Origin of the sequence: Chamaesiphon sp. VAR_48_metabat_135_sub, assembly GCF_031418915.1 — a bacterium.
Classification (GTDB): Bacteria; Cyanobacteriota; Cyanobacteriia; order Cyanobacteriales; family Chamaesiphonaceae; genus Chamaesiphon.
Map to the genome: position 1 here is coordinate 1 of NZ_JANOJV010000021.1, position 57,671 is coordinate 57,671.

62 protein-coding genes (1 of these 62 running past the window's edge) are annotated in these 57,671 nt (G+C 43.2%); 30 read left to right on the forward strand and 32 right to left on the reverse strand.

Going from position 1 to position 57,671, the window contains the following annotated elements; translation table 11 throughout:
- Positions 1-125 precede the first annotated feature (125 nt).
- Positions 126-827 (reverse strand): TetR/AcrR family transcriptional regulator, encoded by a 702-nt coding sequence (locus RMO55_RS01245; protein WP_310422272.1) that lies wholly within the window; start codon positions 825-827, stop codon positions 126-128.
- A 50-nt stretch (positions 828-877) separates the two neighbouring features.
- Between RMO55_RS01245 and RMO55_RS01250 the strand changes: the two genes are divergently transcribed.
- Positions 878-1,270: a (2Fe-2S) ferredoxin domain-containing protein gene (locus RMO55_RS01250; RefSeq protein ID WP_310422275.1), complete on the forward strand. Its 393-nt coding sequence runs from the start codon at positions 878-880 to the stop codon at positions 1,268-1,270.
- Between the two features lie 528 nt (positions 1,271-1,798).
- Positions 1,799-2,149 (forward strand): darcynin family protein, encoded by a 351-nt coding sequence (locus RMO55_RS01255; RefSeq protein WP_310422279.1) that lies wholly within the window; start codon positions 1,799-1,801, stop codon positions 2,147-2,149.
- A 22-nt stretch (positions 2,150-2,171) separates the two neighbouring features.
- Here RMO55_RS01255 and RMO55_RS01260 read toward each other — a convergent pair whose 3' ends face one another.
- The 4 genes from RMO55_RS01260 to RMO55_RS01275 form a co-directional block, all read right to left on the reverse strand.
- Positions 2,172-3,647 (reverse strand): alpha-amylase, encoded by a 1,476-nt coding sequence (locus tag RMO55_RS01260; protein ID WP_310422282.1) that lies wholly within the window; start codon positions 3,645-3,647, stop codon positions 2,172-2,174.
- 38 nt (positions 3,648-3,685) lie between these two features.
- Positions 3,686-4,048 (reverse strand): DUF1818 family protein, encoded by a 363-nt coding sequence (locus tag RMO55_RS01265; protein WP_310422285.1) that lies wholly within the window; start codon positions 4,046-4,048, stop codon positions 3,686-3,688.
- 105 nt (positions 4,049-4,153) lie between these two features.
- On the reverse strand, positions 4,154-4,390 hold the full coding sequence (locus RMO55_RS01270) for a DNA-directed RNA polymerase subunit omega (RefSeq protein ID WP_310422288.1): 237 nt from the start codon (positions 4,388-4,390) through the stop codon (positions 4,154-4,156).
- A 70-nt stretch (positions 4,391-4,460) separates the two neighbouring features.
- On the reverse strand, positions 4,461-4,859 hold the full coding sequence (locus RMO55_RS01275; protein ID WP_310422291.1) for a gamma-glutamylcyclotransferase: 399 nt from the start codon (positions 4,857-4,859) through the stop codon (positions 4,461-4,463).
- 64 nt (positions 4,860-4,923) lie between these two features.
- Here RMO55_RS01275 and RMO55_RS01280 point away from each other — a divergent pair, with 64 nt between their 5' ends.
- Positions 4,924-6,726 carry a hypothetical protein gene (locus RMO55_RS01280; RefSeq protein WP_310422294.1) on the forward strand — a complete coding sequence of 601 codons (1,803 nt, stop codon included), beginning with the start codon at positions 4,924-4,926 and terminating at the stop codon, positions 6,724-6,726.
- A 65-nt stretch (positions 6,727-6,791) separates the two neighbouring features.
- Here RMO55_RS01280 and RMO55_RS01285 read toward each other — a convergent pair whose 3' ends face one another.
- A complete protein-coding gene (locus RMO55_RS01285) occupies positions 6,792-8,204 on the reverse strand; it encodes a tetratricopeptide repeat protein (RefSeq protein WP_310422297.1) in 1,413 nt (470 codons plus the stop codon).
- Between the two features lie 119 nt (positions 8,205-8,323).
- Positions 8,324-8,911 (reverse strand): 5-formyltetrahydrofolate cyclo-ligase, encoded by a 588-nt coding sequence (locus RMO55_RS01290; protein ID WP_310422301.1) that lies wholly within the window; start codon positions 8,909-8,911, stop codon positions 8,324-8,326.
- A 97-nt stretch (positions 8,912-9,008) separates the two neighbouring features.
- Here RMO55_RS01290 and RMO55_RS01295 point away from each other — a divergent pair, with 97 nt between their 5' ends.
- The 5 genes from RMO55_RS01295 to grxD all read left to right on the forward strand — a co-directional run bounded on the left by RMO55_RS01295 (position 9,009) and on the right by grxD (position 11,950).
- Entirely contained in the window at positions 9,009-9,776 is a 768-nt protein-coding gene (locus tag RMO55_RS01295) for a hypothetical protein (RefSeq protein ID WP_310422304.1), read from the forward strand.
- Positions 9,777-9,896: 120 nt separating this feature from the next.
- Positions 9,897-10,652, forward strand: coding sequence for a hypothetical protein (locus RMO55_RS01300; protein ID WP_310422307.1), 756 nt, complete (start codon positions 9,897-9,899; stop codon positions 10,650-10,652).
- Between the two features lie 180 nt (positions 10,653-10,832).
- Entirely contained in the window at positions 10,833-11,279 is a 447-nt protein-coding gene (locus tag RMO55_RS01305) for an NAD(P)H-quinone oxidoreductase subunit N (RefSeq protein WP_310422310.1), read from the forward strand.
- A 44-nt stretch (positions 11,280-11,323) separates the two neighbouring features.
- Positions 11,324-11,581 (forward strand): BolA family transcriptional regulator, encoded by a 258-nt coding sequence (locus tag RMO55_RS01310; RefSeq protein WP_310422313.1) that lies wholly within the window; start codon positions 11,324-11,326, stop codon positions 11,579-11,581.
- A 45-nt stretch (positions 11,582-11,626) separates the two neighbouring features.
- Positions 11,627-11,950, forward strand: a complete 324-nt coding sequence (grxD, locus tag RMO55_RS01315) for a Grx4 family monothiol glutaredoxin (protein WP_310422316.1) — start codon at positions 11,627-11,629, stop codon at positions 11,948-11,950.
- Between the two features lie 124 nt (positions 11,951-12,074).
- On the opposite strand, the gene RMO55_RS01320 is transcribed toward grxD, so the two are convergent.
- Positions 12,075-12,323, reverse strand: a complete 249-nt coding sequence (locus tag RMO55_RS01320; RefSeq protein WP_310422319.1) for a DUF6761 family protein — start codon at positions 12,321-12,323, stop codon at positions 12,075-12,077.
- 148 nt (positions 12,324-12,471) lie between these two features.
- Between RMO55_RS01320 and RMO55_RS01325 the strand changes: the two genes are divergently transcribed.
- Together RMO55_RS01325 and RMO55_RS01330 are read left to right on the forward strand one after the other, a co-directional pair.
- Entirely contained in the window at positions 12,472-13,131 is a 660-nt protein-coding gene (locus tag RMO55_RS01325; RefSeq protein ID WP_310422322.1) for a response regulator transcription factor, read from the forward strand.
- Positions 13,132-13,216: 85 nt separating this feature from the next.
- The gene (locus RMO55_RS01330; protein ID WP_310422325.1) at positions 13,217-13,489 is read left to right on the forward strand and encodes a hypothetical protein; all 273 of its coding nucleotides are present in this window, start codon (positions 13,217-13,219) and stop codon (positions 13,487-13,489) included.
- A 362-nt stretch (positions 13,490-13,851) separates the two neighbouring features.
- Here RMO55_RS01330 and mgtE read toward each other — a convergent pair whose 3' ends face one another.
- The gene (gene mgtE, locus RMO55_RS01335) at positions 13,852-15,198 is read right to left on the reverse strand and encodes a magnesium transporter (RefSeq protein WP_310422328.1); all 1,347 of its coding nucleotides are present in this window, start codon (positions 15,196-15,198) and stop codon (positions 13,852-13,854) included.
- Positions 15,199-15,535: 337 nt separating this feature from the next.
- Between mgtE and RMO55_RS01340 the strand changes: the two genes are divergently transcribed.
- A complete protein-coding gene (locus RMO55_RS01340) occupies positions 15,536-17,059 on the forward strand; it encodes an ATP-dependent DNA helicase (protein WP_310422330.1) in 1,524 nt (507 codons plus the stop codon).
- Here RMO55_RS01340 and RMO55_RS01345 read toward each other — a convergent pair.
- From RMO55_RS01345 to RMO55_RS01355, 3 genes are all read right to left on the reverse strand, one after another.
- Positions 17,027-17,392 carry a helix-turn-helix domain-containing protein gene (locus RMO55_RS01345; RefSeq protein WP_310422334.1) on the reverse strand — a complete coding sequence of 122 codons (366 nt, stop codon included), beginning with the start codon at positions 17,390-17,392 and terminating at the stop codon, positions 17,027-17,029. The two genes, RMO55_RS01340 and RMO55_RS01345, sit on opposite strands and share 33 nt — an antisense overlap.
- Positions 17,393-17,513: 121 nt before the next feature.
- Complete coding sequence (locus RMO55_RS01350) at positions 17,514-18,194, reverse strand: DMT family transporter (RefSeq protein WP_310422336.1); 681 nt, start codon at positions 18,192-18,194, stop codon at positions 17,514-17,516.
- 84 nt (positions 18,195-18,278) lie between these two features.
- Positions 18,279-18,431 (reverse strand): hypothetical protein, encoded by a 153-nt coding sequence (locus RMO55_RS01355; protein ID WP_310422339.1) that lies wholly within the window; start codon positions 18,429-18,431, stop codon positions 18,279-18,281.
- A gap of 26 nt (positions 18,432-18,457) precedes the next feature.
- Here RMO55_RS01355 and RMO55_RS01360 point away from each other — a divergent pair, with 26 nt between their 5' ends.
- Both RMO55_RS01360 and RMO55_RS01365 read left to right on the forward strand, forming a co-directional pair.
- Complete coding sequence (locus tag RMO55_RS01360) at positions 18,458-19,270, forward strand: hypothetical protein (protein ID WP_310422342.1); 813 nt, start codon at positions 18,458-18,460, stop codon at positions 19,268-19,270.
- Between the two features lie 74 nt (positions 19,271-19,344).
- The gene (locus RMO55_RS01365; protein WP_310422344.1) at positions 19,345-19,839 is read left to right on the forward strand and encodes a DUF427 domain-containing protein; all 495 of its coding nucleotides are present in this window, start codon (positions 19,345-19,347) and stop codon (positions 19,837-19,839) included.
- 127 nt (positions 19,840-19,966) lie between these two features.
- Here RMO55_RS01365 and RMO55_RS01370 read toward each other — a convergent pair whose 3' ends face one another.
- Positions 19,967-20,920, reverse strand: a complete 954-nt coding sequence (locus tag RMO55_RS01370) for a M48 family metallopeptidase (RefSeq protein WP_310422347.1) — start codon at positions 20,918-20,920, stop codon at positions 19,967-19,969.
- Positions 20,921-21,194: 274 nt separating this feature from the next.
- Between RMO55_RS01370 and RMO55_RS01375 the strand changes: the two genes are divergently transcribed.
- A complete protein-coding gene (locus RMO55_RS01375) occupies positions 21,195-21,665 on the forward strand; it encodes a tetratricopeptide repeat protein (RefSeq protein ID WP_310422350.1) in 471 nt (156 codons plus the stop codon).
- Between the two features lie 71 nt (positions 21,666-21,736).
- On the opposite strand, the gene RMO55_RS01380 is transcribed toward RMO55_RS01375, so the two are convergent.
- Positions 21,737-22,579 (reverse strand): tetratricopeptide repeat protein, encoded by an 843-nt coding sequence (locus RMO55_RS01380; RefSeq protein ID WP_310422353.1) that lies wholly within the window; start codon positions 22,577-22,579, stop codon positions 21,737-21,739.
- Positions 22,580-22,883: 304 nt separating this feature from the next.
- Here RMO55_RS01380 and RMO55_RS01385 point away from each other — a divergent pair, with 304 nt between their 5' ends.
- Positions 22,884-24,782 carry a chloride channel protein gene (locus tag RMO55_RS01385; RefSeq protein WP_310422357.1) on the forward strand — a complete coding sequence of 633 codons (1,899 nt, stop codon included), beginning with the start codon at positions 22,884-22,886 and terminating at the stop codon, positions 24,780-24,782.
- 14 nt (positions 24,783-24,796) lie between these two features.
- Here RMO55_RS01385 and RMO55_RS01390 read toward each other — a convergent pair whose 3' ends face one another.
- The 3 genes from RMO55_RS01390 to RMO55_RS01400 form a co-directional block, all read right to left on the reverse strand.
- On the reverse strand, positions 24,797-25,240 hold the full coding sequence (locus RMO55_RS01390; RefSeq protein WP_310422360.1) for a hypothetical protein: 444 nt from the start codon (positions 25,238-25,240) through the stop codon (positions 24,797-24,799).
- Between the two features lie 44 nt (positions 25,241-25,284).
- Positions 25,285-25,866, reverse strand: coding sequence for a pseudouridine synthase (locus tag RMO55_RS01395; protein WP_310422362.1), 582 nt, complete (start codon positions 25,864-25,866; stop codon positions 25,285-25,287).
- A 195-nt stretch (positions 25,867-26,061) separates the two neighbouring features.
- A complete protein-coding gene (locus RMO55_RS01400) occupies positions 26,062-27,126 on the reverse strand; it encodes a hypothetical protein (RefSeq protein ID WP_310422365.1) in 1,065 nt (354 codons plus the stop codon).
- 109 nt (positions 27,127-27,235) lie between these two features.
- Between RMO55_RS01400 and RMO55_RS01405 the strand changes: the two genes are divergently transcribed.
- Positions 27,236-27,505: a MoaD/ThiS family protein gene (locus RMO55_RS01405; RefSeq protein ID WP_310422368.1), complete on the forward strand. Its 270-nt coding sequence runs from the start codon at positions 27,236-27,238 to the stop codon at positions 27,503-27,505.
- A gap of 109 nt (positions 27,506-27,614) precedes the next feature.
- Here RMO55_RS01405 and RMO55_RS01410 read toward each other — a convergent pair whose 3' ends face one another.
- Positions 27,615-28,028 carry a hypothetical protein gene (locus RMO55_RS01410; protein ID WP_310422371.1) on the reverse strand — a complete coding sequence of 138 codons (414 nt, stop codon included), beginning with the start codon at positions 28,026-28,028 and terminating at the stop codon, positions 27,615-27,617.
- 15 nt (positions 28,029-28,043) lie between these two features.
- Between RMO55_RS01410 and RMO55_RS01415 the strand changes: the two genes are divergently transcribed.
- From RMO55_RS01415 to RMO55_RS01425, 3 genes are all read left to right on the forward strand, one after another.
- Positions 28,044-28,670 carry a hypothetical protein gene (locus RMO55_RS01415; protein ID WP_310422373.1) on the forward strand — a complete coding sequence of 209 codons (627 nt, stop codon included), beginning with the start codon at positions 28,044-28,046 and terminating at the stop codon, positions 28,668-28,670.
- A gap of 105 nt (positions 28,671-28,775) precedes the next feature.
- A complete protein-coding gene (locus tag RMO55_RS01420) occupies positions 28,776-29,543 on the forward strand; it encodes a pentapeptide repeat-containing protein (protein ID WP_310422376.1) in 768 nt (255 codons plus the stop codon).
- A gap of 50 nt (positions 29,544-29,593) precedes the next feature.
- A complete protein-coding gene (locus tag RMO55_RS01425) occupies positions 29,594-30,946 on the forward strand; it encodes a DUF58 domain-containing protein (protein WP_310422379.1) in 1,353 nt (450 codons plus the stop codon).
- 341 nt (positions 30,947-31,287) lie between these two features.
- On the opposite strand, the gene RMO55_RS01430 is transcribed toward RMO55_RS01425, so the two are convergent.
- Positions 31,288-32,097, reverse strand: coding sequence for a HEAT repeat domain-containing protein (locus RMO55_RS01430; RefSeq protein WP_310422381.1), 810 nt, complete (start codon positions 32,095-32,097; stop codon positions 31,288-31,290).
- Between the two features lie 510 nt (positions 32,098-32,607).
- Between RMO55_RS01430 and RMO55_RS01435 the strand changes: the two genes are divergently transcribed.
- Positions 32,608-32,769, forward strand: coding sequence for a hypothetical protein (locus RMO55_RS01435; RefSeq protein ID WP_310422384.1), 162 nt, complete (start codon positions 32,608-32,610; stop codon positions 32,767-32,769).
- A 79-nt stretch (positions 32,770-32,848) separates the two neighbouring features.
- On the opposite strand, the gene RMO55_RS01440 is transcribed toward RMO55_RS01435, so the two are convergent.
- Complete coding sequence (locus RMO55_RS01440; protein ID WP_310422386.1) at positions 32,849-33,070, reverse strand: LapA family protein; 222 nt, start codon at positions 33,068-33,070, stop codon at positions 32,849-32,851.
- Between the two features lie 306 nt (positions 33,071-33,376).
- Positions 33,377-34,804, reverse strand: coding sequence for a phosphoglucomutase/phosphomannomutase family protein (locus RMO55_RS01445; protein WP_310422389.1), 1,428 nt, complete (start codon positions 34,802-34,804; stop codon positions 33,377-33,379).
- A gap of 237 nt (positions 34,805-35,041) precedes the next feature.
- On the opposite strand from RMO55_RS01445, the gene RMO55_RS01450 reads away from it, so the two are divergent.
- Both RMO55_RS01450 and RMO55_RS01455 read left to right on the forward strand, forming a co-directional pair.
- The gene (locus tag RMO55_RS01450) at positions 35,042-35,602 is read left to right on the forward strand and encodes an Npun_F5560 family protein (protein WP_310422392.1); all 561 of its coding nucleotides are present in this window, start codon (positions 35,042-35,044) and stop codon (positions 35,600-35,602) included.
- A 264-nt stretch (positions 35,603-35,866) separates the two neighbouring features.
- Positions 35,867-36,868 (forward strand): GDP-mannose 4,6-dehydratase, encoded by a 1,002-nt coding sequence (locus RMO55_RS01455; RefSeq protein ID WP_310422395.1) that lies wholly within the window; start codon positions 35,867-35,869, stop codon positions 36,866-36,868.
- A 209-nt stretch (positions 36,869-37,077) separates the two neighbouring features.
- Here RMO55_RS01455 and RMO55_RS01460 read toward each other — a convergent pair whose 3' ends face one another.
- The 3 genes from RMO55_RS01460 to RMO55_RS01470 all read right to left on the reverse strand — a co-directional run bounded on the left by RMO55_RS01460 (position 37,078) and on the right by RMO55_RS01470 (position 41,977).
- A complete protein-coding gene (locus tag RMO55_RS01460) occupies positions 37,078-39,783 on the reverse strand; it encodes a glycosyltransferase (protein ID WP_310422398.1) in 2,706 nt (901 codons plus the stop codon).
- 122 nt (positions 39,784-39,905) lie between these two features.
- The gene (locus RMO55_RS01465; protein ID WP_310422401.1) at positions 39,906-41,069 is read right to left on the reverse strand and encodes a class I SAM-dependent methyltransferase; all 1,164 of its coding nucleotides are present in this window, start codon (positions 41,067-41,069) and stop codon (positions 39,906-39,908) included.
- 2 nt (positions 41,070-41,071) lie between these two features.
- On the reverse strand, positions 41,072-41,977 hold the full coding sequence (locus RMO55_RS01470; protein ID WP_310422404.1) for an NAD(P)-dependent oxidoreductase: 906 nt from the start codon (positions 41,975-41,977) through the stop codon (positions 41,072-41,074).
- A gap of 167 nt (positions 41,978-42,144) precedes the next feature.
- Here RMO55_RS01470 and RMO55_RS01475 point away from each other — a divergent pair, with 167 nt between their 5' ends.
- Entirely contained in the window at positions 42,145-43,134 is a 990-nt protein-coding gene (locus RMO55_RS01475) for a DapH/DapD/GlmU-related protein (protein WP_310422407.1), read from the forward strand.
- Here the strand turns inward: RMO55_RS01475 and rfbC are convergent.
- From rfbC to RMO55_RS01500, 5 genes are read right to left on the reverse strand one after another with little or no spacing between them, the layout of a single operon-like run.
- Complete coding sequence (rfbC, locus tag RMO55_RS01480) at positions 43,131-43,664, reverse strand: dTDP-4-dehydrorhamnose 3,5-epimerase (protein ID WP_310422409.1); 534 nt, start codon at positions 43,662-43,664, stop codon at positions 43,131-43,133. The genes RMO55_RS01475 and rfbC overlap by 4 nt on opposite strands.
- Positions 43,661-44,899, reverse strand: coding sequence for a class I SAM-dependent methyltransferase (locus tag RMO55_RS01485; protein ID WP_310422411.1), 1,239 nt, complete (start codon positions 44,897-44,899; stop codon positions 43,661-43,663). The genes rfbC and RMO55_RS01485 overlap by 4 nt, the downstream gene beginning before the upstream one ends.
- Positions 44,900-44,907: 8 nt before the next feature.
- A complete protein-coding gene (locus tag RMO55_RS01490) occupies positions 44,908-45,993 on the reverse strand; it encodes a GDP-mannose 4,6-dehydratase (protein ID WP_310422415.1) in 1,086 nt (361 codons plus the stop codon).
- 39 nt (positions 45,994-46,032) lie between these two features.
- The gene (gene rfbF / locus RMO55_RS01495; RefSeq protein WP_310422418.1) at positions 46,033-46,803 is read right to left on the reverse strand and encodes a glucose-1-phosphate cytidylyltransferase; all 771 of its coding nucleotides are present in this window, start codon (positions 46,801-46,803) and stop codon (positions 46,033-46,035) included.
- Positions 46,804-46,844: 41 nt separating this feature from the next.
- Positions 46,845-47,255 (reverse strand): tetratricopeptide repeat protein, encoded by a 411-nt coding sequence (locus RMO55_RS01500; protein ID WP_310422420.1) that lies wholly within the window; start codon positions 47,253-47,255, stop codon positions 46,845-46,847.
- Between the two features lie 122 nt (positions 47,256-47,377).
- Between RMO55_RS01500 and RMO55_RS01505 the strand changes: the two genes are divergently transcribed.
- The 4 genes from RMO55_RS01505 (at position 47,378) to RMO55_RS01520 (ending at position 51,757) form a co-directional block, all read left to right on the forward strand.
- Positions 47,378-48,214, forward strand: coding sequence for a hypothetical protein (locus RMO55_RS01505; RefSeq protein WP_310422423.1), 837 nt, complete (start codon positions 47,378-47,380; stop codon positions 48,212-48,214).
- A 146-nt stretch (positions 48,215-48,360) separates the two neighbouring features.
- Entirely contained in the window at positions 48,361-49,461 is a 1,101-nt protein-coding gene (locus RMO55_RS01510; RefSeq protein WP_396134145.1) for an ATP-grasp domain-containing protein, read from the forward strand.
- Positions 49,462-49,647: 186 nt separating this feature from the next.
- Entirely contained in the window at positions 49,648-50,544 is an 897-nt protein-coding gene (locus RMO55_RS01515) for a CoA-binding protein (RefSeq protein WP_310422429.1), read from the forward strand.
- Between the two features lie 88 nt (positions 50,545-50,632).
- Positions 50,633-51,757 (forward strand): aldo/keto reductase, encoded by a 1,125-nt coding sequence (locus RMO55_RS01520; RefSeq protein WP_310422432.1) that lies wholly within the window; start codon positions 50,633-50,635, stop codon positions 51,755-51,757.
- A 72-nt stretch (positions 51,758-51,829) separates the two neighbouring features.
- On the opposite strand, the gene RMO55_RS01525 is transcribed toward RMO55_RS01520, so the two are convergent.
- Positions 51,830-52,330 (reverse strand): hypothetical protein, encoded by a 501-nt coding sequence (locus RMO55_RS01525; RefSeq protein WP_310422435.1) that lies wholly within the window; start codon positions 52,328-52,330, stop codon positions 51,830-51,832.
- A 189-nt stretch (positions 52,331-52,519) separates the two neighbouring features.
- On the opposite strand from RMO55_RS01525, the gene RMO55_RS01530 reads away from it, so the two are divergent.
- A complete protein-coding gene (locus RMO55_RS01530; protein ID WP_310422438.1) occupies positions 52,520-52,822 on the forward strand; it encodes a hypothetical protein in 303 nt (100 codons plus the stop codon).
- Positions 52,823-52,870: 48 nt separating this feature from the next.
- On the opposite strand, the gene RMO55_RS01535 is transcribed toward RMO55_RS01530, so the two are convergent.
- Positions 52,871-53,812: a diacylglycerol kinase family lipid kinase gene (locus tag RMO55_RS01535; protein WP_310422441.1), complete on the reverse strand. Its 942-nt coding sequence runs from the start codon at positions 53,810-53,812 to the stop codon at positions 52,871-52,873.
- A gap of 179 nt (positions 53,813-53,991) precedes the next feature.
- On the opposite strand from RMO55_RS01535, the gene RMO55_RS01540 reads away from it, so the two are divergent.
- Both RMO55_RS01540 and speA read left to right on the forward strand, forming a co-directional pair.
- A complete protein-coding gene (locus RMO55_RS01540; RefSeq protein ID WP_310422444.1) occupies positions 53,992-54,831 on the forward strand; it encodes a peptidoglycan-binding protein in 840 nt (279 codons plus the stop codon).
- A gap of 238 nt (positions 54,832-55,069) precedes the next feature.
- Positions 55,070-57,085: a biosynthetic arginine decarboxylase gene (gene speA / locus RMO55_RS01545; protein ID WP_396134146.1), complete on the forward strand. Its 2,016-nt coding sequence runs from the start codon at positions 55,070-55,072 to the stop codon at positions 57,083-57,085.
- A gap of 37 nt (positions 57,086-57,122) precedes the next feature.
- On the opposite strand, the gene RMO55_RS01550 is transcribed toward speA, so the two are convergent.
- On the reverse strand, positions 57,123-57,671 hold the 3' portion of the coding sequence (locus RMO55_RS01550) for a hypothetical protein (RefSeq protein WP_310422447.1). It continues 54 nt past the right edge of the window; 549 of the gene's 603 nt are visible here — the last part of the coding sequence; its start codon lies off the right edge, out of view — the gene reads right to left on this strand; its stop codon occupies positions 57,123-57,125.

Consider the following 57,671-nt stretch of genomic DNA (forward strand, 5'->3'; position numbering starts at 1 on the left):
TAACGTGAGTTCGGGTTAAGGCTGTTTGCTACGTTCATTACCCGCCCGCGACTGAAGTGCGGGCTACTAGCTCAAGTCCACTTCAGTGGACTGGCAGATCTTTAGTCCACTTCAGTAGAGCGGAGCTAGGAATGACCGCAGGGAGATCCCGATTCCGAACTCAGGTTAGTCAGGTAAGCAAGTAAGAGATTGGAGACTTCTCGTTCAAACTGACTATTGCGGACAAAGTTAGGATACTCAATGACTGCTGCATGGCATAAAGAGTCAACAGTTCGACTCAAAATAAACACTGTCAGATCGATATTTTGCGGATGAATGCGATCGCGCCATCGGTTGAGATATGCACCTAAAAGTTCGGTAATGCGATCGTAAGCCTTTTGCATTTGCGGAGATCGTCCAGAACGGGGGATTTCTTCGCTCAATACCTGATGCAATCGCGGATGAATTGCATGAGCTGCGACTAGTGCTGTCACTAGTTCGGGAATAACAATTTCTAGCTGTGAGTCAAACAAATGATTTAGTTTCGTCTCCACTAATTCCACCATTTCATTCGAGTGTTGCTCGATTAATGCAGTCATTAGGGATTCTTTATTAGGGAAGTACTGATATAGCGAGCCAATACTAATCCCTGCTCGATTGGCAATCCGGTTGGTATTTGCATTTTGGTAGCCTTCTTCTACCAAAATGTGAGTAGTTGCTTCGAGAATCGCTTCGACGGTAATTCGCGAACGTTCTTGTTTTGGTAGTTTACGCGGGGTTGTGGCGGGTTTGTTGGGCATCAAAATACCTGAATAGAAAGCGAGTTGGCAATATGAGTATTTACTCATATTATAGGATTAATCGCCGATTTAATTCACTGAAACTTCCTGAAGATATCATGAACCAACCCAAATATCGTGTGTTTGTTTGTACGAGACAGCGTGGCGATCTCGATCGTCCAGAAAACTGTTGCTTCAATTGTGGAGGAGTGGAAATCTATCAAGCTTTCCGCAATGAGATCGAACATCAACAGTTAGCAAATCGAGTCGAAATCCGGCAATCAGGCTGTTTGGATCGGTGTGAAGCTGGGACAGTGGTAGCTGTTTATCGCGCTCATTGGCAAAATTTTGCATGGCTGCCTGATAAAATCCAGCGCAAACTTAGAAAAATATTATTTCCCAATCGTCATTTATACGGTCATCTAACTAGCGCAGATATTCCAGCGATCGTTGAGAGTCATTTAATTGAGGGGAAACCCCTAAAACAGAAACTATTAACTAATACCAAATAAAATACTAATTGGTGGTATGCGAGGGACAGGCAAAGCGGCAATAGATTGCTCGATCGATCTTGGGTATTCAGTTACATTGCTAGCAAGAGATCCAGCTAAAGCAGAATCTTTATTTCGGTTCTAAATTAACGTGAGTTCGGGATAAGGATTTCCGTTCGCGTAGCGTACCATCGGTAATCGATGACTACTAGCTTCGTTTTCGCACCGCCCTCAAATGAATTTGGGGCTAATAGCAAAAGTTCGTTTCAACGAACTAATTAATTTGGTAGTTCTCTGAAGAGAACTTGAGCTATTAGCCCGAACTTATAGTTCAGGGCGGTGCTTGAGCAGAGCAAATCAATTTTCCTTATCCCGAACTGACAATCGTACACTGATTTGCTGGAATTATACATTTACACCGAAATCTTTGTTTGCAGTTCCCATTCTGTGGATCGTCAATAAATTTTTGTGGGCTGGATATATGCGATCGGTCATGTCAAATGTCAAAGTACAGCTCGATCGAAAGCAATTAAATAATCTAGAGGGTATATGACAACAGCAACAGAATTAAATTATGTCTATTTTATGCTAGTCAAGACAACAACAACTTGGCTGCAAATTCCCACCAAGCAAAGATTTGAATTTCTAGAGAAGACGATTAAACCGATTCTTGCAAAACATCCAGCCGTGAAAATGAGGTTCTTCGATTCTGAAGCTTTTTCAGGGCGGTTTACAGATGTGCTGATGTGGGAAACAGCGCAGGTGAAAGAGTATCAATGCTTGGTTGAAAAGCTGCGAGAAACACCATTTTGGGGAACGTATTTTGAGATCGTTGAAATCGTACCTGGAATTGAAAATGCCTATGCAATTTTCAACCAAGTTGCGCCTCTTTCTGTCTGAATAGGTAATTATTAATTATCGATTACTCCGGCACCCAGATGGAGACAGAACCGCCTTGGCAGGAAAAATTGCCCCAACCATCGGCATTAGTCAGAACGGGGGTGCTAACAGCGGTGGTGATGTCGATGTAGGTGGTATTTGGTTTGCTAACATCCATCCATTTTGTCCCAGCATCACCATTACCCATGAGGACAGCCATAGTTTTGGGATGATCCTTAGTACCCAGTCGCGTCCAGCCTACCGTATTTGGATGGTCGAAATAATCATGCTGAATCCCATAAGCATAGTCGCGGCGAGCCTGGAGGAGTCGATCGATGATGGTACGATGGGACTGAAGAACGATATCATAGTCATTGCCATCTTTGCCTCGATCGCGATAAGTTGCTCCATAGTAATCGCCGTAAAATACGCAGGGATAACCCGCTTCGCGCAGTAAGATTAGGGCATATGCGAGGGGTTTAAACCAGTTTTCGACTACTGATTCGAGAGATTGGAGTGGTTGGGAATCATGATTTTCGACGAAGGTAACAGCTAGTGTGGGTTGATGTTGAACTAGAGTACCATCGAAGATCTGACGCAGATCGTAGCTTTGACCCTGACGACTGGCGACATGAAAGTTGTTGTGTAAAGGTGCATCGACAAGATGAATTTTACCTTCGGTTTCTTTGATAAAATATTCAAGTGCCTCGATTTCATAGGACCAATATTCACCGACGGTAAATAGATCTTTTTTCGCATAGTTATTCAGATTTTTGAGCCAATCATAAAAGAATCTGGCTTCGATATGTTTGACAGCATCTAGGCGCAAACCATCGATTTTTGTCGTATCGAGATACCATTCACCCCAGTATTTTAGCTCGCCCAATACTTCGGGATGATCCATGTCGAGATCGCAGCCCATGAGGTAGTCGAAATTACCTTTTTCAATATCGACATTGCGATCGAATGTTTTATCTCTAATTAGATAGACAGCCTTCTGCTGTTGATTGTAGACATTATAATCGATAGCATCAAAGTGCCACCAGTGCCATTCCATCGTGGAATATTTACCCTTACGTCCAGGAAAGGTAAAATTCGTCCAACCTTCAATTTTTTGATAATTATCGATCGGTTGAAATCTATTATTAGGATCGAGGGGAGTAGCTTCAAATTCTTCTTGTGCATCTGCACCTAGACGGTGATTTAAAACGATGTCTCCATAGATTTGGATACCCGCAGTATGGGCACTATCGATCGCGCGAACGTATTCATCTTTGGTACCATATTTAGTCGGAACCGACTTCTTCTGATCGAATTCCCCTAAATCGAATAAATCGTAGACAGCATAGCCCACATCATAGCCACCATTACTACCTTTATAAGCAGGTGGCAACCACAGAGCTGTAAATCCAGCCGCAGCTAACTCCCGAGCATCCCGCGTGAGTTGATTCCAGAGGCTACCATCTGGGGGTAGATACCAATGGAAGTATTGCATCATCACACCATTAACTTCGGACATGAATCGACTCCTGGCTGTAGGTCAATGAAGTATTAATATCAAAAAAACTTCAGAGTGTCAACAGCATTAACTAAATTGGGAACTGCTTCAGCAGCCCAATTACCCTCGCAACCACGTCCGGTACTCAAAATTAATCGTAAGCTATACTTGCTAGGTATTCCGGCTACCTGCATCCACACCAGATCGCTTTCGGCTTCACAGGCAATACTTTCTTCATCCATCAATTCCGATTGGATCGATCGCATATTATCTACTAATTGTCCCAGCAACCGACAAAAATCTGCTAGTTCGGTAGTCGTCAATTCAAATGCCCAATCGTCGCTACCAACTAATCCTTGGTACTCAGCTTCTGGATTCCAGCCAATTCTCCACCCATTACCGGATTTCAGGATTTTTTGCATAGAATTTGCATGAAGTCCCCTTGTTAAGGGGGATTTTGATTCCGAATCTTAGCCCCTTTAACCAGAGGGTTTGGGGGATTTACGCCAACTTCGCTTTTAGATTGTCTAATCTCCCAAAATTTCTGGTTGAGTCAGTTCGTCAGACATCTCGATAATGGCACGCATTACAGGTTTGATCGAGGGATCGTCGATATTATCACATTCATAGCGGTGGCGTTTTTTCGCACGGTTGGCTACTTGAACGGTAATTTTATAGCGATTAGAAGCTGCGCCAATCAGTTCCTCGGCTCGATAAGCAATCTGGATCGAGTCAAAGTGAGAATGCGAACGACGTTGAATCATATTTACTCCTAATACAGTCCTGTCCTCCTCTAGTGTACCTGACAGATTAGTCGAGCGGCTAGGGTCTTGGCTAACTGACCCACCAGCCATCAGGAAGCAAGACACCACCGAATTGTCGAACATGTTGGGGGTTCATAAAATAAGCCCAAGTGGAGCGGTGGAAATTTCCATTGAGTGTATATGTGGTGACTAATTCGCGAGTATAATCATTCTCTGCTGGCTGTCGTTGAGGATCGTAGTCTTCGAGTTCGTCTAACTCCAGTAATATTGACCTGTCGTCAAAGGAGAAAACGAATCCATGTACTTGTCCGAACCCGTGAATTGCCCCTGGATAGCCTAATGAAGGAAAATGATATAACTTTCCACCAATGTACGCACGGTGGCTAGTAATGATTTTAGTGCCACAATAGCGATCGAAATTAGTTGCTCCAGGCTTTAGCGTACCGTAGACAAAAATATGTAAGCTCAAATCTTGCACCAATACTTATATATTATTAAATCCTAAATCCTAAATTCTAATTCCCAACTCTCTCATGACTATAATTAATAAACAAAGCCAATCGATGCAAGTGCCGAAATTATTGGCAGATCACCTGCGATGGATGGTGGTATTGGCACAATTGAGAGAACTGGGGGGAACTAAGCATCGTTATCCTGTCAAGCAGTTAGTTACCGATTTACAATTGACTAACTTGTTTGTCAAACCGACAGGTGAAATAGATCGGGAACCAGTGGTGGGAATTAGTAAGAAAGCCTGGGAGATCTGGTTTTGTGGAAAGTCTGTAGAAAAGGGGGAAAGTCCGCTCAATTCTATTTATCAGTGTCGGAGTTTCTATGGTTTGGACGCACCAAATAACTTGTTACAACGACTGAATAAACTTTTGGATTTGGCGATCGATCGACATAAAACGCTCGAACCTGAAGCCAGACGGGGCAAGAAGGATAGTAAGTACGATCGCTATCTCGAACAGTGGGGCGAATATGCACTCCAATTAGTTGCTCTTAATGGTGGTTGGGAGCATTTTAGTAGTCGAACAAGTTTGGTAGAAATTAAAGATTTTTGGATGGGAATTCAACCGCCAAAAACGAAGATGATGGGAGCAGATCGAGAATCTTTGATTCAACGAATTATTTATCTCGATAGCGATCGATACATCCAAATTGTTACGACAGCAATTGCTTCATTATATCCGCTGTGGTTCTTCAAATCACAGGCGCGGAAAGAATTACTCGATCGCATTGCCATTCAAGATCGGGGAATGAAGAAAGCTTTACCCAAACGAGATTTATATATCGATGTCAATACCAAAATCGGCCAGATGGCGGGATTACCTTATCCTTTTGGCGTAGCTGATGAGCTGTTGGCTTATTGTTGGGATGTCGAGATTCAGCAGGTAGAAAGCCATTTGGGTGAAAGCGCGTGGTGTCCGATTGCAATTAAATCGATCGCGAGAGAATTGCAAAATGAGTATTGGAGTCCGCCGCTATTATTTACGATGTGGGGCGATGAATTTCCGCTACCAGATGATGATAGACACAACTATTCGATCCCGCTAATTACCCTGACACAGGGTGGAGATCGATTTGGCGAATTGTATCGACGAATCGCTGTTGAGGAAAAACAATTAACAGATGTGAGTATCGGGATCGAACAGCATACTTATGGTGAAAAAATTCTCGATCGATTGACACTCGAAAAAGTCAATATTTCTACTCAGTACAACTTAACTCGTGCTCAAATCCTCACCGAGCAGCTAAATATAGATCTGATTGCTAGTTATTTTCCAGTCAGTCTATCGTTGCAAATAAATCCTAATTATCGACAATTAAGTACAACAGATTTATATCAAAAATGGGGGAAAATCGGTGATGCATTTAACAATACTTCGCCTCAGTTAGTATTAGCTGGAGGATTATTTCTCGCTAGACAAGCAAAAGCTACTGATCTGATTATCGATCTTGGTATATATCTACATACAGTGGAGTTATTAATTCGCAATCTCCGACCGGAATGGGACTCGATCGAGCGTTATTTTCCCCAGTTGTCTAGTAACAACATTACGGAGAAACAAGCGGCTGCACAGGCGATTAGGGAAGCTTGTCAAGTAGTTGGCAAAAAGACTAGGTTAGTCAAAGATGGCGACTTAGTTGGGGCTAATGCGATCGCAGAAATATTGAGTCAAGTAGCCATTGAGATGTTGACAGCTTTAATTCCAGTAGAGGCGGATCTGTATCGAGAATGTGTCGAACAGATTGATGATTGGGGTTGGGCAAAGTTGTTAGAATCCGTTCGGTTTACATCTATATATATTGCTTGTGAGTTATTTACTGGGTAGTTAAATTAGTTGAAAGTGAATGAGATGACCCCGATCTATTGAGTTTGGATTGTTGTAGCTTATTTTTAGCGTTCGCGCCGTTCTGGTCGTTCTGGTCGTTCTGGTCGTTCGTGTCGGGGCATTGCTCGTTGAATAATCGAATTAGTATTAACTACTTGTCTTTCTGGTCGTTCGTGGCGGGGCATTGCTGGTTGAATAATCGAATTAGTATTAACTACTTGTCGTTCTGGTCGTTCTGGTCGTTCGTGTCGAGGAACAACTTGTTGAATAATTGAATTAGTATTAGTTACTTGTCTTTCTCGTTGTTCGGAACGCTCGTAGCGGGGATTAGTTTGTTGAATCGAATTAGTATTAATTACTTGTCGATCGCGTTGTTCGGTTCTAATATTTTTGGGACTCGTTTGTTGAATGATAGAATTGGTATTAACCACTTGTCGATCGCGTAGCATTGGTTTAAACGAGTCGCGATTAGGTCGATTATTTTTGGAACTATTCGATCCACTTGTTGATTCAAATGTCGAACTATTGTTAATAATCACCGTGCGCTGTTGTCCATCATTACGATGGTGGCGGGGATTAACTTGAATGACCGGACTGTTATAGTTATTATAGGTATTAATGACCTGGGGTCGGTGATGATAAGATCCACCATGTCCAGACCCGAAGTAGATCCCTTGACTATAATAAATAACTATACCTCGACGATAGTAACCGCCAATATAATAAGGACTAAATATTATTGGGCTGTAGTAAGTAATTGAAGTCTGACTATAATCTTTATCTGCATATTGAGGGTTGAGTAAAACAGCTTGGTTATAATCAGATGCCGCTGCTTGGCGATCGCCTAATTCAGACTCAATTGCGCCCCGATTATAATACGCCCCTGCATTGTTTGGATCGATCGCGATCGCCCGACTATAGTCATCAATTGCGCCCTGTTTATCACCTAAATCAGATCGAACTACCCCGCGACTGTAGTAAGCAGCTCCATAATTTGGATTGAGAGCAATTGCTCGATTAAAATCAGAAAGTGCGCCGCGTTTATCGCTCAACTCATATTTGGTGGCACCACGATTGTACAAGGCTTCAGCAAACTTTGAATTCAGCCCGATTGCTCGATCGTAGTCATTAATTGCACCGTGTTTATCACCCAACTCATATTTCGCCGCACCGCGATTGTTGTAGGCTTGCGCGTAATTAGGATTGAGGAAAATCGCTCGATCAAAATCAGCTAGCGCACCTTTCCGATCCCCCAAAGCCGAACGCACAACTCCACGATTTACATGCGCTAAAGCATAGTTGGGATCGATTTGAATTGCCCGATTATAATCAGCCAAAGCACCCTGCATGTTTCCGCTATTATACTTACTAACTCCAGCCGATAAAAACTTCTCTGCAGTGGAGTTAGCAGCATTAGCAGCAGGTTGAACTAGGGCAATTGTCGCAATACTTAAAAAAGCTGGAATTAGTATATTCATAATAGTTAGCAGTGATTGGCGATCTTAAAAACTGATCGGCATTATTTGATTCATGACGGTGACATTTTGCTTCCCGTTCCCATTTTACTACTTAGAACATCGCTCTGACAGAACTACTATTATTCGGCGGCGTAAATAAAAGTACTTTTCGTTACGCCCAGTTCCGTACAAACATTATCTATCGGCAAATCCCAAGCTTCGATCGGGAGCGTTTCTACATAGGCAAAATCAAAAACGATTCCGATCGTCAGCATCTTTCGCCACAATGGATCTGCGCGCAACCTGTCGTAATAACCACCCCCATAGCCCAAGCGATAACCCGATCGATCGATCGCCACTGCTGGCACTAACATCAGATCGACGTTATCTGGCTCGATCGGCGGTAATTCCGGTGAAGGTTCTAAAATGCCATAAGCCCCAATTAACATCGGTTCAGAAGGCTGCCAGCAGTGCCACACCAGATTTTTGCCAACACATCGAGGTAATCCCCATTGCTTGTTAGTATGGGTAAATAAATAATCGAGATTCGGCTCTTGGCGACAGCTTTGATAGGCGAGAATCGTCCGCGCGCTGATAAATTCGGGACAGGTTGAGAGATGATGACAAAGGAGATCGCTGTGACTTCGCCAGAGTTCCATTGACAACGCGGCTCTCTGTTGCAACAGTTGACGGCGCAACGTATTTTTATTGTAATTTAAAATTTCCATTCTCAACTAGATATTTACTAATCGGAATCAGCCAAATTGACCATGACGATCGAGTCAATTTATAGCTAAAATTCAGGTATCGACTTCCCTATTGTATATGTTATTCCTCAAGGCTCAAGCCAAGACTAATACTAGCGGATATTTTCATAAATATTTTAACAATCTTTTTGTTAAAAAACGTCAATTAACCGAGATTGAACTCGACTCGATCGATCGAGTTCAAGCTGATTGGCAGAACATCTTGGGAAGTACAGTTACCGATCGAGCTAAAGCAGAAAGTAGTGTCAAAGACTGCTATCAATATGCTAATCTAAATATACCGAATATTATTTGGGCAGACCATCCCCTGAACGTCATCAAAATTTTAATTAATCGTCCAGATCTGGATGATATATCGGGGCTGATTATTCAGGAGATTTGGCAAAGTGAATTAGCAATTCAGAGATCGATCTGCCCTGAATCTGCGGCGTATATACTATCCCATCTAAATCCCCAACAGCCGATCGACACGCCGATCGGCACTCGTCAAATCGCACCGATTGCCAACAGATTGAATGAGCTAGTTATGAGTCAAGTCAACAATCTCTACTACGATCTGACCGAACGGAAAATTCCGCCCCCGCTCCAAGATTACCAGATTGGCGATCTCGGCTATTTCGACTATTTCCTGCGAATCGGTCTGAATATTCCCCGCATCAAACCAGTTATCGATTTAGCTAAATCTGGTGGTTGGTGTTGGACGTTTGAAAAGCTGGCAATTCTCACTCCTAAACCTTCAAAAATCAAAATTGATCGGCGCGGAAAAATTATTGGTATTTTTTATAATGGTGTAAATATCTTGAGTGGGTCTAACCAAGCAAACTAAGTATCTAATTCTCCAAAATTCTAATGTATCAGCATTGATCGAACAAATATTTGATATTTTATTTGATTTGCTCGATCTCAGCTTAATTCTATTCAACTACATTATAGTCGAAAATTTAATATGTCATCATCTATCCATACAATGGCCAAACGATCGACAGATGAATCTTTATCCCAATACTTAGCGAAAGTGTCAATAGAACGCCGGAAATTAATTAAGTCAGAAATAGATTTTATCCCCGAACATAGAACGAAGTGGGCAGATATTCTCGCAGACAGCACGACCGAGCGCGATCTTGCAGAAACGGCAATTAACGCTTGTTATCATTACGCTGGATTGGAACAACCACACATTCTGTGGACGGAAAATCCGCTGAATGCGATGAAAATTCCGATCGATCGTCAAGATTTAGTAGATGTCGGCAGCGAAATTTTGGCGCGAATCTGGAATAGTTGTAATCGAGAAATCGAGGGTCAAATCGATCCACAATTTATTGATGTTGTCAAAGCCTATGCTAATCCTCGCGCCCAAATTATTGACGAACAGCAAACTATTGCTTTCGATCCACTCGGAGACTTCTTAAATCAAGTGCTGATCTCAGAAATTAAAAAGATTTATCCCCAGCTCGATCCACTATCTCTGCCCACTGCGATGCAAGATTATCGAGTTGCGTACTTGAGTTATTTCGACTATTTTCATCAAATTGGCCTTAATATTCCCCAAATCCAGCTCCTCATCAATTTAGCAAAATCCTGTGGTTGCTGCTGGGCATTTGAAAAAATCGCTATTCTCACCCCCAAACCATCGACGATCGAATTTAGCACGCGAGGCGAATTACTCTCCCTTGTGTATGATGGCGTGAATATCCTCGGCTAAATTTAGTTCCTCATCCCCCGACCCGTGGCATAATTAGAAAGGGAGTCAACTACCCATCATCATATTCGATCCACTCAAACCAGCGAACCGAGATTGCCGTTCAGGTGAGTAGCAAGAAACTTACAACACCCGATTGCCGATTGCATTGCTAAATAACTTGTTAATAAGGATGTCGAGACTGTGCCCCTAATTACGACTGGTAAGCCATTTATCCGCGATCTAGAACGAACTGGAGCATTGGGGGTGTATGCCCCGCTTGAAGGTGGCTATGAGGGTCGATATCAGCGACGACTCCGTGCTACTGGATATGAGAGTATGCGCCTATCTGCCAGAGGTTTAGGCGATCTGAGTGCCTATCTCACTGGAGTACATGGAGTCCGTCCCGCTCACGTTGGCAAAAAAGAAATTCGCACCTACTATATCCCCCCCATTCTCGATACTTATCTCGATCGATTACGACCAACATCCAAAGGTTTGGTATTGTGGTTGATTGATGGACAGGTATTATCTAGTCAAGAATTAGCCTATTTAGCCGAGTTACCAAAGATCGATCCCCGAGTCAAAGTCATCATCGAACTAGGTGGAGATCGCGAATTTCGCTGGGTACAACTCGCTGAATTGGCATAACCTCTCGATCGTTACGAACATCTAACTCCTAACACCTAAACCGCATGAGCGCGATTACTCCCAGTCAAGTTAAAGCCACAATCGAAGCGGGTATCCCAGAATCGATCGTCCAAATTACTGATTTGACAGGTGGTGGCGATCACTATCAAGCAGTGGTAGTCTCCGCCCAATTTGAAGGCAAATCTCTGATTCAACAACATCAGTTAGTATATGCCGCCGTACGCGAACCGATGGCTAGTGGCGCAATCCACGCCCTCGCCCTGAAGACGTATACCCCCGAAACATGGCAAGCGGCTAATTAAGGGACTTTGCCCTACTCTCGATCCTCTACCCCCTACCCTCTTCTTATGACTACTTCAGCAGCAGCACAAATCGATACTCTAATTAAAGAAAATAAAATTATGGTCTTCATGAAGGGCAATAAAATGATGCCCCAATGTGGATTTTCTAACCAAGTCGTCCAAATTTTAAATATTCTGGGTGTACCTTATGAGACCGTAGATGTTTTGGCCGATCAAGATATTCGCCAAGGTGTCAAAGAATATTCTAACTGGCCAACAATTCCCCAAGTATATATCAACGGTGAATTTATTGGCGGTTCTGATGTGATGACTGAACTCTATCAAAAAGGTGAGCTACAACAAATGGTTGAAGTTGCTTTAGCAAGTTGAGTTAGTGGATAGTGGATAGTTAAGTCGATCTTGTAGTGGAAAGTGCATAGCATGTTCGTTTGGATAGGATTTCCCCATTTCTTGCTCATGCACTTTCTATCTCCACTATTCACTATTCACCAATTTAATGATAATCTGGTTCCCTTTGAAGTTCGAGTAGCTCAAAATTGGAAGGATCGTAAATGTAACGCATCACTTCTTCTTCAAGTCTATTGATCTGATAAGATTCTAAAACGTTTGTACTGCGTAATGCGGCTAAGTATCCATCTAGATACAAACGCAAATCGTCAAAGCGATATCCTCGATGCCACATTTCGACTAAGGCATCAGTAACTTTTTGATAGTAGCCGATCGTTTCTATAGTTTGCAGCATGGCGAAATCCCTCGACGTACTAAATAAGATGTATCGAAATTACTTGACTTGACATAAATATATCTTACTCTAAATACAGCCAAACTGAGGTGTGGAAAATACTCGTTCCTAATTGAGTGAAAATCGAAAATTATCTCCCGAATAAAGTGTGCGAATTCACATTGTCGAAGGCAATCACAACTTACGATCGCTCTTAGCTTGGCATCTTCAGCAGGCTGGGTATCAGGTGCAACAATCTTCAACCCTGGCACAGGCTCATCAATCTTGCACGCAAGAGTTGCCAACACTAGCAATTGTAGATTCAGATTTACCCGACGGAGAAGGGATCGAATTTTGTCAATGGTTATATCCCCAAGGCAATTCCTTAATCTTGATGCTATCAGCACGAATTCGGGAAATCGATCTTGTTACCGCACTTCAGGCTGGAGTTGATGACTATCTCAAGAAACCATTTGGGATGCCTGAGTTTTTGGCACGGGTAGCAGCTTTGCTTCGGCGCAATCGCACGATAACGACAATTCCGACAGATATGACTCATGGAGATTTACGGATCGATTTGGTGCGTCGATGTATTTATCTGAGAGATAGATCTATCGATCTCAGCCCGCAGGAGTTTAGTTTACTCTATGTCTTGGCTCAAGCAAATGGTCGCCCAGTTCATCGCAGCGAGCTACTCAAACGCGCTTGGGATATTGCTGTTGACAATCCTCGTACTGTAGACAGTCATGTTCTTTCACTGCGAAAAAAGCTCGGACATCCAGATCCAATCGAGACTGTACGGAAAGTGGGCTATCGGCTAAATTATTAGAATAGCGACGGAATTATTAAGATATCTACACAATTGTTGACGATCGGGAGATAATAACTGTGACAGAGATTTTTAGGAGTAAATCATGATTAACAGCCAAATGGTATTGGAGTACCTCAATAAGCATCCTAGCCATACTACCTGGCAAATGCGGTTACATTTTTTGCAAGCTACCCGTGAGACCGATAGTAAATCGTCAGTTTCGATTAGCTCGATCGCCAATCAGCTCAATTATATCCTCCGCGATCTGGAATCAATCGGCACAATTCCCCCGCACACGAAACCTGCGCTACGTCAAGATAGTTACTACAGTGAGTATAGTAATACTCAGCAATCGAAAGTTAATTTGCAAGAATAACATTCTTAAATCCTTGAAAACGAATCGAGGTCGAGTATTATCGTTGAGTTCTTGATTACTTTTTAGTAGTCCAAATATTACTAAACATCATTAACATCGCACCGAGCAGGATAACAACAGCCAATCCGCCAGCGATCGCATTCTGCATTGATTCATCTAAAATCATAGTTAGGTATTTAGGGATTGGAGATTTATTTGGACGAGGTTAAAATTCCTGTTTGAACAACCGAGCCGATCGACTTAAATTTGTCGAGCCAGATAAGATAGCTTGGAGTGCGCCGAACCCTCAATCTACAGTTTTGCAGAGATAATTGAATACTTCTAATTGTACATGAAAGAAGCTGAATCATACTATTTCTATCTTACAGATGCAAGACATTACTACCGATCGTAATTAGAGAGAGAAATACGAAAAATCCAACCATATCTAATAATGTCGTTACCAGTGGCGCACTGATAAGAGCTGGATCTAAATTGAGCCGTTTGAACCCCATCGGGACTAGTGTTCCCATCGTAACAGCGATCGTGGTATTGGTTGCCATCACCGTACCTGCCACCAGTGCCACCCAGCGTTCGTTAGGCAGCGTCCAAATTAGGGCAATGAGGGTCATAGACAAACCCAGCCCAACGGCTGTTCCTAGTCCCGCTAAGACCTCTTTGCCGAGAATTTTGAGTGTATCTTTGGGCGTGACTTCTCCGATACCGAGAGAGCGAATGGTGACGGTGAGAGTTTGAGTACCGACAGATCCACCCACATTAGAAAATAGGGGCATAATTACCGCCAGGACGGGGATTTTGGCGATGGTTGCGGAGAAAGGGGCGATCGCTTGGGATGTGCCGATCGATAGTGCCATAATTCCCAATAGCCAGGGTAAGCGATTTTTGACTTTAGTCCAAGATGGGGATAGAGATGAGTCTTCACCCGCAACCCCAGCCAGTTTTTGGATGTCTTCGGTGGCTTCTTCTTGTAAAATATCGACGACATCATCGATCGTGATGATACCAACTAATCGATCTTCGCGATCGACCACGGGTACGGCAATCAAGTCATAGCGTTGCATTTGTCTGGCGACATCTTCTTGGGGCGTTTCGGTATAAACTTTGATTACTCGATCGCTGGCAATATCTTGAATCGGCGTATCGGGAAGCGTGAATACTAATTGCCGTAGCGAGACTACTTGCTGTAGCTTACGACTATCGTCAGTGATGTAGGCATAGTAGACTGTTTCCTTATCCCGATCGCTTTGTTTCATTTTCGCCAAAGCTTCACCGACTGTCAAACCTTGCCGCAGCCGCACGTATTCTGTTGTCATCACCCGTCCTGCAGTACCGTCGGGATAGCCGATAATCGTAGCAGTAGCAGCGCGTTCTTCGGGACTGAGTTGGGGTAATAATCGTTTGACAACGCCTGCGGGTAGCTCGTCAAATAATGCCACCCGATCGTCAGGACGCATGGCCTCGATAATCTGACAAACTTGAGTATCATGAAGGGCTTCGATTAACTGCTCTTGAATCTCGGTGGGAAGATATTCAAAAACATTGATGGCACGGTCTTTATACAGTAGCCGAAAAGCGATTGCCCGACGTTCTCCAGGCAGTTCGCTAATATAATCGCCAACATCTACCGCAGGTATATCGTTAAGTTCTGACTTGAGTTGATTTAAGTCAGTAATTTCGGATAATTCGATCGAACCTTCTCGAGTCAGCATAAAACCTCCTAGCCTCCTCTTTCTGGGAGACTAGCTCGTCAGATTTTAAAGAAGGTTGTTTATATTGGCAGATGGACTGTAGTCCATAACGTCCATAGAAATTAATAATGCCGATTTTTTAATGAAAATTTAAGACCGGCATCCCTATCGTATCGTTGGATGTGCATTGATGGCAATTAATTTCGGGGCAAGAGTAAAAGGTAAAAGGTCAGGGGTAAAAGGGAACTAAAATACAAATCAGTCTCCCACATCCCCACACCCTCACACATCCACTCCCCCACTCTCCAACAGCTCTACTCCCTTACTCCCCTAATCTCTTACATCCCTCAGTCACCTCATGTCGATCGAAGTTACAACTCATAATATTCTCCGCGATCTGTTGCGACATCAGCCTGGGATTGTTAATTGGAATCATCATCTGACGATGGCTCGATTAGTCGCACGCGCATTCCGGTTGTCCAAATCATCGCTAATTCAAACTGGAATCGCTACCCATCGATTGGAAGGTAAATATCGCCTCAGTTATCTAATTCCCGCGTTGTTGTGGCATGAATCTGTAACTATCGCCATTCCGTCAGCTTTTCAGGATCGGTTAATTACGGCGGAACTACCTCAACTTCAGCAATGGTTGGGGACATCGAAGCAGGTTTACGGTGGAGATACACCACCAGTATCAGATTTTAATGGACTGTGGATAATCGATCCTCAATCTTGGCTGCAGCTCCAATTAGATCGGTCAGAATTATTACCAAGCAATCCGGTTATTCTCGATGGTGCGGATGACCTGGAAAATTGCGCGCAAGCATTATTAACAATAAGGCTGAATGCTGAAGATTGGGATAGTTTGCGATTGAGTCAACCATCAGCGATCTGGGAGCAAATTGTCGAGCTTAAAATCCAGTTGATGGCAGCTTTATGGCAACGTCCGCTCAATCCCTACAATTGCTACTTATTAGATGATGCCGACCGATCGCTCATCGAATCGCTTAAACAACTACTCATTTTTAGAGTACCACCAAATTGGCAGAACTTCGATCGAGAATTATCTCACATCGATCGCTTAGTTTGGGCGCAGATCGATCGCACTCGCGGCACATTTACGCTCGCTATTACACCAACGGATCTAGTCGCCGAACTTGCCCCAATTTGGGAACGTCAACCATCGATCTTGATTACCAGTGCGGTAGATCTAACTGCTAAAGCGATCGGTTATCGGCAAGAACTAGGATTGAGTGAAGTAACTTCAATTAAATTTCCACTCGATCTTCAAAAAGACTCGCTTAAACTCTATATTCCCCGTTGGATGCCAATGCCAAATACCAGCAAATTTCAAGTAGTATTAGTTGATGAGATTAAACATTTATTATATCTCACCAATAGCAGTCCAAAATTCGTAGTTATTCTGATTCAGGATACCCCGCTCCAAGCTCAATTAGCCGCTATTCTCGCTGCCGAATGGGGAACTAGAGTCCAAGTCGAACAAACAGACCTGAATGAGGCAAATATTCTCGTCTCTGGCTGGGAATTTTGGCGACAACAACAAGACAATTTACCCACACCAGAACTAATGATTATCGCTACCTTACCGATTCCCTCGCTTGAAGATCCATTAGTTGCTGCAAAGGTCGGTTTTTACAAACAGCAAAGACAGGACTGGTTTCGACTTTATTTATTACCAACTGGCTTGAGAATCTTACATAGGGCGATCGCCCCCATGCGTTCGTCTCAAGGAATAGTTGCCATCTTCGATAATCGGATCGATCGTCGCATTTATGGTCAACAAGTATTAGCCTCACTCAATCCGATGGTCCGAATTAATTACTCAGATTTAGTTCGATCGATTGCTTTCACCAGTTTGTGACAAAGGTAGCCGTGTTCCTTCGAGGTGCTTCAAACCCCAAGCCGCCATTACTTTTAAAACTGGACGCAGACTTTGACCTTCTGCCGTCAACTGATAATTCATCCGCCGCGAATGGTTGCTATAAGGCTGCTTTTCTACCAATCCTAATTCCTCTAGTAATTTGAGCCGATTCGCTAAAATGTTGGTTGAGATCCCTTCTGGGGATTCCAGAAATTCTTCAAACCGCTGCTTATTAAAAAACATCATATCCCGAATTATCAACAGCGTCCAGCGATCGCCAATAAGGTCTAAGGTACAAGCAACAGCGCAGGGAGAACGTTTTGGTGGTGTCATTTAATCGAGAATTGACTGGATTGGCGATCTGAAATTTACGATCGACAATTCCCAAACTTATCGATCGTGAGTAAATTATGATACTCGCTCTCTGAAATTATCCTCCTTCAAATCGATCCAATTATGACTTAGTTCCGACTTGAGTGCGTTTCCCTAACATCACACAGGTAATTACTGCTGCGGCAAAACCGATAGTTTCGATCGATAAATGCTCGCCCAACAAGACAACTGATGCAAATATGGTCATAAATGGCTGAATTAGTTGAAGTTGTCCGATTCGGGCAATCCCACCCAAGGATAAACCGCGATACCAGGCGAAGAAACCCAGAAACATACTAAAAATACTAACATACAGAAAAGCCAGCATCGCACTGAGTGGAACCGCTGCAAAATTAGCTGGTAAATGTTGCAAAACGATCGGCAACAGTGCGGGTATTGATAAAATCAACGACCAACAGATAACTTGCCACGAGCCAAATGTCTGAGCTAAAACTGCGCCCTCTGCATAGCCTAAAGCAGCAGATCCAACCGCTCCCAATAACGCTAGATCTGCCCACCGGATCGAACCGCCACCCGTCACCAGCGCGAACATAACAACCAACGCGCTCCCTAAACAGGCAAAGAGCCAAAACCCTCGCGAGGGTCTTTCGCCAGCCCGCCACGCGCCACACAGAGCCGTTGAGAGCGGCAATAGTCCCGTAATCACTGCTCCATGCGAAGCTGCGGCATCTTTCATCGCAACTGCTGACAATAGCGGAAACCCGATGACAACGCCAGCAGTAACAATCGCAAAGTTAGGCAAAAACCTGAGAGGGGGAATGGTTTGACGGGTAATAACCAGTAGAATTAATGATAGCCCTGCGGCGACGATTCTCGTTCCGAGAGGCTACGCCAACGCTCGACCCAAACCAACGAAAACCGGATCGAATCCTGAGATGGCGATTCGCGTTGCTGGTAAAGTGAGACTAAAAATCAGAATGCCTAAAAATCCATAGCCAAAACTTGTCAACTTCTTCTGAGACTCTGGTTCTGTATTCATTCTGTCCTCACACTACTTACCAAATCATGACATCATTCAGTCTCAATATCGAAGTCACATTTATTGACGATCTTACGGATGAATCGCTCGGTTTCACCCAAATACCTGCTAACAATCTACCGGATTCCTTTGAACGAGATACAATCATTAACCTCAGCGGCGTAGATTGGAATGTCCTCAATGCTCGACCAAAAACTCGCGCCCAATACACAAAATCCAAGCACCTAATCTTGTGGATTCGTCGTGTCGAGCAGGTGAATCCCCATGATATTCTGTACAGTCTGCCGTCGATTTGTGCTGTGATTCCAGATGTGAATAATCGAACACTTTCAGGTAGTGAATTAACGATTGCTGAAGATGATTGGCGGCAATTTGAATTAATTTCCAATCAACTCGCTGACAAGGTTGATAAAGAGATCGGCAAAATTAAACGCATTCATGAAAATGCCACTGATGGAGTTGGTTGGCGAGAAATACACATCCGCAAGAAACCAGAAATACCGATCGCCAGTAATATTGCCTTAACCTATCTAGCTAATATGCTAAAAGTACCTACTAAATCTGTAGGTATAACTTATGATGGTTCGCAGTCACCAATTAATGATGGTTATTTCCTTACATTAAATGACGATTTTTCAATATATGGGTTAGCATCAAAAGGAAAAGTGCAAGTGATTGCGATCGGTCAGGATTGCAATGTACCACCGAATAACGAATCGATCGATCTACTTCAACAACTCGCGCACAAATTCAACCTAGATTTGGTACATTGGTGTCGTTGTATTAGAGTCAGTTCAGACGATCCAATATTTCGGTCTCTACTATCCAAACTCGATTAATTTAGCATTGCTGACTTTCCGTTTAGTTTTCTAGTTTTTCCACCAAATTTGTCCCCCACACCTCCCCTCCTCATATGCCGCCTCAACGTATTCCACCACAACCAGGGCAAGAATCAGTCTGGGACTATCCTCGTCCCCCACGCTTAGAGCAAGTCGATAAACACATCCAGATCGTCTTCAATGGCGAAACTATCGCTGAGACAACCGCTGGTTATCGCGTCCTCGAAACCAGTCATCCGCCTGTCTATTACTTGCCACCCGCAGATATTCGGATGCAGTATGTGCAGGCGACTACGCGAGGATCGTTCTGTGAGTGGAAGGGAAATGCGCTTTATTACCACGTCATAGTTGGGGATAAACGCGCAGAAAATGTTGCTTGGGCTTATCCGACACCGACTGCGAAATTTGAGCCGATCGCGGGCTATTTAGCCTTCTATGCGCAATCGATGGATGTTTGTTATGTGGATAAAGAACTGGTGACACCGCAACCAGGCGAGTTCTACGGTGGTTGGATTACCTCAAATATTGTTGGGCCATTTAAAGGCAGTCCTGGTAGCTGGGGTTGGTAATCTCATATCTTGCCGCAATACATAAAAATGAGTAGCATCAGCGACCGAAGCGTGAGAAAAAGGGCACAGAACAATATTGACAGGAACAGTGAACACCATCAATGGTATTCAATTACAACCAACTTCTCTAACGATCCTGGGATTTGCGTCGTTCGATTTCCTGTTGGAGTTTGTCAATCTCTCGCTGTAGGCGTTTGGATTCGCTTGTGGTATGATCTGTATTCGTGGTTTCGACGGTGACTCGTTGATAGTTGCCCTGGCGAATATCTTGATACTCGATCGAGTTTGTCCATTCTTGGAGATAATGAATTCGTTCGACAGGAAAAGGATGACTGAGCATCCCATTCACACCTATATACATTAAAGCTTTATAGATTTGATTTAGACCATCTTCATCTAAATTTCGATAACTTTCCGATTGCTTGATAAATTCTTCGAGACTACATTCATTCAAAAACTTGTCGCTTCCGCCTGCAATTTTCATCATGGTTGTCATCACCGTGCGGGGATTTTCCATGACTAGAAGTGCAGCTCGATCTGCTGATAATTCGGCTTTACGTCGCCATTCATAGAATGCAACTATCAATCCATTGCTAATCATATTACCCAGTCCAAAGGTCATTTTCCCAATGACAGAAGCCGCATCCATCACCCACATTGCCATTTGAATTAAGATAGTATGTCCGCATTTTAGATGTCCTAGTTCATGAGCTAAAACAGTTTTAATTTCATCTTCATTCAGAAGATTCAGTAAACCAGTATTAACGACAATATATGGATACTCTTGTCCCATCGCATAACTATTTACTTGGGGATTTTGGCTGATAAATAATGACGGTTCGGGATAGATATCTAGATCGCGAACGCATTCCCGAAACATGCCATAGATTGTTGCATATTGCCGAGGGCCTGCTTGAATACTATTACCCATTAGGTATACTAGTTGGGGACGCTCGTAAATAAACTCGACAAATTTACTCGCCACTAGATTAAAACCTGGAACGCTCCGAAGAGCCTGTTCTGCTTGAAGATCGAGTGGATGTTTGAAGGCTTCGCTGGAAATACCTGGGTAAGTAGCCATATGAATTATAAATTGTTTAGTGCAGGATATTGTATAGCGATGCTTCTCTCTATTATACTAAGGTGCATTGATCGGCGACAATCTCGATCGTTCAAGATAAATTGAAAGTGTTTGGGTGATAAATTATAAAGTACGATCGATAAAGTTCTAGGTAAATTGAACTTAACTCCTGTCAATATTCTAGCTATTGTGGTAAATTAAAATTTATTTTGTCTAAAAATTCTCAAAATAGAAAATGTCTACTTTTCAGGCTAAATAGTTACTAATAAATGTTATGAATCAAAATTTAATTGATAAATTACTTTTGGATTTAAAAAGTAACGATCTAAATATTAGGGAACGTGCGACTAGTCAAATTTGGCGAATCTGGTTCTGGCAAAAGGGCAAGATTGCGCTTGAACAGATTGAGGAGAGCGAAAGATTGAGAGATGAAGGTAATGTCGCAGGTGCCACTTTAATTTTAGACGATCTAGTTGATGCTTTGCCAGATTTTGCGGAAGCCTGGAATAGGCGGGCAATTCTACTATTTGTGACTAAAAACTACGATCGAGCAATTGCTGATTGTGAGATGGTACTCAACCTCAATCCAGTCCATTTTGGTGCTCTTCATGGCTTAGGGTTGTGTCATGCGGCATTGGGTAATTATTCAGCCGCAATTCGCGCTTTTCGCTCTGCTCTCGATATCCAGCCACACGCGATCGAAAATCAACGCCTGATCCTCGAATGCACTGCTAGACTGAGTTAGGACAGATCGAATTTAGTTAAATATTGCGATTAAGATATGCGCGATTCAGTTCATACTATTATCAAGTGCAATTATTTTTCGGCAGATTTACCCCGAATATTATATTCTTGTTCTTGTTCTTGTTTTTGAATCGCTTTTTGATAACTATCTAGATCTCCCTGTTCATAGAACAAATTAGCCGCCCGATCGAAATCAGCAATTGCCCCTTCTCGATCTTTCAACACAGTTTTGTTGAGAGCACGATTGTAATAAGCTTTGGCATAATTGCAATCGATCTCGATTGCCAGATCGTAGTCGGAGATCGCCCCAACATTATCGCCCATTTCACATTTGATATGACCTCGATTATAAATAGATTTGATATGTTCGGGTGCGATTTCAATTGCCCGACTATAGTCAGCAACAGCCGCAGCATTATCGCCTAAATAATTTTTAGTATTGCCTCTTTGATAATATGCTTGAGCATAATTGGGATTGAGTTCGATCGCTCGATCGAAATCGATCGTTGCCTCTTGTTTTTTATCTGACCCTAGCTTAGCTAAACCCCGACGGTAGTAAGCTTTTGCATAATTGGGTACGTGTTTAATCGCCCAACTATAATCAGCGATCGCTGATGCAATTTTACCAGTTGCCATTCTCACTCGACCCCGATTGTAGTAAGCCTTAGCATAATTATTATCGAGATTAATAGCCCGATTATAGTCAGCCATTGCTCCTGCAAAATCCCCTAATTGTCCTTTTGCCAAGCCGCGATTATTATAAACTTTAGGATAGTCGGGATTCAGCTCGATCGCTCGATTGTATTCAGCAATTGCACCTTCTAGATCGCCTACCGAATGTTTTTTTAGCCCTTGACGGTTGTAATTTTCAACTTGTTCGGGATCGAGATCGAGCGAAATATTATGGTCTATCATTATTGCTTATGTCCTCCCTAGAACATACAACTTCATACACTCTAATTATTGTAAACATTGGAACGATCTCGATCGACAGATAACAAATATTATCATTTTGCTGACGATCGACAGTATTTGGATTCCGATCGTTTTGTGCCTCTTCATAGTGTTTTAGGGGGTGAATCAGCTCTTCTGTCCCCCCTCCTTTCGCCTAATTTCCACAATTAACCACCAATCGATCCAAATAAATATTACAATTTAATTAACAAAATTTAATCACCCTCTCATAGTTCTGGCGTTATCCATGACCGTAATTCCGCCAATGTCAGTGTCCCCAATGGCACCGTTGCTCTCACGCCTGACTAGTAAACTCAATCGCATCGATCCCTCTCCTGGTCTAGTAGTCATGCTGTTGTCTGTCTTGATTGGCGGCGCAGCAGGATTGGGAGTAGTTTTATTTCACTATCTGATCGACTTCTTTAACAGTTCCTCTCATAATCTGATTGTCGATGACATCAAGGGGTTACTCCATATTCAGGGGACTTGGCTATTTGCACTAGTACCAGTGCTTGGTGGTGCCATTATTGGCATCATGCGCTGGTACTGGCGAGATTTTGGACCGAATATGAATTCGATGATTGCGGCGACCCAAGCGGGTCAAAAAATTACGCCGTGGCGGGGATTGGTGAAGATGGTGGCAGCAGCGGTATCCCTGGGCACTGGTGCGTCATTGGGACCTGAGGGGCCGAGTGTGGAAATTGGGGCAAATTTGGGGATGTTTTTGGGACAGGCGTTACATGCGTCTCAGGAACGTCAACGGTTATTACTAGGTGCGGGTGCGGCGGCGGGGATTGCGGCCGGATTTAATGCGCCGATCGCGGGGGTATTTTTCGCGTTAGAGTTGGTATTGGGCACTACTTTCGCGACTTCTGCGGTGAGTGTGGTGGTATTGGCTGCGGTCGTTGCATCGCTGGTTGCCCAGATTGGTTTGGGTGCTAAACCTGCATTTGCGTTACCTGTATATGAAGTAAAAAGTTTATTAGAGTTACCACTATATTTATTATTAGGTGGATTAGCGAGTGTCGTATCCTTTGCCTACACTCAAACTGTAGATTTTTCGCGGGAAGCTTTCCAGGGTAAGGTGAGTTCCTTAGCTTGGTTGGGCAAAGTCCCCCGTTGTTTGACTCCCGTCCTTGGTGGCGCGATTGTTGGGATTGTGGCTTTGAAATTTCCTCAAGTAACCGGAATTGGCTACGAAACGATTGAGGCGATGTTGCAGGATGTCCAATTTTCGGTGTTCCTGCTCATCTCGATTTTGATCGTCAAAATGCTGATGACGGCGGTAAGTTTAGGGAGTGGTTTAGTTGGTGGTCTATTTGCACCTTCAATGTTTTTAGGCGCGACGATGGGGGCGATTTATGGTAAATCTTTGGTGTTATTATTTCCCGCTCTCAGCAGCCAAATTGCCGCCCCACCAGCCTATGCAATGGTCGGAATGGCTGCGGTACTCGCAAGTAGTGCGAGAGCACCATTGACGGCAATTCTATTGATGTTTGAGCTGACACGCGACTACCGAATTGTCCTACCAGTTATGGCATGTGTCGGTTTGAGTATTTGGGCGATCGAACGGATGAACCCTAAATCAAAATCACCCGATAAGTTAGATAAATTAGCTCTGAGCGTTCAACCAGACCGAGATCTAGCTATTTTACGAAATCTACACGTCCGTGATGCGATGGATACAAATTATCTCCGGTTGTCCAATAATTTAGATATTCTCGCGGCTGGGTTAAAATTGACCCAAAATAATTGTCACAGTGCGTTGGTGATTGACGATCGTGAGGAGTTATTAGGTATCATCACCTTGCACGATCTGAGTCGGGCAATTTCCCAAGCCGAAGCAGCTCTTCAAACCCGTCGATTATTTACTAACACGGTAGGTAGTATTTGCAGCAAAAACCTTTTTTATGCCGATATTAACGAACCGATTACCGAAGCACTCGATCGCATGAATGCCAGAGGTTTGCATCAATTACCAGTTATTGATAGTACGCATCCAGATCGAGTCGTCGGAATTCTCCAACAGGAGCGGATCGCCCTGGCATGTAGTATCGCAGCTACTCGTCAAGCTTTGAGCAAGTATGAGATCGTACCATCGATATCAACTCCAACTCTCGATACCAGACTCGAACCTGCTTTTGATGTAAATCAATCTCGTTAAATGCAGATCGATTGCTAAGGATCTAACAATAAATACCAACGCCCGCCGTATAATTTAACATGTCCTTTACTTTGATATTCAATCGAAATCGAGTCATCAAATTTTGAACGGATGCCATTGCGATCGACATAAAAACCGCTGATTTTAGCACTCCATAAAATTGGTTTATATTTAGTGTATTTGATTTGGCGTTCTTGAATTTTACGACCGCCAAATTTGACAATTTTAGCCTTGATTTCTTCAGAAATCGGCACGTTTTCAGGTATCAATCGCAACATCAAATTTTTATCTCGATTTTCTAACGCCAGTAGATATTGTTCTACAACGCGATCGGGGTTAGCCGCACCATTTTTATTAGCATTGCAGGCTGGGAGCCAAAATACAATTGATAAAATTGCAATAACGAGAATCGATCGAGGGTATATCGATCGTTTATTAAATAATTGTTTTGCTTGCATATCAAGTATTTCATCTCCATAGCAACAACTTGAATGTCGTGGAATTATCGAGAAAATTTTTGACCTTTTTTTAGCAATTTTACCTCAGCACTAGTCAAATCTCGCCACGATCCTAATGATAAACCTTCAAGTGATAGTGAACCGATTTCAACTCGAACCAATCTCAATGTTGGAAAACCCACTGCTGCTGTCATCCGGCGCACCTGACGGTTTTTACCTTCAGTTAAAGTTAGTTCTAACCAAGCGGTAGGAATATTTTGACGATCGCGAATCGGTGGATCTCGTGGTGGTATCTGGGGTTCGGCTGATAATAATTTGACCCGAGCAGGCTTCGTTTGATAATTTTGGATCTCCACTCCAGCAGCTAAACGCTCCACCGCCAGCTCGTCAGGGATCTTCTCTACTTGCACCCAATAGGTGCGTGGATGCCCATACTGGGGGTCGCTCAATCGATGTTGCAATTTTCCATCATCCGTCAGCAGCATTAAACCCTCGCTATCCCAATCCAATCTCCCGACGGGATACACATCAGGGACGGGAATATAGTCTTTAAGTGTCTGTCGCCCTTCCTCATCGGTAAACTGACTCAGAACACCGTAGGGTTTATAAAATAAGATGTAGCGCAAAATGAATTTAGTTAAAAATTGAAAGCGATACCTTCATTGTACTATTAGTATCGCGTCTTAGTAGTTTCCATGTGTTGAGGAATAAAGGGAGGATTTAATTTTTTTGCAATTAATCTCCCGTCCTTCCCACATTTCCAACACTTCCCACACCCCCTCCCTCATAAATTGATTCAACAACGCCTAATTATGATTGGGCTATAAAACAATAAAATTATTTTTAACTTCGATCTGAAGCTTGTGTTTAGATACTACTTCTCCCCACGTTTGATACTGTTCTGGTGGGCAATAATGATATCTAAAAGGATCGTATCTGCCCTCAATACCTGTCATTACTGCCATAAGATTAGTTGCAGCGGCTTTTACCCCATCATCTGTCGATCTAGCACCGATATAAAAATCATTACCAGGCCACGAAACATGATCCCAAGCTACAAAACTGAAAAGTTTGAGATCGGTAAAGTCATCACCAGTGCTCTCTTCAGCATAGTTTTGAGGCTGACATAACTGAGGTTTATTTGTATTCCCCTTCGTCAATGGTCTGACTATAAAATCTATCTCCCCAATCTCCATTCTCTCATTTTCACATTCACTATATGGATCGTAATAAACAACCTTAATATTTGTAAATTTGCTGCCATGAGTTTTTAAAAAAGAAATTAGGGTGTTTTTCAGTTCGGAGCCTAACTGTCCTCTAAATATACCTGCAAATTGTCCGCAACCAAGTCCAGGTAATGTAATTAATGCCATTTTCTCTTGCTGCTTGGCGAGATGGTTGGCATGAATGAATGCTGGTAATAATCTCCGTTCGTACAGTCGATAGTATCGATCCGTGCTAATTTCTCCATTATCTGTAACTTCTTCCCAGTCAACGGGGGTAATATTATTGCCATTTCGCAATAAGGCACCTGGAGTGAAAATCAGCGTCGCTGCAAATGGAATTTCATGCAGATCGGGATGGCGATGTTTGCCATTATCATAGACAGTGACTGGTGTAACAATACTCAGATCGCCTAAAATAGAAAGCTCATCTTGATTCCAATCAATCCCATTCCCACGCACCTCAGATTCTGCAAAAATCTGCGGGCGTTTAGTCTTCATTAATAGTTCGATAAATTCAATAACTGAAATTTGGTGAATATCTAAATGTTTTAGTCGATCGCCCAGATAGTTACCAGGATTACTACCAGTTTTAAGCTTCTCCATGTAAGCAGTTATTTTTTGATATGTCTCCTGACTTGCTAGGACTTGATAATTTTTCATTTGTTTGTACTCAATTCTTGAGTATCGACTATTTCGATCGTGATTAACGTTGGATGAAAAATATGCTAAATGCCCTGAAAATTATAGGTTCTGTCGCTCCCAACTCCAAATGACTTCTCCCAATCTTGAAGAAATTACCATCACCGTCAAGCTGTTTGCCATTTATCAGGAAGCCTTTGATATGACAGAAATAACTTACCAATTTCCACCCAATACAGCCGTGAAGGCTATCTTAGACCGATTGACACTCGATCGACCTCAATTAGCACAATGGCATAATGTGACGCGGTTTGGCATCAATCTGGAATTTGTCGATCCCGATACAATTATGCTCGATCGAGATGAAGTTGTCTTAATTCCGCCAGTTAGTGGGGGGTAGGGAGTTGGGGAGTTGGGGAATTGGGGAGTAATAAGAACGCAAGCGTCCTAATTATTTTCTCCCTACCCTCCCACCCTTTCCACCCTTTCGCCTTCACCGAAGCTCGAATTTAATCGATCGATACTCCCGACGGATGGATACTCCACGCTCGATCCATCGCTTGCCAGTGGTAGGATGCTAGTGGTTGGAGTTTACGGGTAAATCGAGTGACTGAAAATCCAACCTTGACGCTGCGATGAGCGATTTGCTCTAGAAACATTTTCCGAAAGATATATTCGATCGTCGAATCGCCTTTAAGCAGCATGAGTTCGGTAATGGTGATGAGTCGATCGATTTCCAGCGCGGTACCAAGACAGATGATATCGATCGCAAAATCAGCAAATTCAGCAATATCGAGGGCGATGGGACGATCGATTAATGGACTCCACGACTCTAGATGTAGATCCCACTGAGTCTGAAAAGCTGGAAACGCCTGGAGAATAATCTCCATACAATTGGTACGATCGATCTGAATATAGTCCATACACCACTAGTTTTGATGACCGAGCACTTAAATGAGGCGATCTCGCTACTCCAGTCAGCTACCCAAAGTTTAACCGAATTAGCGGCCATCCCCACAGATCGACAACCATTGAGAGAAACTGTCTCTACTACTGTAGAACAGATTCATCGCGCATTAGCCGAACTGTCTGCGGCAATTAATCCTCCTTCACTGGACAAAATTCCGCCGGAATTATTAACCAAAGCCGATCGATTGGGGATTCCTCTAGATGATATCGAAGTGCGTGTCGCAATTACTACCCATCATCTCAGTCAATTTGTCGGCATTCTCAATGAAATCGAACAGAGATTTGCAGAAATCCGCCGCGTGCGGGAATACTTACTAGTAAGGTTGCCAGATATCTCGATCGAACAACTCGGTTCTAGGCTCCCAGTCTATACTGCGGCTGATTTTGAATGGAAAGAACCCAGGCTCTCGCCCCCAGAGTTAGCCGCAATTCGATCGAAATATCAGATCGATCGATTATTACAGCAACCGCCCCGTCACTCTGCTGACTTATTCAAACAGATTGAATCTGCAGATCGAGCCTGGGAACAAGCTCAAGCCGACAAACAGTCAGAAGATCTAAATGATACTGATGACCTCAGTAATTTACCCTTTTGAATTGGGGTGTCGGAGTTAGAGGATAAGGAATATTAAGGACGCTTGCGCCCAATTTCCCGAATCCCGAATTCCGAATCCCTAACCCTTAACCCCTACTCCCTAATCATGAAACTTACAACCATTGCTACCACCATCTTGCTACTGACTAGTTTTACAGCTATCGCCAGAGCTGAAAATGCCACTCATCTGCGCCAATTACTATCGACAAAAGACTGTTCACAGTGCGATTTGACTAATGCGGGATTGGTGATGAACGATCTGTCTGGTGCTAAATTAAATCAGGCAAATCTAGTGGGTGCCAATCTCAGCCGTACCAACTTGATGGGTGCAGATTTACGCGGCGCAAATTTGACTGGTGCATCGCTCTTTGGTGCTAACTTGACGGGAGCGGATTTACGGGGGGCAAATTTAACTGGTACCGATTTGCGATCGGCTTATCTAAACAATGCTAATGTCCAGGGGCTAGATATTAGCAATGCTTATCTAGAAGGTGTGGTAGGACTGCCAAATGGAATAGCCACCGCTGAAGATTTTTATAAATGGGGCTATGCTGAGTGGCAGAAAAATGACTTCGCCAGTGCGATCGAAAACTACAATCGGGCAATTAATCTCAAGCCCAAATTCCCAGGTGCATATCTTGCCAGAGCGATGGCTAAATTCCGCAACCAAGACGATGGTGGAGCCGTGAAGGATGCTATGGTAGCAGAACGTTTATTCTTCTCCAACGCCGATCGACAAGGTACTCAAGTAGCTCAAGCACTAATTGCCAAAATCAAACTCGCCAGCGAACCAACGCCCGCAAGTGGTGCGGGAAATGGTAATGTTGTCGATCTACTTACAGGTTTGAGTACGATGTTGCTGAAGTTTTTCTAGGATGATGCGATTGGGGATAATGGATAGTGGCGCGTAATTCATCATTCCCCATGACTCAAATTTTCAACTTTATCCCTAGTGCTAAAACTTTATGGTTACTAGCAAGTGGGGGATTATTTAGTACGATAATTGCGGTATTAATACCAGCCCCACAGGGAATTGGCATCGCAGCACTACTGACATTTGCCTGGTATTTCGTCGTCCTGATGCTGGCAGGTATTGATGCTGGGCGGAGTAAAGCAGATCGAGTGGAGGTAAGTCGTGGCGAGTTGGGGAAACTCTCGATCGGGCGCGATAATCCAGTGACAATTACGATTCAAGCTGGGGAAAATCGCGGCAAATCTCGACAGTTGAGCTATCAGATTTGTGATGGTGTCCCTCAAGATTTGCCTGGAACACCTCAATTAATTGCTGGAATCTTGAATACAGGTAATAGTGAATCGACAACCTATACAGTCCATCCTTACCGCCGTGGCGAGTATGAATGGCAAGGAATTCAGGTTAGACAATTAGGCGCGTGGGGATTGGCGTGGCAGCAATGGCGAGTCGATACGGCTCAGACTGTCGCTGTCTATCCCGATTTAGTCGGGTTAAAATCCCTGTCAATTCGGCTGGCACTGCAATCTACTGGAGCCATGCGCCAAAATCGGAAGCGCGGAATTGGGACAGAATTTAGCGAACTACGAGAATATAATGTTGGCGACGATCCTAGATCGATCGATTGGAAAGCCACCGCTCGTCGCAATCGTCCGTTGATTCGGGTACTAGAGCCAGAGCAGGAACAGACAGTCATTATCTTACTCGATCGCGGCCGACTGATGACGGCAAATATTCAGGGCTATAAACGGTTTGATTTCGGCTTGAATGCGACTCTCTCTCTCGCACTAACGGCGATTCAACGGGGAGATCGAGTCGGTGTCGGCGTATTCGATCGATATCTGACTACCTGGATTCCACCCCAACAAGGACAAAACCACTTCTCTAGAATACTCGATCGGGCGAGTCGCATCCAACCCGAACTGCTTGAACCCGACTATCTCGGAGCTGTCACCAACATTATTAAACAACAAAGTCGGCGCGCCCTCGTCGTCATCATTACCGATATTGTCGATGATATCGCCTCCGCCGAACTCCTCACCGCTCTTGGGAGACTCACCCCCCGTTATCTCCCCTTCTGCGTCACCCTGCGTGATCCTCAAGTCGATCTCCGTGCGTGCGAATTAGCCACAGATATCCCAGGTGCATATAACCAAGCCGTTGCCCTAGATCTAATCCGCCAACGCGAACTCGCCTTCGCCAATCTCAAACGCAAAGGTGTATTAGTATTAGATGCGCCAGCTAATCAAATTAGCGATCGATTAGTCGATCGTTATATTCAAATCAAAGCTAGGAATCAACTATAGTAACCCACTTGAGATCTTTTTAGATTCTGGTGGAGGAGGGTGGGTTTTGCTTAATATCGACATTAGATTGCATAAATCCACCCCTACAGACCCATCAAAGAATAGATTACGCATTTTGCCAGCCAACCGTAGGGGCGGGTTTATGCTAATAATTATCGCCTAACACCATCATCTTCCTGCAGAACCCGCCCTCCTCCACTAGCGGTTTTTTTATTCGGAGGTTCCCTCGTCTTGGCGTTTTTTTATTCGGGGGTTCCCCCCGAATAAAAAAACGCCGAATAAAAAAACCGACAAGACAGAAGATCTCAAATGGGTTCTATAGTAGCCACGAGAAATCTCACTTACCTCGATCGAAAAATCGCCGCAGCTACTTCTCGAAACTTGTGAGGATCGCCTTCAGGATGAGGTTGATCTCGCCGTTTTCGAGCATAGAGTTTTTCTAACGTCGTTTGCCAATCGACGGAGATCTGGGGTTCTAGTATCGTTTCTTGACTCAAGATCTCGGTAATATATGTTTGGATCTCCTTCTGCGCCAACCAAATGCGGGCAATTACCGCTAAATTGTCGTCAGTTTCTACCAATCGATCGAAATGCACCAGAATTTGACGAGTCAAATCGGCACTGGAAATAGTACTGGCAATCGCTAATTCCTGCAATCCAGTAATCGCCGCATACCTCACTACCCACTCATTATCTTGAGATACTGGGAGTAATGCTTCGATAACTCTTGCTTGAGCGGGCGCGATCGATTCTACAGGTAAATCATCCCAATGAATTGTCCCCAATCCCCTGGCGGCTGCACGTCTGACGCTCAACGCAAAATCATTTGTCGCCGCATCTAATAACAAGTCTAATGCTCGCACGTCGCCAATGCCAGCCAGTGCCCTCAGTGCCCAAGCTCTCGCTCCATAATTATACCCATCCAATAACTCTAATAAAGGTTGGACAGCAATCTTACCCAGCGAGATCAGCCCTTCCACGGCAGCTACTGCTGCTCCAGGATTGTTGTATCCTAAAACAGTAATCAAATTGGGTATCGCAGCTTCTAGGCGTGCCTGGGACAACTTCTCGACAGCCTCTACCATCCGAGTAGATGAATCTGCCTCCGCAATCGCCCTAAGTAAGGTATCGAGTGAGTCAGGATCGGTCATTTGGATTTTGGATTTTGGATTTTGCGGATCGGAGTCTCCTCACTACGATTTAGATGATACTAAAGCCGTGGAATCTTTCCCAGACAGAAGTTAGCACGCGATCGTCTAGATTTTTATTGCTGTGATGATGAACTCTAACTCATTTTACAACTACTGACAGACAAAAAATACCCAAAGTCATTATCGGTCGCGTCACATAGCTTAACAAATTTGTGAAACCACTCATATTAAGATAAGAGACCAACTAGTTTCGACCCATTGGGGATAGATCTGGTGTCCTACAGCACTTTTCAGTAATATGCAGTCCGTTATTAGAGAGGAAAGGAGGAGCGGGGAGTAGGGAAAGATTGTACTTCACAATTCTGGAAAGTGCTGTATCACCGATCCAAATTTTAAACTATTAGTGAATTATTTTTATTTCTCCTCATTATTATCGAAAACGTTAGGATGCTCTCTAAGCCAAGCCGATCGATTGGATCGTCGGTAATGTAGTTACACCAATTTTGCGCTGTGAGCACAAAAAAAAATCGCTTAAATGTTTCACTCGATCCGATCGAGCGTGAGAAGCTAGAGAAACTCGCTGCTGACTCTGGACTTTCCCTATCTCGCACGATCGCTCAACTCATCCGTAAAGCCAAGAGTTTGCCTATTCCCAAAAACGATCCGAAATAATTAGTGGAGCGCGAACAGAAGTGTAGTTTTGTTCGCAATACAAAACTCAGCAATCGCGTCGATCGAACTACAAATGGATTTATCCTCTGCGTTTGGAGGTAGAATTGCTACCAAGCAAAGGTAAACAGCCACCGATTGTAAAGCCAATCGCGACAGCACCAGCTAACACTAGTCCCCACGGTAAATCGATCGATCTCCAGAATACAAATTTTAGGCTGACTAGGCTAGCATTTTGGACTGATAATAGCGCAATTAGGGCGATCCAGGTGGCGGCGATCGTCGAAATAATTAAATTTGTCATGGTTATGGTTAATTCAAGGCTGACATCCACTCAATGATTGCGATTGAATTATCAAGTACGATCCAATTCACTGAATTTGAATATCGATCTTGTAGTTCTAGAGCCTTTCCTCTGTCACGTTGGGGATAATCCCAAAAAACGTATTTTATAGCTCTTTTGAAAGTGTGGATTTTCCAGCACCACAACAACCAATCACCAAAATGCGCTGCATATTTATCAAAATGACTTGGAGGAGGCGGAGTGAAAAATCCCCTCCGGGGAGGGGCGATAGAGCCATCGGCTCTATCGGGGTGAGTAGATCTATCCTTACTTCAAAGCCTCAATCGCAGACTCCATTGTCGAGGCTAGTTGCTGCAACTGTTCGGCTGAATTAGTCTCTAAATAAACGCGAATCAACGGCTCTGTACCGGAGGCGCGCAGCAATACCCAACCACCATCGGCGAGATAGAATTTCACCCCATCTTTGCGTCCGACTTCCTTAACCTCAATCCCCGCGATGCTTGTGGGCGGATTTTCGGTGTAGGTTTTCATCACCGCTTCTTTGTGAGCATTGTCGAGATGTAAGTCCAGACGACGGTTGGATAATGGTCCCCCAGCTTCAGCGATGACTTCTGCTACCATTTGGCTCAATGGTTTACCTTCGTAGGCGATCGCTTCAGCAATCAGCATATCAGCCAAGATACCATCCTTTTCGGGAATATGCCCGATGACGCTCAAGCCACCAGATTCTTCGCCGCCGATGAGAACGGGGATTTCGCGCATCTGTTCGCCGATATATTTGAACCCGACGGCGGTTTCAATTAAGGGGACACCATGCTTGGCAGCAAAGTTGTCTAAGAGGTGGGTAGTTGCCACTGTACGGACGATCGCGCCCGTTTTACCCTTATTCTTGATCAAGTGCTTGGCAAGCACCAGCAGGACGGTATTTGGCGTGAGCATGTTGCCTAACTCATCGACAATCCCAAATCTATCTGCGTCGCCATCTGTCGCGACACCGAGATCGGCTTTATCCTTTTGCACAGCGGCGATAAGTTCGCCAAGGAGTTCGGCTTTCGGTTCTGGCATTCCACCACCGAATAATACATCCCGCTGCATGTGGAAGGTTTCAGTTTCGCAACCGCAATGGAGCAATACTTTGTCCAAATAGCCCCGCGAGGTGGAATACATCGCATCAAATTTGACTTTGAGCTTCGCCGACCGAATCCGCTCGACATCAAGTAGGGTATAGATAAATTTAAAATATTCTGGCTGCGGATCGAAGGTGCTAATGTTCCCGCTATTTTTCTTCTCTGGTGGTGCATCACTAGCAGCATCCAGATTACCCACGATCGTATCCGTGATTTCTAGGGTTGCTGGCCCTGCATAATCGGGGATATACTTAATCCCACAATAAGCTGCGGGATTGTGACTGGCGGTAAACATCAGCGCACCCGCCGAGTTTAAATGCCGAGCATTATAAGCAATTACTGGAGTCGGACAATCTCGATCGACAATTTTCACCGTCCACCCCAAATCTGCGAGGATTTCCGCCGCAGTATGGGCAAACTCATCTGCCAAGAACCTGGGATCGTAAGCGACTAAAACCGGACGATCCTGACTGTAAGCCGTGCTAAGATAGGCGGCGATCGCTCTTGTCACCTTACACACATTAGCAAAGGTAAAATCCTCGGCGATGATTCCCCGCCATCCATCAGTCCCAAACTTAATTTGATGCGTACTGCTACCTGCGCTCATCGTTGACTGCCTTCTCTAGCTGATATTTCTGCTCCCTTTAAGCCTATCACGATCGGGTATCTGGAATCGATATTCTAGCTGTCTAAGCGGGGTTTAGAGATTGAGTGTACTATATCTCAAGTGAGGGGCAATGTCTTGTCTGGCTGCAAAGTTGCGCTAAACCATCGCTCTAACCAACCTACTAGCCCTAGGCCCAGAATTCTGCTAAGTTTAGCTTAATCATTGTGGTGATACCTCGTGAACCAAACTCAATCCCCGAACATATCAACGTTAAAAGCCGAAGTTGCTAGGTTTCGTGAAGAACTTAGTATTCGCGACAAACTCGTTCAGCAACTATCGCAAGAACTATTTCGGCTAGTTAAAGATAACACCGCTTATGCGCCCAGACCAGAAGTTGCTGGGGATTATCGATCTGAAGTTCGATTGCTCCGCGAACAACTTCAAGGAGTCGAACAGCAAGTTCAATTTTATCAAGAGCAACTCCAGCATCGGGATCTAGAAATTCAGCAACTACGCCAAACCATTCGCGAACTCAACGAACGCGGGCAAATGTTGGAGCAGGTAATTAGAGAGTTGCCTAAAGTATATACTCGCAAATTTGCCGAACGCTTGGCACCGATTAAGACCAAAATTATGGCATTACAGAGCGAAAACCGCCAACTGCAAGCAGATTTAGTCGCCGTTACAGATCGACTCGCAGCCAGAGGAATGAGGCTCGAGCCGCCAACACTGGAGTTCCAATTAGACTTACCCGACATCAGCCAGCAACAATCATTGACTTTACTCAGCCATGTCTAAAACCGCGATCTATCCACAGTAGCTTGATTTGGAGTGCCCAGTTGAGTATGTTGGGGTTTCATTCTGGCTGATGAGCGACAGCCGAAGCACAACCCAACATACAAATCTTTAATCCAAACTCAGGTTAAGTAGCCAGAATTTAATTAGATTGGGGGTGCTAGCAAATCATCCAAATGTGGGAAAGATAACTAGGTGACTTGTCAGTCATAATTTTGACACTGACAGACATCAGATCTTGTCTCCATTTTGGTGGCTGTTAGCAACATGAAGAAAGCATTGATTACCGGATTAACCGGACAAGATGGTTCGTATCTCGCCGAACTCTTACTGACCAAAGGATATCAGGTATTTGGCTTGGTCAGGCGATCGAGTGGGAGTAATCTCGATCGCATCGGTCATCTGGGAGATCGAATTCAGGTAATATCAGGGGATCTACTCGATCAAACATCCCTGATGGATGCCATCACTGTCGCTCAACCCGATGAAGTCTATAATCTGGCATCCCAAAGCTATATTCCCACCTCTTGGACGCAACCATCACTCACGGCTGAATATACAGCACTAGGCGTATCTCGTCTACTCGAAGCCATCCGTCGCTGTCAGCCAGATGCTCGATTTTATCAAGCTTCTAGTAGCGAAGTATTTGGCGAACCAGAAACTTCGCCCCAAGATGAGCGCACCGCTTTTCGTCCCCGCAATCCCTATGGTGCAGCCAAAGCCTACGCCCATTGGATGACGATTAACTATCGCCAGCAATACAATCTTTATGCCTGTTGTGGGATTACTTATACCCACGAATCCCCTCGCCGTGGTGCAGAGTTTGTGTTTCGGAAAATCACCCGCACCGCCGCAATGATTAAACTGGGGCTAGCCTCGGAATTGAAACTGGGTAATCTCGATGCCAAACGCGATTGGTGTTATGCCAAAGATGCTGTCATGGCAATGTGGTTGATGTTGCAGCAAGAGCAACCAGATGATTATATTATTGCCAGTGGTGAGACTCATTCGGTCAGAGAACTGGTTGAATGTGCCTTTAATTATGTCGGTTTAAATTGGCAGGACTATGTAGTTATCGATCCGAGTTTTTATCGCCCTGATGAGGCAGTACAGTTAGTTGGTAATATCGATCGAACTAAAGCAAAATTGCGCTGGCAACCAGAGTATTCTTTCCAGCAATTAGTAGAGTTAATGTTAGAAAGCGATCTCCAACAATTAAGCAAAGACGCGATCGATCCAAAAGTTCAGCTTGTATCGCAGTTAAATTAATTCATGTTTTATCTCAATCCAGATATTAAGAGAACTGCACAAAATAAATGATCCCACAACATTAACCCACATTCCGCACTTCATGGGTACCCTAAATATTCGCCATAGCACTGGATCGATCTTTCTGTGTAACTCTATCTCAATAAATAAAGTAGGGGCAATTCATGAATTGCCCCTACTTTATTTATCAATATAGTCAGAAGATCGAATTAGACCAAAGCTAAAACTGGAGATACAGATAGCTGAATTTCACTAATTAGATGAGCACCAGATAACTCGATTGCGCCAACATCCTCTAACTCTAATTTAATCTTTCCTGCTAGTTTGGGCAGTAATTCTACCCATTGAATTGGAGCTAATTGACCAGTGAAAGAAATCGCTAAAGACTCAGTAATATCTATGTCAGCACCCATCATTAAATTCATTGCAACACCAGCTATCAGTGCTTCGACAGCTTCTGGATCTACACTATGACTAGTATCAATTAGTAATGTCATTTCACCCACAGATGGATCTTGTGCTAATCGATAAAAAATCCCACCTAATTCTTCACCTAATTCTTCTTCATCTGCCGACCAATTAGGGAAAATAATTAAATTTCGTGAATTAAGTTGTAGATGTGCTAAAGTTCGATCGAGTAGTACTGACTGAACAATTGCAGCCATTTTGCTCCATGAGAACTTTTGAGATTGGACTAGTCCTTTAGCAATTAAATCATCGCGAATTTCAGGTTGCCGAACATTGACTAAAGCTTGAGTCATTTCCTCAATACTAGAATCATCAATATAAATTGCTGATGCCCCTGCAACTTCAGGAATCGAAGCATTATGACAGGTAATAACCGGACAACCAGAAGCTAAAGCCTCGACAATTGGTAATCCAAAACCTTCATATTTTGAAGGATATAGCAGGGCGATTGCACCTGCATATGCTAGATTGAGACTGCGATCGTCTAATTGGAGACAATGAACTTTACTATCTGGTGCATAGATAGAATACTCCTCAGCATTGATTCCGGCTGCACCAGTACAAACAATATCAAAATCGCTACCATTTGCCAATTTAGCAAACCCTTGCCAGAACAGAATAGTATTCTTATAACCACCACCAGCACCTACTAATAAAAAGTAAGGCTTATTAATGCCATGCTGAGTGCGGAATGATTCAATTTCTGTTGCGTTAGCAGGTTTAAAGATTGAGTTAACACCACAAAGTGCAGGAGTAACAGTTAATGCATCTATCGCTGGATAGCATTTAATTAAATCTTTAGCAGTATGTTCAGAAATGGTGAGAAACGCCGAAGCATGAGCGATTCCCCGCTGTTTTTCTTGCCACATTGGGATGCTCAGATCGGCACCCAAGATTTCAGGAATCATGTCATAAGCCATGAAGACAGATGGTGTCTCGATCGGTGTAGTGTAATAGGTAGAGATAAACAATTCTGCACCTAAATCGTTACATACCTGCTGCAACATCTGGCGATCGGTATCAGTGTTATTATAGTCATAAGCAGGAATCTGATAATAACTAATTCCTTCTATTTTAGGTGCTGAACCTACTCGATCTAGTACGACTAAATGACTGCCAAATTCAGTATTTGCCCACTCCTCTAATAGAGATTTCCAAACACGAGCAATACCAGTACTATAGAGTTGAAAGAAAACACCATCGATCGCAATTTTAGGAGAAATATATTTATTGCTAAATCTTAAATGTGGCGATTCGTAAATCTTGAGTTCTGTTAAATTTGGTAGAATACCCTGAGCTAATTTAGCAGCATCTGCTACGTTGAAAATTCCAGCTTGTTCACAATTAATCCGAATATGTAGTGATTGTCCATTGGCATTTGGGATAAAACCTTGAAAATTCAGGCTATCTCTCAGTTGAAGAATAGGTATATTTAAAGATGATATTGGGATGTCATATTTTAATGCTAGAGCTTCAATATAAATTTTAGTTGATTCGTAAATTGTTGCATCTCGATTGATCTGTGCAGCAATCGCAGCTAGATAACTATAAATATTTACAACTAAATTATTATCATCAGCAAAGAAAAGTTCTTTTGTTTTGAATTGAACTCCAGCCACTACAGTTTCAGGACTAACTGGTGTGAGAATTGTTTCTCCAGCCGTGATACTTGGATGAGATTGTGTTGATAAATCTTTCTTCTCATCAGCCTGATAATCTTGAATAGGTTTACTGTCTAAACTAGGATATAATGCTGATGCTCCACCACTATGTCCAGAAGTTCCAGTAATAGATATAGAGCGGAAAGAATAAAGATATCGATCGGAAAAATATGCGTTAACAATTCCTGAATATACATCTGGAGAATGAGTATGAAAGTATCTACCATGTATGGACTTAACTCGTGAAATAATATCACGGTGAATTAGTGAATTGTAAACCATCGGTAGTTCTTCATGAGAAGAATGATGCTGATAAAAAAATTCGAGAAAATTTCGTGAATTTCTAATTTCAGCTACTTGTTGTAAGTTAACACCCAATCGATTTTGTAGCCACGGTACTATGCAACTAGACCAGCCGTAGAAATGACGCGCCCAAGAAATAATTTTAAAATCATACTCAGCAATCAGATTAGCTGCAAGTTCTAATCCATCTGGCATTAAGGCATCATCATCACCTAAAACAAATATATATGTGCCAGTAGTTTTAGACAATCCAAATTCCCAACTATCTGCCATCCCAAATCTTTCTGGTGTCCGAAAGTATTTGATACGAGGATCTTCAAAGCTGTTAGCTACTTGAGATGTTTCTATGGTACTAAAGTTATCAGAAATTACTAGCTCGAAATCTTGATAGCTTTGATTGATGACACTTTGAATAGCATACTTGAGGGTATCATGTCTTTGGCGAGTAGGAATAATTATTGAAAATAAAGGCTTGGATGTCATAATAAAACTCATATTTTTTATAAGTAAGGCAGGTATTTAACTGATTATGAAGGGACATATATATTCGATGTCAAGCACTTCTATTAATATGTTAAAATTTAGATCTCGCAAACTATATATTTTTAATCAATTAATTGCAACTCTAAATTAGCTAGTTTGAGTAAGGCAATATTTTCTTGATGATAGTTAGGATTCATCAGAATTGCCGATTTAATGCCATGTTGCTCGATATCGAGATAGTTAATAATAGGATGCCCAGTTCCAGGTATATAACCACCATGCTTATGAGGATTGAGATCGATTACAGCGGAAATTGATTCTCGCTGCGAATCGATGAGATTTGCCAGGGTTACGCCTTTGGCACCTGCACCCCACAAAGCTACTCCTCCTCGCTCTTGTAGTTGAGCAATTTGCGATTTTAGCCGAGCGGCGATCTGTTGTTCTGATTTGGTAAATTCAATTGCCAGCTTTGAAATTTGACAGGGATTATAAGTAACATTAACTGGTTTCTGGCCAATCGATGCTTCTAGCCACAAATATTGTTTACCAAAGATATGTTTGACATTATTAACTTCAAAGCCAGCTTGCTCGAATGCTGTTGTCAGTGACTGAGCAGTAAAGTAAGAACAATGTTCGTAAAAAAAGTCCCATACAACCTGATTATCTAGAATCCATTCGACACAGGGAGTTTCAAAAAATAGTCGTGCATGAGGAGAATTGACTAGTGCAGCACGGATCGATCTCAATAAATCTACCGGATTGGGCACATGTTCGATTACATGCCGACAAATGACAATATCGACTGGAATATGCGTACAATCAGTACCATAATAACGTTGTTCAAATTTTAATCTAGGATGCTCATCAATCTGAGCAATATAACTAGGATCGCAGCCATAGCCATAGTTATTCGCTGATTCTAACTCTACTAATTTACGCAAAAAATGACCTTGACCGCAACCGATTTCTAAAATCCGGCTATTTTTAACTTGTAAATCTTCGATCAGATAGTTTGCAAGTTTATTTAGATACTCCTCAAAGAATGGCGAGTGATTTTGAGCGTTGTCATAGTTTTCACCATATTTCAACAAATCAGGATCGAAAGACTGATTAAATACGAAGCCACACTGATGACACGCGGTCAATGTTAATTCACCACGTTGATGTTGAATAGCGTCATGCCTAGATTTAAGTAATAAATTCTGTTGAGTTGGAACTAGATTTCGCTCTAAAAAAGATGCAATCTTGTTTGAATCACATACTGGACAATTAGAAGATCGAATCATGATTATATAACCTGTTGTTTCCAAAAATTAATAGTTTCTTGAATGCCACTAGCTAAATCGTATTGAGGATACCAATTTAATTCCGATCTTAATCGATCTGGACTAGCAACAACTAGATGTGCTTCTTGACTTTTACTAGGAATAGCACCAAATTCGACTAAATCGGCACGATCGAGTGTATTAGCAATCTGTTCGACTAAATTTCTAATAGATATTGGTATGCCAGAGCCAATATCGATCGATCCCACAAGATTCGATCCCAATAATCGAACTAAGGCATCAGCAACATCACGAACATAGAGAAAATCTCTAATTTGTATTCCAGCAGAACACTGAGCCAATTTATTACTTAATAACGATCTAATTACTGATGATACTAGTCGATTAGGATCTTCATATTGACCGTACAACCAAAAAATTCGACCCCAGGTATAACTAATATCTGTTTGCTGGCAAAAGGAATCTAACATCAAAGAAAAAGCTTGTTTACAAGTTCCATAGGGAGTTTGAGGAGCTATTGGTGTAAAATTGGCTTGACAATATCCATATTTCCAGTCATATTCAGCACAACTACCTGCTGCTACAATTCTGGTGCCGCCACATTCTGCAAACATTCTAACTAGATCGAGGCTAACTTGCACCCATTGAAAATTTTCTAATGCCGTCCAATATTTTCCAGGAACAGCATACCAAGCAAGATGGAGTAAGTGAGAAGGACGAATTTTTATCATTACATTTTGCAGTGCAACTCGATCGAATAGATCTACTTGATGCCAATGTATCTCTAAATTTTCGATAAGTAAAGGATGTCTTGATATTGCATGTAATTCATACCCATGTTCTGACAATAAAGGTAAGCAATGATGACCAATAAATCCCGATGCACCTGTAATTAGAACTTTCTTCATAGGGTAAAAGCTGGACAAGTTCGATCTGCTATCTATATTTAGAGTTCCCTGTTTAGACCTAAAATAAACATTATGCTAATTTTTTTGTCGCGTTCGATAATGAAGCTGTTAGTAATATATCGAAAATGGGAAGATTAGGAATAGAACTACTAGCAACTATCTCTCTTATGGAAACAAGTCTGACGATTCAATCCACAGATAATCTCATAGATCGAGCACTGGCTCATCATAATCAATCTCAATTAGCTCAAGCTGAAGAATTGTATCAACAAGTCTTGACTCTAGAGCCTGAAAATTGCAAAGTACTCAATTTGTTAGGATATTTGTATCACCAGATTGGTAATAATGAATTAGCGATCAAATTAATCGGGCAAGCTATTTTTATCGATCCAGAGCAGGCATATTTTTACAAAACTGCTGGGCAGGTATATTTTCTACTTAGAAATTTTGAAGATGCGGTAGATGCATTCAGAGAAGCACTAAATTTAGGCGATCGATCTGCTGACAATTATGATGCTTTGATAAATTCACTAGAAGCAATAGATCTGCATGAAGAAGCAGCACAAACTATTTTAGACAAAGAGCAAACACACAAATTCAGATTACCTTATACACGGAATTTTTCTCAATATATTAAATATTCGATCGGAGAATATACTTACGGTGCCCCAATAGTGAAAGATTGGCATCAAGGTTCGACTTTAAAAATTGGTAATTTTAGTTCTATTGCTGAAAATGTCACCGTTTTACTAGGTGGTAATCACCCCACAGACTGGGTTTCATCCTTTCCGTTTGGTATGGTTTTTGAAGAATTCAAAGAACGGCATTATGAATATCCAAAATTAAGCAAGGGTAGTGTAATTATTGGCAATGACGTATGGATCGGACTTAATACAACAATCTTATCAGGAGTCACCATCGGTGATGGTGCGATTGTTGCTGCTGGCAGTATCGTTACTAAAAATGTCGAACCTTATGCTATCGTCGGTGGTAATCCAGCAAAGTTAATTAAAAAGAGATTTAGCGATGAAGCAATATCTAAATTATTATTAATTAAATGGTGGGAGTGGGAGATCGATAAAATCAAAGATAATTTAGATTTAATTATGTCAGACAATATCGATCTATTTATCGATCGACATTTGCCATCAGCTTAAATTAAAGTAAAATCTGGATAGTCTCGATCGCGTTGATTAATAATAGTTACAGCTAAGGGCATTTCAATCCCAAAAGCTGGATCGTTCCATCTTACCCCTCTAGCCGAATCTGCGTTGTATACCCCAGACATTTGGTAAAACACTTCCGTGTCATCTACTAGCGTTTGTAAGCCATGAGCACAGCCAGGAGGGATGTAAAACATCTGATGATTATCGGCGGTTAATTCCGCCGCTACCCACTGTTTAAAGGTGGAAGATTCTGGGCGTAAATCTAGAATGACATCATAGATAGCTCCTCTGGTACAGCGAACTAATTTAGTTTCAGTCTCAGGAGCCACTTGATAGTGCATCCCTCTTATAGTTCCCCGTTGGGAAGTAAAGGAAACATTGCATTGGTGGAAATTTGTTTCTAATCCATGTTGGCTGAATTCCTTGGTGCAAAATGTCCGTGAAAAAAAGCCACGCTCATCAGCGATAGGTTGGATTTCAATTAGATATGCACCAGGAATTTTAGTTGGGGTAAATTTCATAAGATCTCTAATTGAGGAATGGGAACGACAAATTTACCATCCCAATCGCGAATATGTGCCATTTGTTCGACGATCTCAGATCGCAAGTTCCATGGTAGAATTAGTAAATAATCTGGTTTTGTTTCGGAGATTCGATCGGGACTATGAATTGGGATATGAGTTCCAGGTAAAAATAAGCCCTGCTTGTGTGGGCTACGATCGACTGTATAATCAATAAAGTCAGTCCGAACACCGCAATAATTTAATAAAGTGTTCCCTTTTGCAGGTGCGCCATAACCAACGACAGATTTACCTTCATTTTTAGCTTGAATTAAGAACCTAAGAAGTTGAAATTTGATACTTTCTACTTGCTTAGTGAAGTTTAGATAAGTATCAATTATATCGAGTTTAGCTGCAATTTCTTTGGCTTTTAATTCAGTTACCCGATCGGTTACTATTAATTTAATATTTTCACTATGCCTACCATAGATTCTCAAAGATCCACCATGAGTCGGTAATTCCTCGACATCAAATAAGGTTAAACTGTGAGCTGCGAATACTCGTTCGACAGTTAGGAAAGAGAAGTAAGAGAAATGCTCGTGATAAATGGTGTCAAATTGATTTTGGTTAATTAATTGTAGCAAGTGAGGAAATTCGATCGTGATTATTCCCTCTGGCTTGAGCAGCAATTTCATCCCTGCCACAAAATCATTGAGATCTGGTACGTGAGCTAGGACATTATTACCTAATAATAAATCTGCTTGTTTATCTAGCTCGATTAATTCTGTGGCTGTTTGTACGCCAAAGAATTTAGTTAGAGTCGGAATTCCTTTTGCTTCGGCAACTGCTGCGACATTAGTTGCTGGTTCGATGCCTAATACTGGAATATTTTGGTTTTGAAAATACTGTAATAAATATCCATCGTTACTAGCAATTTCGATAACCTGACTAGATCGATCGAATCCAAATCTTTCGACCATTAAATTAGTATACCGTTCGCAATGCTTGAGCCAGCTCTCGGAATAAGAAGAAAAGTAAGCATAATCACCGTCGCCAAAAATGTGCTCTCGCGATTCTACTTCTGGTAATTGAACTAGAAAACAGCGATCGCATACATAAGTATGAAGCGGATAAAATTTTTCAGATTTATCAATTTGTTCGACAGTTAAAAAATCATTTGAAATCGGCGATCCACCTAAATTAATAAATGTATATTGGAGAGGATGTTGACAAAAACGACAGTTATGATGGCTCATTAATATTTCTAGTTATGTACGATTTGTTGAATGGCTAAGTTAGATAAAGCTAATGTTTCGATCGAGACATAATCTATGAGAGATCCAGATCGGTCTTCGAGCATCTGTTGTTGAGAATCGAGGAAATTTTCATACCAGACGATCGTCTGTTCTAACCCTCGATCGAGTGTAAATTCAGGTGTCCAACTTAAAACATTTTTCGCTTTAGTTGCATCGAGAAATTGATGCTGAATCTCATTGTTAGCCTGATTCTGGACGATCGGATCTAAATCCGCACCCATAATCGCTACGATCTGAGTCACCAAATCTAAAACGGTAACTTGAGTCTCGTTAGAAAAATTAAATGCTTGCCCATATAAACTTGAATTAGTCGCCAATTGTTCGGCGAGTAAAGTGTATGCAGCCGCGCCATCTTCACAGTAAATATAGTCACGGATGTAACTACCATCCGAACGAATTATCGGAGCCTTTCCCTGAAGGATCGATCGAATCGTCCCAGGAATAATTCGATTCCAATTTAGATCGCCACCACCATAGAAATTTCCACAGCGGGTAATGGCGACAGGCAAATTATAGGTATGTCCGTAAGCTTGAGCGATGAGATCGGCACAAGATTTACTGACATCGTAGGGGTGTAAACCTTGAAGGGGAGTAGTTTCGACATAGGGTAGTGTATCGCAATCACCGTAAGCTTTATCTGATGAAGCCATCACAATTTGTTTGACGGTGGGACTATGACGACAAGCTTCGAGCATTTGCCACGTACCCGCGATATTAGTCTCAAAAGTCGAAATTGGGTTCCGATTGGCAATACCGACGATTGTTTGGGCTGCTAGGTGCATTACCGTATCGATTTCGTATTCGCCTAATACCCGTTCGAGAAAGACTCGATCGCCGACATCACCTCGGACGACTTTAACTCGATCGATCGATCCAGAACGAATCAATTCTGATTGAGGTACCGAATCGCGAATTACACAGACGACATCTGCACCCAAGCTTAACAGCCGTTTTACCAACCAGCCACCCAGCAATCCTGTCGCTCCAGTGACTAAAGTTGGTCGATTATCCCAAAAACTATTACTTTGACTCATAAGTCATTAATCCGCATACAGTAGCAACCCACCCGCTTATTATTCCCAAACTTGCCAGGGAGGATTGCCACTTTGCCAGAAATTTTCTAAATTGTGTTTATCGCGGAGGGTATCCATACATTGCCAGAAATCATAGTGACGGTAAGCCGCTAACTGTCCATCGATAGCTAACCGTTCCAATAACTCAACTTCTAACCCATTACTATCATTAGTTAGGTATTTAAAAACCTGGGGTTCCATCACCAAGAATCCACCATTAATCCAGCCTTCTCCTGCTTGAGGTTTTTCAGTGAAATTAGCAACTAAATCGCCCTCTAAAACTAGCCCCCCAAATCTTGCTGGTGGACGCACTGCGCTAACTGTCACTAATTTCCCGTGGGATTTGTGAAACTCCAGCAACCGCTGGAGATCGATATTACTCACGCCATCGCCATAGGTAATCATGAACGTTTCATCACCGAGATAGGGTTCTAAGCGTTTGAGTCGTCCGCCTGTATTGGTTTGGACTCCTGTATCCAACAAATGGAGTTTCCAATCTTCGCATTCTTTGACTTGGGGCTGAACTGAACCAGTAGCTAGATCCAATGTCATACTCCCATTCAGGGCGTAGTAATCCATGAAATAACGTTTGATATATTCGCCCTTGTATCCCAGTGCAACTAAGAATTCTTGAAATCCGTAGTGAGCATAGTGTTTCATGATATGCCAAAGAATTGGACGACCACCAATTTCTACCATTGGTTTGGGGCGAACTTCAGTTTCTTCAGCCAGACGTGTGCCTAAACCACCTGCTAAGAGAACGACTTTCATAGAACAAATTGATGGGTAATGAGTAAACCCTTCACCAGCAACTACTTAGACGGTTGAGTTGGTTGCGGCTCAGTTGGTTTTAGAGTACCCACTTTTTTAGGTTCAGCGATCTGTTTGTTCAGTGCCGCCAAAAATTCTTTGTATTGTATGTTGCTGGGATTGAGCTTGACGAGTTGTTCGAGAGCGGCTTTGGTGCCAGGAGCATCATTTCGACGCATCCGAATTTCTACTAACCCTCGCAGTGCCGTTTGATTATTGGGTTCTCGCTTCAAAACTCCCTCAAAACCTCTTTCTTCAGCTTGAAGTTGGGCATTCTGAGATTGGGCGGCATTTTCACTGGCAGGTTGCTCAGTCGATCGACCGAGCAATCCGCTTAGTCCCATGCCACTAGAAGCTAGAAAGGCCATTCCAGAGCCAATTAGAATAACTTTCGTTAATTTACTTTTTTCCATGATTCACTCTACTCCTGGTAATCGGGTGGGTAGCTCTTAGGTCTGAGTCAGGCTAGAGCTATTTCTTTAAGTTACCAATTTTCGGCTATTAACTATCATTTTGGATCGAAGTTAGCTAATCTATGTCAGTATCTATACCAACTTCAGGTCGGGACAAATTTAGAGCAAAATTATCCCAAGTATCGCCAACACTATTCGGACAGATCGGCTGTATTGTGGGAGTGTTTACCATCGTCGTCTATCTCCAAATTCCTCAATTAGCATCACTCAAACATAAGCATAAAATTCTCAACAAAGCCGAACTTGAGCAAGAGGAGACTAAAACGAAGGTTCAACTTGCAATTGCCAAAATGTTACCAGCGTTTGGATTTAATAATCTTGTAGCTGACTGGCATTTTATGGATTTTCTCCAATACTTTGGTGATGGGGAAGTACGGAAGAAATCTGGGTATGGAGCAGCAATGGACTATTTTGATGCGATCCTCGCTCGCGACCCTCGCTTTCTCTATGCTTATTATTATCTCTCGAATACTGCTGCTCTCTATGCTGGAGAGCCAGAACGATCGGTTAGCTTAATGAATCGCGGCTTGAAGTCACTATCCCCACAAGTACCCGATCGCAGTTATTATATCTGGAGACTTAAAGCAGTAGATGAGTTATTATTTTTAGGAAAAGTACCTGATGCTCGTAATTCAATGCTGACTGCGGCAAGCTGGGCCAAGAAATATCCCGATCTAGAGAGTCAAAATGTCGCTCGGGTTTCCCAAGATACTGCTAATTACCTAGCCCATAACCCTGGTAGCAAACGGGCGCGATTCGACGCCTGGAATATGGTTCTAGGTGCGGCGGTAGATGATTTCGTGATTAAGCGAGCGATCTCCGAAATCAGAGCCACTGGTGGTAAAGTTACAGTTAGCCCCACAGGGGAATTTGAGGTGGAAGCCCCAGCAAAAGATTAAATTAGTGGATAGTCAATAGTGAATGGTATTAATTTATGCCCGCTTTTTGTGAAAATGGCGATTACTATCGGTAGTAATCGCTGAGTTTGACACTGACCATCCACGATTTACAATCTACTATCCACTATCTCCGAACCCTCCGCTACATGGATTTACTAGAGTACCAAGCTAAAGAATTATTCCGCGAGGTCGGAATTCCAGTGTTACCATCTCAAAGGATCGATCGACCGACAGATCTCAAAGCTTTGCGGATTCCCTATCCAGTCGTATTAAAATCGCAGGTGAGTGTGGGCAATCGTGGCAAAGCTGGGGGAATTAGATTTGTCGAGAATACCATCGATGCGATCGCGGCGGCGCGGACGATCTTTAATTTGCCGATTTTGGGTGAATATCCCAAAGTACTATTAGCGGAAGCTAAGTATAATACCAGCCTGGAATTTTATCTGGCAATCGTGATCGATAGATTAGCCTGTCGTCCGGTGTTACTAGGATCGAGTGATGGGGGGATGAATATTAATGCCATCCTCGATCGCATTCATCAGGTAGTCGTCTATGATGAGTTCTCATCTTTTTATGCCCGTCGTCTTGCTTTAAAAATGGGACTTGAAGGTGACTTGATGCTGGCTGTCAGTGAGATTATCGAGAAAATGTATATCTTGATGCGGTCTCAGGATTTAGACTTAGTAGAGATCAATCCATTAGGTGTCGATCGTAATGGTGCGGTGATGGCACTAGATGGCAAAATTAGTGTCAATCATTATGCTGTGGGCAGACATCCAAATCTTCAACCTTGGCAAATTGTGGATGTTGCTCGCAATCGACTGGGAACGCTATCGCCACTCTTTACCGATGTTGGGAATATCAGCATCCTCTGTAGTGGTAATGGGTTAGCCCTTGCCATGTTGGATGGCATCGCTCAAGGAGGTGGACAAGTGGGACAATGTATCGTCGTCAATCCTGCTTGTCGGGAAGAAATCCAGATTGCACTCGATCGCGTTGGCATTTACAATCAAGGTCCCGTCCAGTCACCTACTATCGATGTTTTACTAGTCAACTTTGTGGGGAGTGAGATCGATAGTTGTCAACAAGCGATCCAATATTTGTCGCAGGAGCGAAATCTCACGATTATCTGGCGAGTCTTGGAACAGGATCTCGATCGACTAGCTGGATTGCTCCCATTATCGATTAAGCTCGTCACAAATTTCGATTTGGCAATCGCGCAGACACTAGAGATTGCTAGACAGTAATCTACTGTAGATCGAGTGACTTACCCAAAAGAATACTGACATGGGTCTATTTCCATCGCCTCACGTCTCCATTGAACTAATCGCCAGAAATATGTGGAGATCGATAGGTTTTTAAAAATGGATGGTACCAAACTGGCGAGATTGCGTTAATTTACGATCCACTATTCACTATCCACCATCCCCCCAATGACGATCGATCTTCAACTAGATAGCCGTATTTTAATTCAAGGAGTGGACAACCCTCTAGTACTTGCCGCGATCGGTCGAATGCAAATTTATGGTACTCAGCTTGTGGGGATTGTTAGCGCGGGAAAAGGGGGACAACTACTGAAAGGTCTGCCGATATTCGACTTAGTAGAACAGGCTCAAGAGACATTAGGTCCCATTGAGACTAGTTTGATTTTTGTGCCTGCTTATGAGGTATTAGATGCCGCTCTCGAAGCAATTGCGGCAGGTATTCCCCAGCTAATAATTATTACCAGAGGCGTACCGCCGCTAGATACAATCAGACTATTGCGTCAAGCCAGTATCACCAATACATTGATTCTCGGTTCTGGCAGCGCGGGGATTATTATTCCCGATCGATTATTATTAGGTATTTATCAGCCCCAATTATTTAGCCCTGGAAAAGTAGCAATTATTAGCCGCAATCAGAGTTTAACCGCCGAAATTGCCAGTGAATTAAATCAGGCAAATCTAGGTCAATCGATCGTCATTCATATTGGTAGCGATCCACTGGTTGGCTCCTCCTGTCGCCGCTGGCTAGAATGGCTACAATCAGACCCCCTGACCAAAGCGATCGTGCTTGTCGGCGATATTTGCTGGGATTCTGAAGCTGCTACGGCTGCCTATCTGCTAGCACAACAGGGAAAACCTGTCGTAGCTTACTTAGCCGGGATTCATGCCAATACACCCCACCCCCTTACTGATGCCGCGATCGTTTTGAGTCACACTCTGTCCAAACCGATCTATCATGCAGATACCATCCAACAACGAATCGAGACTTATAAACGCGCGAAAATTCCCGTCGCCAAAAAGATCGGTCAAATTCCCCACTTGCTCAAAAAATCAGGAATTAAATAATCAGTTGAAAGCGTAGGAACAGATTGTAAATTCAATCCTGATTCCCCCCCTTCCCTCTTTCCCCTTACCTCTTTCCCCTTTCCCCTAATTGCACTACCGTCGTTTTGGTCGAACTAATTTGCTACTTTCGGCATTTTCCTTAGGGACAATGCGATGTTTGGCCGATCCTGAAATAGCTTATCAAACCATCCATAAAGCAATTTCCACTGGAATCAACCATCTAGAAACAGCGCGGGGATACGGACAAAGTGAGACGTATTTGGGATTGGCTCTCCAGCGTGAACTGCCGATCGACAGATCCCAGTTGTATATTACGACCAAACTGCCGCCGACACCCGATCGAGCATTAATGGCACAGTGGATCGACGAATCCTTAGAACGCTTGCAGCTCGAATATATCGACTGTTTGGCAATTCACGGGATTAATACCCAGGAGCATTTAGATTGGGCGACAGATGGCTGTTATCCGGCGATTGCAGATGCGATCGAGTCCGGTAAGGTCAGACATGTCGGATTTTCGACTCATGGTAGTCTAGAGCTGATTCTCGCCGCGATCGAGACAAAATTATTTGAGTTTATCAACCTTCATTATTATTACTTCTACCAAAGGCTGGCTCCCGCGATCGAACTCGCGAGTAAACATGACATGGGGATATTTATCATTTCCCCTGCGGATAAAGGCGGGAAACTCTACACCCCACCGCCTAATTTAGTCGAATTGTGCGAACCATTAACACCCCTAGCATTTAATTATCGGTGGTTATTGGCAGACGATCGGATTAGTACCCTCAGTCTCGGTGCTGCAAATCCTGACGAACTATATCCCTCTCTTGATGTCGCCGATGCAGACTATCCACTGACGAATGTTGAGATGGAAATTAGCAATCGATTAGAGCGACAATTGCAAACCAGTCTCGATCCCGATCTGTGCAGTCAATGTTATGCTTGCTTACCTTGTCCCGCCCAGATTAATATACCCGAAGTATTACGGCTGCGAAATCTCTCAGTTGCTTACAATCTGACTGATTACGGACAATACCGTTATCAGATGTTTGAAAATGCTGGACATTGGTTTCCAGGGATGAAAGCCAATCGCTGTAACGAGTGCGGGGATTGTTTGCCTCGGTGTCCGCAAGAATTGAATATTCCACAGTTACTAACAGACGCACACGAGCGGTTGCATACTCGTCAGGGGCGGAGGTTGTGGGATTAAAGTTTTAAGATTGTCAATGATTAAACCGATCGAGACCGTCAATTCAACTGCCAATATTGACTATAAATTTATTTATTTATTCAATCCATCTATTAAATTCGTTGCAAACTCTCGTTCGAGTTCGCGATTAGATCCGGCGATCGATTCAGACTGACTATGTTGAGGAAAAGATAACACCAAACCCTTAGCCAGCGAATAATCTAGCGCATACCGAGCGATCGCAAACAATAGTATACTTTTGCCGACTATTAACCCATCCATCCAGATTTGGGATAACTCAAATTCACTGACATCTACCTGTGCTAAACCGCGTACTAACCCAAAAGCTAATACCGCACCAGAATTGAGATGATCGTTGCGATCGATCCGAATGATATAACGGTAAGTGACCCCAAACAGAAAACCACTGACAATCGCGATCGCTAATTCTAAACCCAGACTGACGATCGATCTAAAAGATCCAACCAACACAAATCGCTCTACTGTCATCATCAGACAATAGCTCATCCCTGCGGCAATCCCACCCAGACTACCCGCCTTCACCGATTCAATTCGTTCTAGTCGATTGTGCATCGGGTCCCAGTATAGGTAAGACCTGCCTAGAAATCAACTTTGTGCAAAGTAATGTTAAAGAAAATAGAGTAAACGATCGCGATCGTGGGCATCATTACAAAGTAGACTCAAATCTTTCGATGTTGCAGATAAGCCTGAGAGATTGCGCCCTGACAAGCTAAGATACCAATAGTAATTCAAAACCGAACAATGGTAGACCGTCCAATCAAGAAAGCCGATCGTCAAAATCCCCCAGTTGAGAGCGACGGTACCCCCAAATCTTCCGAAGCACCTAGCAAGAAAAGTAGCTCCAATCGTGGTGCAGACAAAGGTGGTAGAAGAGACTCCAACAAAAGAGACGAACCTAAAGCACCTGAAAATCTCGCTCTGATGAGAGGTCCAAAACCTAGCAAAGCCAAGCCTCCAGTCATCAAGGTGGCGGAACCAGAAGTGTCTGAAGACACGGCAGCCGAAGGTGAAACTGCCACAGAAGCAACAACAGAAGAGAGCTAGATTATTACGCTACATTCCCGACTTCTCCAAGAAGTCGGGAATTCTGCCTTACCCCTCAGATTGCCATAAAGATCGATCGGCATTGGGTGGAACCAAAACCCAGAGACTACTCGGAACCACTTGAAAACTCATCGGCGTTGTACCCAGATAATCGCCATCTACTTGCACGGGGAGAGCCTTTCCCCGCTTACCGCCAATCTCAATTTGTTTGGCTTGGTAATATTTCACCAGCGGATCGCGATTATAGTGACGAGCAAAAATCGAAATTAGCCGTTGTGGAGCGGATAGCATCCCCCGACCTTTAATCACGCAAATGTCTAATAATCCATCATCAATCGTCGCATGGGCGGTGAATTTCACCACTCCACCATAGAGTTGACTATTGCCGATGACTACCATCAAAATTTTACCCCGCACTCGCTTGCCATCGATCCGCAATTTCAGTCGCACACCGCGAAAATTCCAGGCAATTTGAATTGCTTGTTTGATATAAGCGATCGCACCCAGTCTTTTCTTCTCTTTGGCACATACATTCGCCGTTACCGCCGCATCAAATCCAATTCCCGCCATCAGCAGGAAATAGCGATTTCCCGCCATGCCTACGTCAATTTGGGCTAATTCTGACTTAGTTAAACTTTCGGCAGCCTTGAGCATATCCATCGATAAACCCATTTCTCGTGCCCAAATATTCACCGTCCCCAATGGCAGTGTGCCCAAGGCGGTGGTGGTACCGACTAAGCCATTCATCACCTCATTGACCGTACCGTCGCCTCCAGCCGCAATTACTGCGTGATAGCCTGCTTGCGCTGCTTGTTGAGCCTTGCTGGTAGCATCGCCTGGTGCGGTGGTGGCAGCGATTTGGACTTGCCAACCACGTTCGCGCCACAAATTTGCGACTCGATCGAGTGTATTCTTTAAATTGGAGGACTGCCCCGCTGCGGGGTTGTAGATAATCAGAACTTGAGGATTGGGTGTTAGGCTAGCACGCATTGGGAAAGTTTATCGGACTTAATATAAGTTCAGCTACATTTCCCTAAGAATTTTTAATTCTTACCGATTGAATCTTGACTGAAGGGTAAGATCGTTTGAGGTTATTTCCGTGTCTAGTGGATATGGAGAAAAGTAGTATTTTTACCTTAACTCAGAAAAACCCCCTAACCCCTAACTTAATGACTACAGTAAAAGAAGCGATCGACACGATGATTCAATCACGCAACGTCGATACCGGACGAGTAAGTGGCTTGAGTCGGCAAATTATCGTTCAAATGAATACCTTGCAGGCTAGTATCTTAGTTAACTTTGAGAGCTTACCTGGGATTAGCAGCTCTGGCGAACCGCATCTTAATCTCTATCTTCAATCTGGAGCCAAAGAGTCTTTGCGTGCGGCTCTCCGTGCAGGAATTGCCAAGCAGCCCAGCCTAAAAATGACAATTAACTCTGCCTATCGTACCGTCGCCCAACAACATATTCTCTATCAAGTGTATCAGCGCGATCCAAAATTAATCCCTTTGGCTGCCAAACCAGGTCGCAGCAACCATGAAAATGGTTTAGCGATCGATGTCAATAATTATAATGCTTGGAAACCATATCTCCTGGCACATGGTTGGCACTGGCTCGGTGGAAACGATCCCGTGCATTTCTTTGAAGACAATGGTCGTACAGATGTTGACGATCTAGGCGTAAAAGCTTTTCAGACGCTCTGGAATAAATATAATCCCAATGATTTGATGACTGTTGATGGCAACTTTGGTGCCCAAACTGCCGCTAAAATGGATCGATGCCCGATTTCTGGATTCTCGATCGTCACGCTGTTTCGGATGGGCGATAACGGGTCGGTAATTACCCGAATTCAGCAAGGTTTAACCCATGCTGGATTCCCCACTCCTGTCAATGGCTTCTTCGACCAAAAAACTAAAGATGCCGTAATTAAGTTTCAAAGTAAGAAGGGCTTAACCGCCGATGGTGATGTTGGCCCGATGACCTTGAAAGCATTGGGGATTAAGCTTTAAATCTAGTTGAAAGTTGAAAGTTGAAAGTTGCGGATAGTGGACAGTGAATGGTAATTATATCTCCTCCCCGCTCCCCGCTCCCCAGCAACTTGCGTTAATTACTAAATTTCGCTCGATCTCTGGGGTATGTTAGAGAGAGTGCATAGAAACGATCGAGAGATCCTTGAATAATGCGTTAAGATTGCAGACGAGAATTCGTTCGATAGGGAAAATGGAATAGGCAGTGGCTAAAAAAAATGTGGGACTAGAGCTACCAGATGCAACCGTAGCTGCGGAATTGAATCAATTGTTGAAGAGTACCGTAGATCCTCAGGATGAAGCTAAAGTGGTGGTAAAACAGCAGCGTCGAGCTGACGAGCCAAAAGCAGCTTGGACGATCGAGGACAGCGAGCATTTGTATCGGATTCAAGGTTGGGGCGAACCCTATTTTTCAATTAATGCAGCGGGACATGTGACGGTAGCTCCTCAAGGCGATCGTGGTGGCTCTCTAGACCTCTATGAGCTGGTTACGTCCCTCCAACAACGCAATTTGGCTCTTCCCCTTCTGATCCGATTTTCGGACATCTTAGAGCACCGAATCGAGCGGCTGAATGCTTGTTTTGCGAAAGCGATCGCTCGTTATAACTACGGTGGTGTCTACAAAGGGGTATTTCCTGTTAAATGCAACCAACAGAAGCACTTAATCGAAGATCTGGTCAAATTTGGCAAACCCTATCAACTTGGGCTAGAAGCAGGTTCTAAAGCAGAGCTAATCATTGCGATCGCCATGCTAGATAATCCTGGAGCCTTGCTAATTTGCAATGGCTATAAAGATCGCGAATACATCGAAACGGCGATGCTAGCGCAGAAATTAGACCAAACGCCGATTATCGTCCTCGAACAGATCGAAGAAGTCGAAATCGCCATCGCCGCAGCGAAAGCCTTGGGTATCAAGCCTAATCTCGGTGTCCGCGCTAAACTCAACGCCAAAGGAATCGGCCGCTGGGGCGTATCGAGCGGAGATCGCGCTAAATTTGGGCTGACTATTCCTGAAATCATTATTGTCGTCGATCGACTCAAAGAAGTCGATATGCTCGATTCACTCCAACTGCTGCACTTCCATATTGGCTCCCAAATTTCTTCGATCTCGGTGATCAAAGATGCGATTGGCGAAGCCAGTAAAATCTATGTCGAACTCGTCCAACTGGGCGCGAACATGAAATATCTCGATGTTGGTGGCGGTTTGGGCATCGATTACGATGGTTCTCAGACTAATTTCCATGCGTCCAAAAACTACGATCTCCAAAACTACGCCAATGATATTGTGGCCGAAGTGCGCGAAAGTTGTAATGAGAAAAATATTACCGTTCCCACATTAATTAGTGAAAGCGGACGAGCGATCGCTTCTCATCAATCCGTATTAATTTTTGATGTCCTGAGTACCTGCGAAGTGCGGACAGATTTACCCCAACCTACTACCAATCCCGAGCATCAAATCATTCGGAATATGTGGGAAACATACGAAAGCATCACCCCTGAAAATTATCGGGAAGCTTTCTATGATGCCAACCAATTTAAAGAAGAAGCCCTGAGCAGATTCAAATTTGGTTATCTCACCATCACCGAACGTTCTCGCGCCGAACAACTCTACTGGGCTTGTTGTCAAAAAATCCTCGACATCGCCAAACGCGAGGAATATATGCCCGAAGACTTAGAAGAGCTGGAGCAAATCATGGCTTCAATCTACTATATCAATCTGTCTGTATTCCAGTCAGCTCCAGACAGTTGGGCGATCGATCAACTGTTCCCGATTATGCCGATTCATCGGTTAGATGAAGAACCCACTCGACGTGGAATCTTAGCCGATCTTACCTGCGATAGCGATGGTAAAATCGACCAATTTATCGATCTCAAAGATGTCAAACATGTGCTCGAATTGCATTCCCTCGAACCTAATAAACCTTACTATTTAGGCTTATTTTTAGGCGGTGCATATCAAGAGATCATGGGCAATCTCCACAACTTATTTGGCGATACAAATGCCGTTCATATCAAACTTACGCCCAAGGGCTACAAGATCGAACACGTCGTCAAAGGCGATACGATGAAGGAAGTCGTTGGCTACGTCCAGTATGATGTCGAAGACTTAATCGAAAGTATTCGCCAAAAAGCCGAACAAGCACTCCTCGACAATCGGATCTCGATTACCGAAGCTCAACGCTTGTTGCAAAATTACGAAAACAGTCTGGCTCAGTATACCTATCTATCTCCATAGACGATTCGGCTCTCCCCCATAGATGCGGGAGAGCCGTTCAGCCTTGACTCTCGATCATCCACTTGAGAATACCCAAAATCCGTTCGACGGGCATAATCTGGTACTCATTGGCATCGATTGTCACATTTTTTTCCTCAAGCTTGAGAAATTGCCACAATCTACCACTAGTAACACTACCGTAAATAACGGGAATTGCTTTGCCTTTGCTGGCGTTGAATAATTGTGCTGCGACCATTTCAGCGATACACTGACCCAAACCTAGATCTAATTCTCCACGTTTGGCTTCTACCAACATTAATACAGGAGCTTGGATGAGATAAGGAGTTGTCGATTTGCTCAAGAGAAAGTCACAAAATCCATTTAGCCCACGATCTTTATCGACACTAAATTCCTCACCAGAGAACAACTCAACTGAATTATGGACTAGCTTTCTGACTTCTAGCAATACTGGACTAATTAACAGTTCAGATTTAGCTTTTTCAGATCTAGCTTGTTGTGCTAATGGAAACCATTCGCTAAAAATGGCTAAAAATAGCTCGCTCGGAATGGCAACTGGTAAATCCTGACAAAAAGGCGATCCAAATAA

Coding starts and splice junctions, on each gene's coding strand:
- RMO55_RS01245 (WP_310422272.1), bottom strand. CDS start 827: ATGAGTAAATACTCATATTGCCAACTCGCTTTCTATTCAGGTATTTTG.
- RMO55_RS01250 (WP_310422275.1), top strand. CDS start 878: ATGAACCAACCCAAATATCGTGTGTTTGTTTGTACGAGACAGCGTGGC.
- RMO55_RS01255 (WP_310422279.1), top strand. CDS start 1,799: ATGACAACAGCAACAGAATTAAATTATGTCTATTTTATGCTAGTCAAG.
- RMO55_RS01260 (WP_310422282.1), bottom strand. CDS start 3,647: ATGTCCGAAGTTAATGGTGTGATGATGCAATACTTCCATTGGTATCTA.
- RMO55_RS01265 (WP_310422285.1), bottom strand. CDS start 4,048: ATGCAAAAAATCCTGAAATCCGGTAATGGGTGGAGAATTGGCTGGAAT.
- RMO55_RS01270 (WP_310422288.1), bottom strand. CDS start 4,390: ATGATTCAACGTCGTTCGCATTCTCACTTTGACTCGATCCAGATTGCT.
- RMO55_RS01280 (WP_310422294.1), top strand. CDS start 4,924: ATGACTATAATTAATAAACAAAGCCAATCGATGCAAGTGCCGAAATTA.
- RMO55_RS01285 (WP_310422297.1), bottom strand. CDS start 8,204: ATGAATATACTAATTCCAGCTTTTTTAAGTATTGCGACAATTGCCCTA.
- RMO55_RS01290 (WP_310422301.1), bottom strand. CDS start 8,911: ATGGAAATTTTAAATTACAATAAAAATACGTTGCGCCGTCAACTGTTG.
- RMO55_RS01295 (WP_310422304.1), top strand. CDS start 9,009: ATGTTATTCCTCAAGGCTCAAGCCAAGACTAATACTAGCGGATATTTT.
- RMO55_RS01300 (WP_310422307.1), top strand. CDS start 9,897: ATGTCATCATCTATCCATACAATGGCCAAACGATCGACAGATGAATCT.
- RMO55_RS01310 (WP_310422313.1), top strand. CDS start 11,324: ATGAGCGCGATTACTCCCAGTCAAGTTAAAGCCACAATCGAAGCGGGT.
- grxD (WP_310422316.1), top strand. CDS start 11,627: ATGACTACTTCAGCAGCAGCACAAATCGATACTCTAATTAAAGAAAAT.
- RMO55_RS01320 (WP_310422319.1), bottom strand. CDS start 12,323: ATGCTGCAAACTATAGAAACGATCGGCTACTATCAAAAAGTTACTGAT.
- RMO55_RS01330 (WP_310422325.1), top strand. CDS start 13,217: ATGATTAACAGCCAAATGGTATTGGAGTACCTCAATAAGCATCCTAGC.
- mgtE (WP_310422328.1), bottom strand. CDS start 15,198: ATGCTGACTCGAGAAGGTTCGATCGAATTATCCGAAATTACTGACTTA.
- RMO55_RS01340 (WP_310422330.1), top strand. CDS start 15,536: ATGTCGATCGAAGTTACAACTCATAATATTCTCCGCGATCTGTTGCGA.
- RMO55_RS01345 (WP_310422334.1), bottom strand. CDS start 17,392: ATGACACCACCAAAACGTTCTCCCTGCGCTGTTGCTTGTACCTTAGAC.
- RMO55_RS01355 (WP_310422339.1), bottom strand. CDS start 18,431: ATGAATACAGAACCAGAGTCTCAGAAGAAGTTGACAAGTTTTGGCTAT.
- RMO55_RS01360 (WP_310422342.1), top strand. CDS start 18,458: ATGACATCATTCAGTCTCAATATCGAAGTCACATTTATTGACGATCTT.
- RMO55_RS01365 (WP_310422344.1), top strand. CDS start 19,345: ATGCCGCCTCAACGTATTCCACCACAACCAGGGCAAGAATCAGTCTGG.
- RMO55_RS01370 (WP_310422347.1), bottom strand. CDS start 20,920: ATGGCTACTTACCCAGGTATTTCCAGCGAAGCCTTCAAACATCCACTC.
- RMO55_RS01375 (WP_310422350.1), top strand. CDS start 21,195: ATGAATCAAAATTTAATTGATAAATTACTTTTGGATTTAAAAAGTAAC.
- RMO55_RS01380 (WP_310422353.1), bottom strand. CDS start 22,579: ATGATAGACCATAATATTTCGCTCGATCTCGATCCCGAACAAGTTGAA.
- RMO55_RS01385 (WP_310422357.1), top strand. CDS start 22,884: ATGTCAGTGTCCCCAATGGCACCGTTGCTCTCACGCCTGACTAGTAAA.
- RMO55_RS01390 (WP_310422360.1), bottom strand. CDS start 25,240: ATGCAAGCAAAACAATTATTTAATAAACGATCGATATACCCTCGATCG.
- RMO55_RS01400 (WP_310422365.1), bottom strand. CDS start 27,126: ATGAAAAATTATCAAGTCCTAGCAAGTCAGGAGACATATCAAAAAATA.
- RMO55_RS01405 (WP_310422368.1), top strand. CDS start 27,236: ATGACTTCTCCCAATCTTGAAGAAATTACCATCACCGTCAAGCTGTTT.
- RMO55_RS01410 (WP_310422371.1), bottom strand. CDS start 28,028: ATGGACTATATTCAGATCGATCGTACCAATTGTATGGAGATTATTCTC.
- RMO55_RS01415 (WP_310422373.1), top strand. CDS start 28,044: ATGACCGAGCACTTAAATGAGGCGATCTCGCTACTCCAGTCAGCTACC.
- RMO55_RS01420 (WP_310422376.1), top strand. CDS start 28,776: ATGAAACTTACAACCATTGCTACCACCATCTTGCTACTGACTAGTTTT.
- RMO55_RS01425 (WP_310422379.1), top strand. CDS start 29,594: ATGACTCAAATTTTCAACTTTATCCCTAGTGCTAAAACTTTATGGTTA.
- RMO55_RS01430 (WP_310422381.1), bottom strand. CDS start 32,097: ATGACCGATCCTGACTCACTCGATACCTTACTTAGGGCGATTGCGGAG.
- RMO55_RS01440 (WP_310422386.1), bottom strand. CDS start 33,070: ATGACAAATTTAATTATTTCGACGATCGCCGCCACCTGGATCGCCCTA.
- RMO55_RS01445 (WP_310422389.1), bottom strand. CDS start 34,804: ATGAGCGCAGGTAGCAGTACGCATCAAATTAAGTTTGGGACTGATGGA.
- RMO55_RS01455 (WP_310422395.1), top strand. CDS start 35,867: ATGAAGAAAGCATTGATTACCGGATTAACCGGACAAGATGGTTCGTAT.
- RMO55_RS01460 (WP_310422398.1), bottom strand. CDS start 39,783: ATGACATCCAAGCCTTTATTTTCAATAATTATTCCTACTCGCCAAAGA.
- RMO55_RS01465 (WP_310422401.1), bottom strand. CDS start 41,069: ATGATTCGATCTTCTAATTGTCCAGTATGTGATTCAAACAAGATTGCA.
- RMO55_RS01470 (WP_310422404.1), bottom strand. CDS start 41,977: ATGAAGAAAGTTCTAATTACAGGTGCATCGGGATTTATTGGTCATCAT.
- RMO55_RS01475 (WP_310422407.1), top strand. CDS start 42,145: ATGGAAACAAGTCTGACGATTCAATCCACAGATAATCTCATAGATCGA.
- rfbC (WP_310422409.1), bottom strand. CDS start 43,664: ATGAAATTTACCCCAACTAAAATTCCTGGTGCATATCTAATTGAAATC.
- RMO55_RS01485 (WP_310422411.1), bottom strand. CDS start 44,899: ATGAGCCATCATAACTGTCGTTTTTGTCAACATCCTCTCCAATATACA.
- RMO55_RS01490 (WP_310422415.1), bottom strand. CDS start 45,993: ATGAGTCAAAGTAATAGTTTTTGGGATAATCGACCAACTTTAGTCACT.
- rfbF (WP_310422418.1), bottom strand. CDS start 46,803: ATGAAAGTCGTTCTCTTAGCAGGTGGTTTAGGCACACGTCTGGCTGAA.
- RMO55_RS01500 (WP_310422420.1), bottom strand. CDS start 47,255: ATGGAAAAAAGTAAATTAACGAAAGTTATTCTAATTGGCTCTGGAATG.
- RMO55_RS01505 (WP_310422423.1), top strand. CDS start 47,378: ATGTCAGTATCTATACCAACTTCAGGTCGGGACAAATTTAGAGCAAAA.
- RMO55_RS01510 (WP_396134145.1), top strand. CDS start 48,361: ATGGATTTACTAGAGTACCAAGCTAAAGAATTATTCCGCGAGGTCGGA.
- RMO55_RS01515 (WP_310422429.1), top strand. CDS start 49,648: ATGACGATCGATCTTCAACTAGATAGCCGTATTTTAATTCAAGGAGTG.
- RMO55_RS01525 (WP_310422435.1), bottom strand. CDS start 52,330: ATGCACAATCGACTAGAACGAATTGAATCGGTGAAGGCGGGTAGTCTG.
- RMO55_RS01530 (WP_310422438.1), top strand. CDS start 52,520: ATGGTAGACCGTCCAATCAAGAAAGCCGATCGTCAAAATCCCCCAGTT.
- RMO55_RS01535 (WP_310422441.1), bottom strand. CDS start 53,812: ATGCGTGCTAGCCTAACACCCAATCCTCAAGTTCTGATTATCTACAAC.
- RMO55_RS01540 (WP_310422444.1), top strand. CDS start 53,992: ATGACTACAGTAAAAGAAGCGATCGACACGATGATTCAATCACGCAAC.